This window comes from Paenibacillus sp. NPDC057934 (assembly GCF_042887565.1).
GTDB lineage: Bacteria > Bacillota > Bacilli > Paenibacillales > Paenibacillaceae > Paenibacillus_AQ.
Genome location: NZ_JBHVPB010000001.1, coordinates 806,122 through 863,792, shown reverse-complemented (window position 1 = coordinate 863,792; position 57,671 = coordinate 806,122). Strand labels below are relative to the sequence as shown.

The following is a 57,671-nucleotide window of genomic DNA, read 5'->3' as shown; positions in this document are numbered from 1 at the left end:
GTAGAGCGGATATTGCATTTTAGCGGCTAGTCCCGGTCCGAAGGTTAACAGGATAAAGGTCGTTGTAAGGACCATTAAGCCGACAGCAAGTGTAAATCCGACATAAATCTTTGGGGTTACCCCCTTCTGTTTGTTCAAGAACCCATAGACCAGCACTAACAGATAAGAGTCCCCGTACATCTCCATCATCGTAAAGGTGCCTCTTGCCATGTTTAACGGACTCGTATCGGCAGCGATGGGGAAAAGAAATGTGAAATCCAGGTTGCTCAAATTCAGAATATAAATACACAAAAACATCAACACAATGAGTGGTCCCATCAGTTCAGCACAGCGGGCGATGGTGTTGATTCCATTCGTGGCTACAGCAAAAGCAACAACGACAAACAAGACAATAACTACGGCCGGAAGCGGCGTTTCCTTGAATAGAGCCATGATTATAAAATCAACGACGGAGCGCAGGATATTCCCTAGTGAAATCATCCAAAAGGCCAGATAAGGAAGTACCCAAAACCGGCCTACCCATTTGCCGAGCACTTCCTGACTGAATTCTATAAAGGTCTGACCCGGGAAATATTTTGCGTTACGGACAGCCAGAGCCAGCACAATAAAGCCCGCAACACCCGCCAGAATCACGCTGAACCAGGAATCCTGCTTGGTGACTTTCATCGTCCCGGACAGATAGATCGGAAGCCCAACATTTATGCAAAAGACAAGCCACATCATTTGAGTTCGGGTAAGTTTCAATTTGAGTCCTCCATTTGTTACCGATAACAACTGTATTATTACCTTGTTTTGGGTTTACATGCATATATTATGTTCACAATGCAACGCAAAGAGCCTCCTTACCCGTACATCGTACAGATAAGGAGGCTCTCGCAAAATTAGGTAGTGCTCTTAATTTATTCTTAACTCAAAGCTTTGCCAATATCATAATCAAGGATATCAATATCCAGATCCAATCCGAGTGCCATCTTCGCCAATTGGTTACCGATAAAGGGACCCATCGTAAGTCCCGACGATCCTAGCCCGTTGGCCGCTATAAGTCCCTCCCAGCCGGAAATAGGCCCCATCACCGGAAGAAAACCGGGTGTGAACGGTCGGAAGCCGACTCGTACCTCCTGAAACGTACTATTAGCTAAACTAGGGGCCAGTTCTAACCCTTTATTCAGAATTTCCTGCATCCCCCCTGGGGTTATCCTTGTATCGTAGCCTTCCACCTCATTCTCATGAGTCGCTCCAATCACAATCTTCTGCCCATCAAAAGCGAGCAAGTATTGGTCAGATGGCGGCATGACTACTGGCCAGCCCCCTGTATTTTGACGGTCCTCGACCTGTAGATGCATAATTTGTGCTTTTTGAAAACGAACTTCAAACTGAATCCCTAAAGGTTGCAGCAGTTCAGGAGCCCATGCCCCTGCACAGACAATGACCTCATCCGCCGGAAAGCTCTGGTCACCGATAACAGCTCCTGTTATACAGTTCGCTTGAAATTGCAGTTTGGCATCTCCATGTACAAGGACAGCCCCGTTTCTTTGTGCGGATCGAAGTAGCGCATCTCGCAGTGCACGGCCATCGACACGAGCTCCCCCGCTAATTTGAACAGAATGATAACCTTCTTCTAATAGTGGGAACAGCTCATGGGTTTCTTTTTCATCAAGCCGGATAATTTCACCGATCTCAGGTGCCTCTATTTTGCGTATCTGCGCACGCTCCTCCATCTTCCCGATTTTCTCCAGATCTTGATGAATACTAAGCGCACCTACTTGAGCATAACCCGTTTCGGTTTCTCCTTCGTTTAAGAGTTCTTCAATCAACCCGGGGTAAAAACGTGCGCCGGACTTTGCTAACTGATACCACGCCTGATTGCGCCGCTGAGAGAGCCAGGGGCAGATTATGCCCGCAGCCGCGTCCGTAGCTTGTCCGCTATCCTGGCGATCTATGATAAGGACCTCTGCACCCATTTTTGCTAGCTGATAGGCTGTCGAAGCCCCAAGAATTCCTGATCCAATGACGATAACTTTCTTCACTATAACATTCCTTTCCTCAATCCCTGAATCTATTATAGCGAATTCACACTTGTTATATAAGACTAAGCTCATAGACCTCCTCAGTGTGACTCACGCCCCAGGAATGATCTTCGCGCTCTGCAGTTTTCTTGAAGCCTACATTTTGATACATTTGTATCGCCTTTTTCTGATCTTCTGTTGTTTCCAGAAAGACCGTTTGATATTTTCTTTCTTTACAATAATCCAGTGCTTCCTGAAGCAATGTTCTTCCAAGGCCTATTCCTCTAAATTCAGGATGTAGAATAAACCATCTTAATTGCGCTTTTTCAGACGAATGACCAACGATCGCAATGGCACCAACGATTTCGCCGCCCACTTCTGCAAACCAGAATCGATCCTTATCAGGACTGTATTTTTCAAAAAATTCATAGAAGGTTTTGCAAACATATCCTTCAAACACATGATTATAGCCGCATTCTTTCGCATAAACCCAGCCATGCAAGTGAATCAAGAACCCTACATCCCCAGGCTTCAAATCAGATCGAATGTGGACATTCTGGACCTTATGTGAATTGTCCGACAGAACATTTTCAATCGCCATCATATGTTTACTTATATGTCTTTGGTGTTGTTCTGGTAAATTGTTAACCAATTGGCGAACCTGTTCCTCAGACATGGTATCCAGTTTGGATAGGATATCCTTGCCTTGGTCTGTCAAGAAAAGATAATAAGATCGCCCATCCTCGTTGGACTTAATCCGATAGGAAATCCCTTGTTTTTCAAATCGTTTTAAAATCCGGCTTAAATACCCGGCATCAAGATTTAGCTGGTCAATGAGCATTTTAGCGGTGCAGTTTTCTGTGTTCTCGATTTCAAAGAGCACCCGCGCTTCTGATAGTGAAAATTCACTGTTCAATATGTGTTGATCAAGTAACCCAAGTACATTCGTATAGAAACGATTGAATCTTCTGACGATAGAGACGATGGATGTGTCTACAGAACTCATGTCTAAACCTCCCAAACTTGTTGTACACACATAGTTTACTCAATTTAATTGACTTAGTCAATTAAATGTGTGACAAAGTCAACTACATATGCAATTTTAGTCAACAAATAATGTGATGTATTCAACTTTCATTGGTGTCGAAAGATTTTGATCTTCAATATTCTTTGGGTGGTTTACCAATCTACCTCAAGATCAGCGCTTACTACGTCAATCTCTCAAGGATTGACAGACTGTAACCAATAGAACTATAATCAAATTATTCAAAGTTAATTACTAGGAATTAAAATATTGCGAAGCATCCAATCACACTATGGATTGTCCAGAAAAAGGAGCCTACCTCATGCCAAATGTTCAAACATTCATTTGCAAGACGGCGTCAGAGTCGTAACAAAGGCAAGACAATTCGAACTCATCATCGACGAGCCGCAAAGCCTGGGAGGTACCGATACGGGAATGAATCCTGTAGAGGCTTTGCTTGCCTCTTTGGGCGCCTGCCAGTCCATTGTAGCCCGGGTCTATGCTCCTAAGTTTGAAGTAGAGCTGGAAGATTTCAGAGTCGAGGTGGAAGGTGATCTGGATCTCGATGGATTTTTCAACCGTTCTGAAGTCCGTCCAGGATACTCCGATATTCGCTATACCTTCTACATAAAGACCCCATCGCCTACCGAGAAGGTCGAACAATTCGTGCAGTTTCTGGAGAGCAAATGCCCTGTCGGCGACACCCTTGCCGCTCCGGTAAACCTCAAGTTGAATCGGATCATAATCGAAAATTAATAAACGAATTCATACGTAGAATACGAATAGAGCTGTAAGGTTGCATCCTAGCAACTTTGCAGCTCTTTTTTGTTATCCTATTTAAAAACATCCCTCTAATGATTAAGCTGAAGCTCCCTCATTTCCCCCTTCTCCGTATCATATAATGCTAAAAATGATGTACTTCGGAGGTAACCCAAGAATGAGCGATGTACTTAGTGCAGTAGATAAGGAAATTGACCGGCTGACATCATTCCTGTTGCAGCAGCAGCGGCAAGACGGTTCGTGGCATTATTGTTTTGAGAACGGGATCATCATTGATGCTTATGTCATTATTCTGTTTCGGATATTGAATGTGCAGAATGAGGCGCTGATCCGGCAGCTGTATGACCGTATTCTTAACGAACAGCAGCCAGGCGGTTTCTGGAGATTGTACCCTGATGAAGAGGATGGGAATTTATCCGCCTCTGTAGAGGCTTACTACGCCCTACTCTATTCCGGTTACAGCAAGATCACAGATGAGCCTATCCAGCGAGCCAAGCGTTATATCCAGTCCAAAGGTGGTCTTGGAAAAGTCACCAGCATTTTAACCAAAGCCATCCTAGCTGCTACCGGCCAAAGCAAATGGCCTTTGTCAATCTCGCTCATTCCACTGGAAGTACTGATGTTCCCAAATTATTTTCCTATTAACTATTATGAGTTCTCCGGTTATTCAAGAGTTCACCTCACCCCTATGCTTGTCATGGCCGACCGGCGTTTTTCGATTACGACCGCTGATGCTCCCGACCTGTCAGATCTCATGGATACACGAGTAGATGCTGAGGAGCTAATTTCACGTGAATATCAGGAGATGCAGGATGACATTCATTCCGGTCTAAGCAGACTTATTGGCACGCCCCGCTCTATTCATGAAGCCGCCAGGACCAAGGCCGAACAGTTCATGCTCCAGCGTATCGAATCCGACGGCACCCTTTACAGCTACGCCACCAGTACAATTCTGATGGTGTTTGCCCTGCTGGCCCTGAAATACGATCGACAGCATCCTCTGATTACCGAAGCCATTAAAGGACTGACCGCGATGCAATACCGTTCTCCAGGTAAAACAACGATCCAAAATTCTCCCTCCACCGTGTGGGATACCGCACTAATTGCCTACGCTTTGCAAGAGTCCCGAATAGGCGATGATCATAAGGTGATTACGCAAGCTGCTTCCTATTTGCTGTCCAGACAGCATCATAAAGCGGGAGATTGGAGCATCCATAATGACAACATAGAGCCGGGTGGATGGGGATTTTCCGAGACCAATACAATCAATCCGGATGTGGATGATACGACAGCGGCTTTACGGGCGATTCATGGCTTGTCGAGGACATCCGGGGCGTATCAGGAATCGTGGAATCGTGGATTGAATTGGGTACTGTCCATGCAGAATAAAGACGGCGGCTGGCCGGCTTTTGAAAAGAACACCAACAAAGAAATGCTCACATGGCTCGCCATCGACGGTGCCAAGTCCGCTGCCACTGATCCCTCCGAGGCGGATCTTACAGGGCGTACCTTAGAGTATCTTGGAAACTTTGCTGGGCTAGATATGCGATATGAGTTCATCAAACGGGGAAGTAAATGGCTGATCCAGAATCAGGAGAAAGACGGTTCATGGTATGGAAGGTGGGGCGTTTGTTATATCTATGGAACATGGGCTGCATTAACCGGTTTGGGGGCTGTCGGCGTGCCGACAAGTCATGATTCCGTGCAAAAAGGAGCACAGTGGCTCTTAAGCATCCAGAACCCGGACGGCGGCTGGGGGGAATCCTGCCATAGCGACCGGCTTCTGCATTATGTGCCTTTAGGGGAAAGCACCCCTTCACAGACTGCCTGGGCATTAGATGCTCTAATCTCCACGCAGTCAAAGCCAACACTTGCCATAGATCAGGGCATCCGCAGGCTTATTGCCTCCATGCATGAAGACGATTGGAAAACTACCTATCCAACAGGCGCTGGCCTCCCAGGCAACTTTTACATCCATTATCATAGCTACCGCTACATCTGGCCGCTGCTCACGCTAAGTCATTACAGAAAGAAATACGGGGATTGCTAGATCAATGAATTCATCGTAGAATTAGGCCACAGTAATAGTAAGGAGATTATGCATGTTGTTGAACTGTCGAGGGGGAACTTACCATGAACATCCATAGAGAACTTATAGCAGAACGACGAACCTATACCGCCTCTCGGGTGACACACTCCCATCCCTATGCGCAATTAATTTTGCCGCTGCAGGGTGAAATGGCTATTGAGGCAGGCGCTGAAACTCATGTGCTTGGTGACGAGCTATTATTGTACGTCCCTCCTAAATGTGATCATTCTTTTCATTCCAATGTACGTAATGAATTTCTGGTCTTGGATATTCCAGATGTGATGATTCCATCCAGTAGGCTGGACCATAAAGGTACCACATACGCGTTAAACAACAAGTGGAAAGGCATCCGGTATCTCATCCTGAATGAATTGAACCAAGAATCGGCCTCTCCTTCTGCACTTAAGGAGCTGTTTCCGTATATTTCGCATAATTTAATCAGCCAGCGGCAGCCTAGATCCATCCAGTATATTCATGAGCATTATCACGAGAATATATCGGTGCAGCAGTTGGCGGAACTGGAACATTACAATCGGTCATATTATTCAGACTGGTTTGTTAGAGAAACGGGGACAACGCCGTCCAGTTATCTGCAAGAAGTCCGGTTGAATAAAGCGAAGCATTTACTCTGCGAGACTAACTACTCCATCCTGCAGATTGCCCTTCAAGTAGGCTTGGAGCATCAATCCTCCTTAACGCGTTTGTTCCAGCAAATCGAAAAGATAACCCCGAGCCAATACCGCAAACAGCATTCCACATCTGGCCCGGAGTATAATTAACCTGAAATCCAGACAAAAGTGTCCACTCCAGAACCTTTAAAATGAATATGAACTTGACCCGTACAAATACATGGGCAAGTTCCCCTTATAACTGTGATTGCTTGTGAATCGCGGTTTTTGGGCATTTCATTTGAAGGAGCAGAATCATGTCGACAGTATTGGGTTTACTATTCACATTCTTATGGTCTTCTGCGGCCATAGCCACCAAGTTCGGGTTGGGATCTACAACACCTCTGGCATTGGCCACATTTCGCTTTCTTTCCGCTGGACTGCTACTTTTTCTGTATGTGTATGGTTTGAACAGGAAATTTCCCTGGCCGAAGCCCCGGCAATGGCTGCCGCTAATCGTGCTGGGCCTCCTGAATACGACAATTTATTTAGGCGCGACCTTCTGGGCGCTAACCTATGTCTCAGCGGGCTTGTTTAATTTGTTCGTAGCTACTAATCCTTTTCTCGTTGCTTTCTTCTCCTATCTTTGGCTGAAGCGGAGCATTTCGATAAAAGAATGGCTGGGGATGTTAGTCGCGGCCTTCGGATTGTTGATAGCGACCTGGCCGTCTATCGCAGGTGGCGAAGCCAGCATAAGCGGGTTGATCATTTTAGGGATTGGGATGCTCTCGATGGCAGTAGGAAGTGTTTATTTCAAAAAGGTCAATCTAGATTTGCCTAGCATCGTCATCAACACATGGCAGTTATGTATCGGTGGTATCGTATCACTGCCCATTGCCTATTTTCTTGAAAAGGATACCTTTTTCTTCAAACCGGATATGCATCTCCTTGGCTCGATGATCTGGTTGGTTTTCGTCATCTCCATCGGGACCATGCTGCTGTGGTTCTTCCTGTTGAAGCAAGATCCCGTCAGAGCTAACAACTGGTTGTTTATGACACCCATATTTGGCTTCATTCTCGCAGCAGTTGTTCTCCATGAACAAGTGACCTCCTTCGATATCGTAGCAACTGTCGTTGTTGTGATTGGGCTGTTCTTATCGGGTAACATTAAGCTATAAGACTTCTTGACTTAGCAGAATATTTCATTGTAAAGAATGACAACATAAGGTGAAGATGAGCCGGTTTATTTAGGAGGATGATGAAAATAAAAACAAATATTTCGTTTATTCAATCCACCATGATTATTATGCTGAGCACCGGCCTTCTAAACCATGTCATCATCATTCCTATCCTGCTGGATGCGGCAAAGCGGGACGCTTGGATCTCGGTACTGTTGGCAGGCGCATGTGCGCTAGTCTGGATTTTTATTCTGCATATTAGCAGTACTAAAATTAAGAAACAACATTTATTCGCATGGCTGGCCAAAGCGTATCATCCCTTCGTTGGCCGTATTCTTGCCGTGTTCGCTGGCGTATATTTGTTTGTGATCTGCATGCTTACAACCAGGGACACCGTATATTGGGTGCATCTCACCTTCTCCCCGGAGACCCCCATACTGGTACTTACATTCATCTTGCTTACTATTTCTGTTATCAATGCTTATTTAGGCATTCATTCCCTCGCGAATACCGCCAGCATTTTATTGCCTTTTGTTGTTATATTGGGCTTTTTTATAATGTTCTCTAACACAACCCATAAAGATTATTCCTTGTTAAAACCGATACTTGAGCATGGCATACAACCCGTCTGGAACGGGACCCTCTACGTTGGAGCAGGTTTTGTTGAGGTCATCATGCTTCTATTTATGCAGCATCACATCAAATCTCGGCTCTCCTATATTTCATTTCTGATTATGATCCTGCTTATTTTGGGTCTCACCATGGGGCCAATTATTGGAGCAATTGTTGAATTTGGTCCGGATGAGGCAGGTAAACTCAGATTTCCTGCCTATGAAGAATGGAGACTATTGACGATTGGCAGTTACATTGAGCATTTGGACTTTTTTAGTGTTTATCAATGGTTCAGCGGTGCTTTTCTGAGGATTTCCCTGACCCTATTCCTTATTCTCGACATATTCCAAATTCGAAGCAAAAAAATGAAGATGTGGGTACTTGGGGGCATTTTTTTAATGATTGTAGTGTTCACAGCTATCCCTTTTAGTGATCAATTTTTCCTGAAATTGTTATCTTCCTACGTACTGCCCTTTTCCTTATGGGGGGTGCTGATTTTTTCTGTAATTATTGCGGGGTTGATTAGCTTCGCTCATCGAAAGGGGAAAGCAGCATCATGACGGGGCAAGAGCACAAGGATTCCAAAAAAATCGAGGATGTTGCTACGACATTATTTGGGACAAGTTCAGATATCTTGAGAATGAACCTCTCTTTGTCTAACTCGGATTATGCCGTACAGCTGGTTTATTGTCAGGGATTGTGTGATGTAGTCAAAGTGGAGCAATCCATCATACCCGCATTAAAAGATATCCCGGAACCTATCCTTTCATCGGATGAGCTTGCTCTTCAGCAGAAGGTTCCGTTTCATATGACTTCTCTGCCCATGGATGGGATCGAACAATCGATGAAAGAAACCGTGCTAGGCGGTGATCTTCTTCTGATATTTACACCTTCGAATCAGTTATACACTGTGAAATTGGCTGATCCACCTAAACGTCAGCCTGAGGAGCCAAACACGGAAGTGTCAACCAGGGGGCCGAAAGATGGCTTTACAGAAGAATCATTCACCAATATTGCCCTTATTCGAAAAAGACTCCAAACCGAATTATTAGCGGTTGAAGAATTCACGATTGGAACCCAAACTGCTACCAAAGTTCATCTCTTATATCTCAAGGACACGATTAAACCTCATGTTTTACAATTAATACAGACAAAGCTGGCTACTATTCAAATCAAAGGACTGATTAGCAGTACCCAGCTTGAAGAGAGTCTGACCCCATTTTCGTTATTTCCATTATTCACTTACACAGGAAGACCTGACTATGCAGCAAATTCGCTTCTTCATGGTAAATTTGTACTTGTAACTAATGGTTCACCTACTGTAATTATGGCGCCGGTGACCTTTAACTTTTTGCTCAACACTTCGGAAGATGCACATATGGTGAATTTCTTTGTTGCTTTTTCGAGGTTATTAAGAGTATTCGGAGTGTTGCTTTCCTTGTTTTTACCGGGTTTTTGGATTGCAATCACTACGTTTCACCAGGATCAAATCCCTTTTACATTGCTTGCAACCTTAGTCAACTCCAGACAGGGAGTGCCTCTTCCCGCTCCTTTAGAGGCCATTGTCATGCTTATTTTGTTTGAAATTTTCCGGGAAGCGGGCATGCGGTTGCCTTCCGCTTTTGGCCAGACCTTGTCGGTGGTGGGTGGTCTGATTATTGGTCAGGCGGCCATTTCTGCTGGAATTGCAGGTCCAGGTACGATTGTGGTTATCGCCATTTCAGTACTTGCTACCTTTACATTAGTAAATCAGTCATTAGTTAGCGTTGTTAGCTTGTTTCGGGTTGCCGTGCTCATCATTAGCGGGTTTCTTGGATTGTTTGGAACGATGACTTGTCTGCTTGCACTGATCCTCTTTATGGTCAATTTACGTTCTTTCGGGACCTACTACCTTTCTCCTCTATCCCCGCCGCAGTTTAAGGAATGGTATAAGGTTTTTTTCAGAATGCCATGGGGAAAGAGAAGATTAACTGACAATACGGGGATTAAAGGACGAGAACGATAATGAAAATAATCCGATGCATTCTTATACCTGCACTGCTTTCCACACTCCTTACAGGTTGTTGGGGAGCCAAGGAAATTGAGCACATGATCTATGTGAATACACTCGGAGTCGATTATGTAGATAACAAGGTTGTTGTTTATATCCAAATGGTTAACTTTAGTGGCATCGCCAAGAAAGAGGCAGGTCAAGCCCAGGAACAGAAAACATATATAGGAAAAGCTGACGGGGAGTCCTTTGATACTGCGATTTTCAATTTGTACGCGACTAGCCCGCAAAGAATTGTCTGGAGTAATGTGAAGACACTCGTTTTTAGTGAAGCAGCGCTAAAGAAGAGAGAGGTTGTAAACCAGGTATTGGAAGTGTGGGATCGATACTATGAATTTCGTTATACCGTTTGGACCATGGGGACTAGTGATCCCATTGATAAAGTGCTGAATACGACGTCAATCGCCGATTTATCGGTAATCTACTCGCAGCTTAACAGTCCTATGCGAATATATGAACAGAGTTCTATCATCGCTCCGATGTATCTCTACAAGTTTATTTGGAAGTGGAGAGAAAAAGCTGAAACGGTTCAACTACCTTATCTGGAAATTATACCAGCCTGGACAAGTAACAAAGCGTCTTCACCCAATATTAGCATGAAGGGAATTTGTTTTCTGCAGAACCAGCAATTTCGGGGTTGCTTGAAGGATAACGATGTTTTAGGGAATAGATGGCTTGAAAAAAATACGATAAGAACGCCTCTGGTTATCAAGGATGAACAAAACGACGTACTCGCTTTGTTGGTCATGAACAAAATTAAATCATCCATTCGTCCCAGGCTGAAGAATGGCAAACCTGTCTTCGAGATAAAATTGTCTATGCAGGCCACCCTTCCTGAGATCAGCACAACTCTAAGTAGGAAAAAGCTTGAACTGAAAGCTGCAGAAGAGATTAATGATCAAATTATGAAGACTTACACCAAAGGTTTAGAGATCGGTGCCGATGTATATGGACTATCGAACATATTCTATCGTGACCATGCAAAAGAGTGGCACAAGTTAAATGATAAGGGGCAATTACCACTCGATTCGAACAGCATTGACAAGATTGATATCAAAGTGAACCTGATCAGCGGCGGTATTTCTAAAATGAAGTAATCTATACAAAGAAACGCATCAGATCAATGGACCCGGTGCGTTTCTTTTCTTCAATTTAATTATTGTGCTCAAGGAATTGGTAAACTGCCATCATATCCCGTTTATTGAGCTCACGAATACGATTGAAAATCGGAATATCTGCAACTGCCTCAAGATTCGACCCTTCAGCAACAACATCACTAACTTTGCCGGTTAGCCAAGTCTGTACGTCGATGCCTTCAACGATTTCTTTACGTCCTTCATCATTTATGCCACTTGCATAACAACTCACACAAGGGATCGTTAATTTATAGACACCATCATGAAGTCCATCTTCGGATATGACTTTCTTCCCCTTACAGAATGGACATGGCTGACTGGCTTTAACCTTATTAATTAAGGTGACTATTTTCTTGTAACCAAACGCTTCATAGACATAGGTCAATTTTTTGTATTTTCCATTCGTGAAATACTTATCAATAATGGTCTCTCTCGTTTCAGTGATATCGGCAAAATCACAGATCATGACCCGATTGTTCCGGCTGATGGATTCAACACTACCGCTAATACGGTCCCAGAAGGGCAGGACATTTTGTAGAACCATTTCATAGTGGGCGAAGCTTGCCTGCTCTAACTCAAGCATTTTCAGGGCGACTTGTGTTTCCCTAGGCAATAGCGAGACATCTTCTGTCAACACCATCTCGCCACCGGTAACGGCTTTTATTTTTTCTAGTACCTGCAACTTACCCACGGTTTTAATGGCTTGATCAACTGGCTGCCCAATGATCTCACGAATATCTGTATCACCAAACTTAAGCTTCTTATGATGAGTTAATACAGTTCCTTGGCAGACTGGGCAGGTGATCATTTTTTTGGACGCTTTGATATGCTCTTTTATGATCGATTTTGAGATCACCATGTAGTTACCAATGATGGTATTAAAGCCTTCCCAGGTCCTCGATGCTTTGCTCGCTTTATCATAAAATGACTTTTCCCAATAGCCGTATAAAAAGGTATGCTTCTCAGCTTCCGTCAACTCGTTATAACTTTTGCTTAGATCCTGACCGAGCTCATTCTTAATCTCCCCAAAGATAAATTCTATTTTGGAGAATTGATAGAATTTTAAAATCTCCATCGCATCCGGATGCAACATGCCATCCCAGAAGGGTACCGTTTTGTCCTGAACCACAATATCGAAATCAAATTCTTCAATCACCCGGCGTCCTTTACAGCTTGGACAATGATTATCTTGATGATAGAAATTGAAGCTATTCGTATCTTTATTGGTGGGGTGTGCCGCCACAATATGGTTGATCAAGCCACCAATCTCATAAAGAAATGTATATTGGCTATATAAGTGCCGTTCCAGATCAATGGCAATGACCGGCGCGATTCGTTCCGATTCGTATTCACCGTAGATCAATCGAGCCATGGAAGATAAGCTTTTTAAGATGCCGCCCTTGTAGACATTTTCTGCATTTTTAAAATAAGCAAGCTGGTTTTCTTTTAAATAGTTAATGCCATTATGTTCATGCAGTGTTGAAGAAATGTGCGCTGGAGCGGCAGTATCTGCACTATTTTGCCTGCGATAATAATCATCATGACTGACTACATCAAGATGTTCTACGGGAACAAGCTGTCTTTTCCCAAAATCCACTATAAAATCAGAGTTCTCAAGCATATACGCGTTATGCTCAATCATAATCATGGACACAGATTCATCCTGCAGAATAACCCTAATGCTATCAATGAATTGATTTAGAATGTTCTGGGATAGACCTTTGGAAGGCTCGTCGAAGATAAATAACGTATGTGGGTTTCTCGATCCAGCGAACAGTTCGGAAACTAAATGGACACATTGGAACTCACCCGTCGATAGGGTCTGAGTTTTTCTTTCCAACGTCAAATAACCAAGTCCAAGCTTGATCAATAGACTCAAGCGTTTATGAGCGATGTCTTCATTTGGCAGTTCCTCAATAATATCTTCAATCGAGCGCTGAAAAATATCATCAATATCCTCACTATACTTCGTAAGCTTCTTCTTAATATCCAGAAAAGTCGCTACGGTTGACCGGCTGGTAATTGATTGATTCCGATCCTGCCCAACCATAACCAGCTTATCCTTGGGATATCGCTTCACAAAATCTTTGGCCATACATTCATTGACCAGTGTAGATTTGCCGCATCCAGACTCACCTGTAAAAGTCACAAGTCTATTCTGGGGAATCTCTATTTCAGCGATTTGAACATTACGGCAATACAGATCATGGAACTGATAATATCCTGTTGGGGCTGCCTCATTTCGTTCCCAAGTGATAGGCTGTGGCCGTGGGGATTCTTCAACAATTTTGCCGCCATATTTACCACTACCAGGTCCAAAGAACAAGTGCTTGTCCGCTGTGTCGAGCACCGTGTCGGAATGGTCAATGAGCCAAATCTGATTCTTGTACCCCAATTGTTCAATCTGTTCTAAAATTCGCAACAGGGTTTGATGATCAAGGCCTACAGAGATTTCGTCAATGATAATAACGGTATTTTCACTGGTGGCCATGAATTCTGCCAAGTAGAGTCGTGTTAATTCCCCACCTGACAATGTTCCCATGATCCGATTTAATGTTAAATAACCAATATTCATATTGATTATATTTTGCAGAATCAGTTGTTTGCCTTCACTAATCTTTAAGACTTCTGCCAGAGAAAGAATGGTTTCAATGCTTAAATTGTTGATATCGGAAATACTCTGTGTTCGATCCAGTAATTCAATGGTATATTGTTCAACTTCTTGACTATAGCGTCTACCCTTACACTTCTTACATTCGAGATTTTTAGTAGTTCCGCGGCCCTTACAATCCGGACACCAGCCTAACTCATTGTTAAATGAAAAAACCTCGGGAGAAAGATTGAATTGTTCCGCAAGCGTAACACGAATCTCTGTAAATACACCGGTATGTGTGCCAATGGTTGAACGTGGATTGGACGATATGGATGATCTGCCTAGAAAAAGTACCAGTGGCATGTCTTCCATCTTAATGGCACTGAAATTAGTCTCCATAATATCGGGGAATAAATACTGGTATTCGGCCTTTGGCAATAAGGAAACGAGACGTTTCTTGGATTCTTCACCAATGGTTTGGCAAAAAGTTGTTTTACCGGACCCGGACAAGCCAGCTATGCCTAACGATTCATCCACTGGCAGCACAGCATCCAGTTTGTTAATGTTGTTCGCAATTAATTGTTTAATCTTCATAGTGGTATCCTCTCATCTCCATTCTCTCCATCTAGTATTGCCATGTTCCGATCTAAAAATGACGCCTTCCCTGTTACGGAAAAGCGCCTGATTAATAGAAAATAGAAAAGTTATGGTTACAGTTCGGCTAGCACTTTTTCAAGTTGAACGCCATTATTCGTCCAAGCATATTTAGCTCCCTCGATGGCACCTGGACGAGACTTGGTTGCTTCGCTAAATCCGAATTGATCAAGGTGCAGCTGAACGGTTCCCTCAGAACCTTCTTTCAACGTCCAAGTGACGGTAGTGCTTTCTCCAGCACTCAGCCAAGTATACGATAATGTGTGCGGCTCATCCACTACAAGTACCTCGCAATCGACAATCCCATTCCACCATTCGTTCGGCTCAGCACGGAACTGGAATTTATGTCCCACGACTGGTTTAAAGTCATTGCTCCAGATCCATTTCGCAAGGGTGTCTGAATCCGTTAAAGCGTTCCACACCTTTTCGATTGAGCTTGTAAATTGATAATCTAAGGATACATCTGGTTTCATTGTTCTTCCTCCAATAATAGTTTGAGTTTGTCGAATCTTTCTTTCCAGAACCCTTCGTAAAAAGAAACCCAGTCCTGAATTTCTTTAAGCGGAGCGGCATTCAATCGGTATCTCGTTTCTCTACCAACCTTTCGAGCAATGACGAGACCAGAATCTTTAAGGATAGACAAATGCTTAGAAACGGCGGTACGCCCCATTTGAAAATGAACCGTGATCTCATGTAGGGGAATCTCATCAACATCTGCCAATATTTGAATTAGTTGTCGCCTTGTTGGATCAGCAACAGCGTCATAAACATCTCTCACTTGACTTCGTTCGTCCAAAATCACCCCCACCTTTTCCGTAATATCTCCTGTAGTTCCACTGAGTATACTTCATTAGCACCCAATAGGACACCATTTAGTGTCGAATTGATTATAGGACACCATTTGGTGTCCTGTCAAGATCCTTGCTCTTCCATAAAAAGGGCCTTCGATACCAAGTATCGAAGGCCGGATGATATGATTTTATGAAACGGTTCCGTTCCATTTGTAAGTCATAACCGACTTGCCTGGAATGGTAACAGTGAAGCTTTGGCTGCCCCACTGGATCTTCACATTGCGCTGTGCGCTGGAAGAGTTATACGCAACTACGACTTTGGAGCCGTCCGGATTACGGAAGGCTACGTTTTTAACTTCTGAACCGGTGTTACTGTCTATGCGGTAGGCATTTGGTACAACAAATTTACTGAAGTGACCGAGCAAATAGTATTGCTTATGATACGTTACATTGTTCTCAGGTGCGTCATTACGGTTATCCGAATTGCGGATCGTGAGCATCCCTTTATTGCTGTTGTTCGGTGCAAGCAGTGCCGGTCCGTCTTTTTGATCCAGGGCAGCGTTCCAGGTAATGATCGACTTCGACCAGTTTCTCGTAATATTGATGAACTCGTTGATCATGTTATCGAACCCGCTCGATGTGCCGTTCTGCGGATCATTCCAGTTACCGAAGCCGCCCTCGGTGAACCAAACTTCCTTGTCTGGATGATTGTTGTGGATCGAAGTCATTTGCGAGCCGTCCCCGCTGTCATAGTGGTGGAAAGCGCTACCAGAAACGTAGCTGCCTTTGCCCGCATTCTTGAGATTGGTAATAACCTGATTAGGGAAGTTCCAGTCCAGATAGTTATGGTCAAACGCGATAATTTTCGTATTCATCCCTGCATTACGCAGTGTAGGACCCAGATAGTCACCGATAAAGCCTGTCTGATCCTGTATATTCATGCCCATGGAAGGATAATGGGATGGTTCATACATAGGTTCATTTTGCAAGGTTACTGCATAGATGGGTACTCCTTCAGCTTGATAAGCCTCAATGTATTTTTTGAAATAGTTCGCATAGGTTCCGTAGTGCTCTGCTCTCAGCTTGCCACCATTCAACGTATTGGAATATTTCATCCAGGCTGGTGCGCTCCACGGGGAGCCCATGACTTTGATATTAGGATTCTTAGCCATCGCGGCTTTCACCATTGGTAGAATATAAGCCTTGTCCCGGTCTATCGAAAATTGACTCAGTGACGTATCGTTTGGCGCATCGGCATACGTATAGGCTGCCCAGGCAAAATCCGAACTCCCGATAGGTTGCCTCAGCAGGCTGAGACCAATTCCCGAAGATCCGAATAGCCGCTCCATCACTTCCGCACGTTTATTGTTATCAAGTTTGTAGTTCATGAGCCATGCGGACGCATCCGTCATAGAGACGCCGAAACCATCCATCTGTTGATACCTTTGGTTCTCGTTCACTGTTATCGTGACATCAGCATTGCCAGAATTACTGCTGAAGTTCTTATCCCCGATCCGGGTCAGCCGGGCACTCGGACTCAGACCAACAGCGGGTTCAGAATTGGGATCCGAGGTCGAAATCCATACCTCCACCTGTTCTCCGGCAGCGTGCGCCGCTTTAGGTACTGTTGAACCTGCAGAGATCAAAAGACCGGACAGCAGTACAAGCGCACTCTTTTTCCATACTTTCATGAACTCAACTCCTTTTGGATTTGTAGGATATGAAGCAAAATAGCATAAAATGAAATCGATTTCATTTTATCGCAAAGAATAGTGTCATTTCTAGTAATTGCAGCCTTCTCCGTCACACCTCCTCTTAATAAGACAAATTTAATGATCTAAGGTTTATTCAAAAACTCAATGAAAGCGTATTCATTAATAGTTATACACTCTCCTGGGAATAATTGCAACAATTAAATCTATATTTATTTCAAAATGTTACCAAAGGAATAGAAAAGCCGAACGATCCATAGGATTATGAATTCATTCGGCCCGGATATTTTATTTAACTTCTGCCATAAAGCTTCTGAAATCTTCGGCGATTTCTTTGGAGTGGGTATGGTGCAGATAATGCTCCCCTTCAAGTTCGATTATTTTTCCATAGGCAGAGTTTTTGATTTGCTCTTCATGTCCTTTCTTCCAGCCCTCAACATCTGTATTAACTTTGACTAAGAAGAAGAGTACCGGAAGGTTCTTAGGGAAGCTATAGCTCTCCGCAGCTTTAAAGTTACGCGTGAAGTTCTCTCCTTCGTTCAACATATCATCATTAAACGCATTTTTGAGCGAAATCATTCTTACTTGTTCTTTGATTGCCTCATCACCGTCCGGTGCAAACACTTGGTCTGGACTTAATTTCATGAGCAATCTGTTGAACCCGGAATCCCGAAGGAACTTATACACGCCTGTTGGAAACTCTTCATTTTCCCCGTTCATTTGCGTTGGAAAGCTGCTATCAATCCCTACAAATGCTTTCACTTCATTTTCGTATTTATTCACATATTCCAGTCCGTAGATACCGGCAATGGAGTGCCCCATCAGCGTGTAATGGTTAATATTTAACTTTTGTAGAGCTTCATGCGTTTCAGCTATGATATTATCAACGGTGCGTTCTTTGTCCGTAATATCACTTAGTCCATAGCCGAAAGGCTCTACCACTACCACTTTATAAAAGGGAGCTAGCTGATCTATCAGTGGCTTAAAATCAAGGCCTGGGGCTGCTGTTGCAAAGCCTGGAAGTAGCACGACGGTTTCGTCGCCCTTCCCTTCAATCAAGACATTCATGTTCTTTCCATCCACCGACACTTTCTGACCATAAGGTTCTATCTTCCCTAGCTCGGTTTTGTTGCTGATCTTATTGACCACAAACACACCAACTACAAACAGAACAATAGCCAAGACTAGAACACCTATTGTTTTAAGCAAAAAAGACAGTATTTTCTTCATAAATGAGTTCCTCTCTGGGTGCTATATTTTTTTAGATCCCCCGCCTATCTCCACCTCATTGTAACAAGCCAGGATTAGCTCTTGTAAAACACAACTTTAACGGAACCTTAACTCTTTAGCAGCTTTTTGGATGGAGTTAATGTTCTGTTAAACTATATATTGAACTTAGCTACTAACATAAGGATCGGCGTCGCTACGGTGAAGCTTGGACTTTCGGTCGTTGTTGTCCCCAGATTTCTTCTAATTAACCGCTTGAAGCGGTTGAAATCCGGAAACAAAGACGAGCGCTTCGCTCCTACAGTTCCAATCTTCCCCTCCACTCCTTCTCCCCTTTTTGTTTCTTTCTTTTGTTCAACTTATATAGAACGCGGATTAAAATAAACGCGAACTTCGTATGTATCCGCTCAATGTCAGCATTAACTATATCGGATCATTACTGATCTTCTCTTAGATATAATCCACTCTCACAGTCCCACGAGGTCTAGCAGCATCGAAATCAGCTGGGTTGGTTTGAACTTGTGATCTGTAAAGATAGTAATCCAATCCGCCAAACCGAGCAGAACAATCACCAGAAACACCAGAATTTCTTTGGTTTGGGTACGCACTCGTATCATGACCCTAAGAGTTAGTCCTATCGCTGCCGCCATAAAAAGAATAAACCAGATCATGACGCAGACTCCTCCGTTCGCTTCTTTCGAATTCTCCGAATCCAGGTGACCAGCAGAAGCAGGCACGGTATAACCACACTGTACAGAAGCGTGTATTCAAAATCATATTTTTTGCTGAATTCTATATTCTCAACCACGTTATCATAGCCCATAGCAAGGCCGGAAATTAGCAGAATGAGTGCGAAGGTTACCCAAAATCTGTTCTTGATCTCGAACAATTGGCATATGCCCAGGACAGAGCAATAATAGGCAATGGAGAGTTTGATAAAAATCGCGACCAGCAAAATCAGCGCCATTGTAGATTCCAAATGCTCGAAGAAGGTCCCGATATGTATCTCCTGAACAATAACAAAGAATGGATATGTATCATGGGAAGCACGAGTTACGCCAAGTACCCCTATAGTAATAAAGGTACAGAAACTTAGCAGGATCGTCGCGACTGCATACGCTAGGATAAAACTACTCTTCACTTTGTTGCTCTGGACAAATGGAAACAGCATGAGAAAGACCAACCCTTCCATAAACGGAAATCCAAAGATAGAACTTGTCTCCTTCATTGTCTTCCAGACATCCATGCGGAATATTCCCTGAAATCGTCCCCAATCCCACTCAAGTAAGGCCAGGCAGAGCACAAAAATTAAGGTGACCGCCATAATCAGGAACAATAATTCTGACGACCTGGCGATAGTCTCGATCCCTTTGAATACAGCGTATCCGGTAACGAAGAGAAACATCACATGAAATACAGTTAATGGTGTTAACGGCATTAGCGCTTGTTTCATAAAGTCGCCCAGATTCCGGGTGATAAAGGCCGCAAGCTGGATGAAATAGAAGATATACAAAAGCGCAAAGAAACCGCCTATGGGTCTGCCGGCGACCTTAATACAAATTTGCACGATAGACATTCCCGCATGCAGCTTGGATAGATGCAACCAGATCAGTGCGGCAAGAATACCTGCTGTTCCCGCCCATAACGGAACGATCCACGCATCCTGCTTGGCAACAGCAATTAGGCCACCTGGAGTGAAGAAAAAGGAGGTGCCAATCAGGAAGGAAAGGGTCAGCACAAAGAACTGCCAGACCGTTAGCTTACTCTTTTCCATTCCCTGCCCCTCCTTTATACGGATCAACAATTTCCCCGATATCTTCAACTTTGCTCTTGATCGTTACGTGCAGTTTGGTTCCCGTCCAGGCATTCTCTTGTTGTTGCAGCTTCTTCCATGTACTCCCCCGCTTGTACTTGATCTCATCCTCCAGACCGAACAAATCCCACTTCTTGTCTATTGCTTGTGCATAGAGCTTCTCGGAAGTCTTGATGAGCTTTAGATCAAATTGATCTGTAATCTTGGATAAGTTGTCCCAAGTCAATTTCTCTGTCTGTTCATCATTTCGCAAAGCCAGATGGGCAGTAATCTCTACATTCCAGACAGGTACACCATTTATAAGTGACAGCTGCTGTTTCGTTTTTATTTTATGGGCATATAGATCGACAACCCGATCATCCAGTACGATCGACTCGAAGAAGTTGCCAGCTTCTCCTTTCAATAAATTGTAATAACCATTCTCCCAAAGCGAGACTTTCCCGATCATCCGATCCTTCTTGAACACGGCCGCTCCGGTTAGCACTAAATTACTCTGGTTACCGTTAATATCATCGAAGCGGTTGGTGGAAAGGATCGGTTTCTCTCCTTTCAGACTAACGATGGGCAGCACCGTAAGCGTGGAGGATTCCATATTCTCTACCAAGTCCTTCACCCGTGATTTCAGGCTGATTCGGCCTGTGGCCTTGTTCGTGTTAGAAACGAGTGACCGCAAAAGCCGCCCGGGCAGTTGTTCCAGCGGCGTAAAGGTCATCATCACATCCGAGAGCGGAGAATCTGTAACGAACAAATAGAGGCTCGAGCGCCTGTTGAACTGCCGTTCATAATAGTTCAAGAAGGTGCGTAGGCCATCTCTGGCGTACTGTTCGGTCACGATGTGAGACTGATAATGATCTGTAAACAGCTTGCGGGGTAACGTGTCACTGGATAATTGGGCCAGCTCGCCTTTAGTCTTTCCTTGCACTTTGTACGTGTACACGGGAGCCTTGCTGCGGCCGCTTGATTCTGAAGAATAGGCTCCGGGATTAACAATTTGGTAATATACGATTTGCTCATGGGTTTGTGGATCGATCTCCGATCCTACCAGACCGGCAACGGCCAATTCATTGATTTCCACCCGATCCCAGCAGCCGGTCAGACAACACAGCATGATTCCTGTGACTGCAAGCTTTTGAAAGGCAGCATTCATAGCCTTTTCCTGCTTCTTTTCCTTGTTCCGTTCATTTTAGGATAGGTGTCCATCCATGGCCGGGGCACACGGACAAGAATATCCTTCCAATCGGACAGCACAGTGGGAGCCACCGGCGACAGATACGGGACGTTGAATGATTTTAGAGAAGCAAGGTGTACGATCGTAATCAGAACCCCGCATAACAGACCAAACAATCCCAATGCACCAGCCAACATCAGGTAAAAGAACTGTAGCAGCCGCTGAGTGATGCCGAAGCTGTAAGAAGGGGATACGAAATTGGAGATCGCTGTTATTGCTACTACAATGACCATGGCGGTGGAGACAAGTCCGGCCGTAACGGCCGCCTGTCCCAGCACCAGCGCGCCGACAATCGAAATGGCCTGCCCGGCGATCCGTGGCATTCGAAGACCCGCCTCCCGCAGCACTTCAAAGGTCACCATCATCAGCGCAGCCTCAACAAATGCGGGAAAAGGAACGCCCTCCCTCTGCCCTGCAATGCTAATCAAGAGGGAATGTGGAAGAAGCTCTTGTTGAAAGGATACGACTGCCACATACAGAGCCGGTACGAATACGGATAGCATGAACGACAGGAAACGAACCCAGCGCAGCAGCGTAGCAATATCAGCACTTTGGTAATAGTCCTCGGGGGCAATGAAAAATTGAAAAAAAGTAATCGGTCCGACCAGCGCAATAGGACTCCCATCTACGATCACGCCTACCCCTCCCTCCAGTAGATGCGCAGTCAGGATATCTGGACGCTCCGTACTGAGGATCGTGGAGAATGGCGAATAGGTACGCTCCCGTAACCATTCTTCCACATAGGCACTGTCCAGGATACTGTCCGTATGGATGGCGGCGAGACGTTTGCGGAATTCCTCGACGACCGGACCAGAGGCCAGATTGTCCAGATAGAGCAAGGCCATGTTGGTCTCCGTTTCCGTACCTGCCGTGACCTGCTCAATAACTAAATGCACGTTGCGGACTCGCTTACGGAGCAGTGACAAATTAACTGTAATATCCTCCGTAAATCCTACCTGCGGTCCCCGAACCGTAGACTCTGTCATGGGCTCCGCTACGCTGCGTTTACTAGTCTGGGAAACGTTGATCCATAACACTTCAGGTGCGCCGGCAACCACAATCAGGCAGACACCCTTTAGCAAACTGTTAACACAAAGTGTGAAATCATCGGAAGAGGAAATAGAGCTGAAGGGAATCCGTCCCTTGAGGACACTAATCATTTCATCTGCACGGGTGACATCCTCGAAGCAAGCCTTTTCCGATAGAAAAGATAGCAATTCATGCTCAATCTTATCCTTGTCGGTTAAGGTATCCAGAAACAAACAGCTACAAGGAATGTCTGGCGAAATGACTAGCGAGTGTATAATAAGGTCAGGAGGGTTGTGCAAATAATCCCTGATTTGATTCACAAAGGACAGCGGTTCATCTTGGTTGTACACTGGATTGTTCACAGCAGATGAGTCTTGCGCTGGGTTCGAGTCTTGAATCGGCATACCAAAAACTCCTCAATTGTAGACTGGAATCATTGTTCCATTATCTCCGGGCGAGGAGCTGAATATACGTAGAGGGAAGCTCTGTTCATTAGACGAAAGGTCGGATGATGTCCGGTATCAGTCCAGTCTTTCCAGCCAAATATCTTTGAAATCGATCCAGCCAAGGGCATTCAGACTGACGCCTCTAATGGTCGGGTGAAGATAAGTACGCAGCTCCCTGTGATGGAGAAAAACAAAGGAGTCCTCATCACGCAAATGCTCCTCAATCACCTTCAAGTGTTGAAGTCTTAAGCCCTCAGTATCAGCACTTAAAGCTTCGTCGATACGGCCGTGGATCCAGTTATGCAGTTCGTCATCCAGATAGAACTTGAAGACACTATCCCCGTGCTCATAAGCTTCAATCTCGCATACTTCATCTTCAGGTAGAATAAAGCTGTGGATCTTCAGGTCCTCATCATGGAGTGGCGCAGAGCAGACGGCCGCTTCTTCCCAGGAGACAATCTTGAGGTCGATATGAATGCCCCATTGCCTAAGCCGCTCTACTATCCATCGGGCATCCTCTTCGAAGTTCTCATGGGCAGAAAACTGTATGACCGCTCCGTCATAATGAGATTCACGCAGCGCAGTCTTAACCCGTTCCGGCAGAAGCGGATCTGCGGAGCGGGATTGGCTTCCTTCCGGCCGGAAGCCGAAGGCCGGCATGACCCGGTTCCCGCCCAGCTCCGTGACAAGTTCATTCGTATTTAGGATCATGCGCACCGCCCGGCGAAATGCCTCCGACTGTTGGATACCGGGACGCCGCAGATTCCAGGTGAGTAGCGTACATCCTCTGCAGAGCTTCTTAAGCAGCTGCCAGTTCTCCATGTGCTTCTCCAGAAGAGGATTCCCGGAGTAGCCCTTATGCAGCATCTCGGGCATCTCGACCGCTGAATCCCGGCATTCCTCTGGCATAACAACTACATCAACGCCATCCAGGTACGGTCTGCCTTCATGGTATGCCGTATAAGCAGCCAATTCGATGCAGTGTGACGACTGCGAGACCATTCGAAAAGGCCCGGTGCCGATCGGAAGCTGCCAGAATTCTTCCTCCTCCATCCCACCAAGGTTTGCAGGCAGGATCGACGCGGCATTGGAACACATGTAACGGTCGAAAATTCGGTTCGGTTGCCTGAGATGAACGCGCAGTACCCGTGGTCCAAGAATCTCAATCTTCTGTACGCCGCGCAACAGCCAACGGTTCTGTGTATTTCCACGCAAGCGCTCCAGCGAGAAAGCCACATCTCTACTCGTTAGTTCATGACCGTTATGAAAACGCACTCCTTTGCGCAAGTAAAACGTCCATTCCGTCGCTTCTGGATTGGATGTCCAGTAGTGAGCAATGCTGGGGGCGATCTTGCCGGCCCCCTCATCGAACTGAAGCAGGCGGCTGAACAATTGCCGCATCAGATGTGCATCAATGGAATAGTTCACTTGGGCTGGATCCAATGTCGTGACAGGACGATATACGGGAAATCGCAGTGTATCACTTGTAGAAATACCATCGCTGGCTTCCTCTTTATGATAGCCGAACTGACCGTTCAACCATTCGAGAAATTTCGGCTTGGCCAGTGTACCTTCCCCGAACGATTGCAGCAGCTCAAAGGCTTGCTTATAGTCTCCTTTTTCTGCCCGGCTTTGGGCCAGTTGCAGCAGGAAACTCTCCTTGTCGGCTTTGAATGCGATTAGCCTTAACAAAAGAGAGAAGGTGGGGATAACGTGATGCTAGAACATCCATATATCATAGAAAAGCTAAGAGGATATCAGGAGCGGGAATCCACGGTTGGACTCTTCGGAGTGATTCAAAAAAAACTTCCGAGACTCAAATGTTCTTGAGCTTCGGAAGCCAATCCGGCTGCGCCGTCATTAAGACTTGCCTTTGTTGTTGTTTGCCAGCTGTATGATCATGATGACAAGAACGAGCAATGCAATGAGCTGATCGATACTCATCTGCGTCCGCCTCCATTCCTTCACAAAGGATGGCTCCTCGGACGTGCATCTCCTCTCCCAAAGAGACGTTGCTTCGTTCCCCTTTTACAGATTATGAGGCGCCATGCCCGCTTATTACTTTGGATGATGCTGTTTCGATCATTGGCATTGTCTCTATCCATAATTGAAGATATATTTAGAAAATACGCAATGGTGGCTTGGAAACTTGCCGGGCAACAGACCAAAAAGGAGATTAGGCATTTGAACTTGCTGCACAAGGAAATAGACGATGGTTCTGACAGTAACTACGAGATTTTAGTCTACGATACAGCAGAACTGTATGGAGAAAAAGGAGCTTTTCGGGTGCTGGAATTCTCAAACGAGGCAATCCAGGGAGCGATGGATTTGAACCGCCCGGAGCGGGTACTGTTTGAATATCCCAGAGCGATCATCCATCTGATGGAGCATAACGCTCCGGAGTTTGAAGCTGCATTTCTAATCGGGCATGGGATTGGGACGCTAGCCAGTTATTTTGCAGACCGCAGAATGAAAGTGGCCGAACATAATAAACAGGTGCTGGAGATCAGCAGACGGTGGTTCGGATATGACAGAGACAACGTCGTCGTTGGAGATGGACGTTCTGTGCTCGGCAGCGAAGCGTCGCAGGCGTATGATTACATCATCGTCGACGCCTTCACAGACAAAGGTACGCCCTCCCACCTGACTTCAGAGGGATTCTTCACACTGGCTGCTGAGAAGCTCGATGAGCGTGGAGCCGTCATCCTCAATCTAATGGGCAGAGGCGAACAGGACCGGATGATTAACGCTATTCATACTACACTGAGCCGTACATTTGCTTATACGAGAGCTTTTGCACTTCCTTCTGATAATGTTAGTGATGTACTGAACATCGTGATGATCGGCAGCCATGTCTCTATTGGATTTGTGGCCCGCCAAATGGCAGGCTTCACAGAGATTTCCCCTGAGCCGGGGCATGTTATATGGGACAGCGTGTGAGCTGAAGGTGATGAAATATGGATGTTTTGAGGTAGTGCTTTAAAGTGTTGAGTTTTAGTAGCTATGTCCGCTAGAGTTCCACAGTGGTTAATGCTATGGAGTTAAACTGACTCATTTGAAATAAGTTGCTGTATGCACTAAAAAGCAGTAAAAGTTCTGCGATTTCTGCAGGCTTTTACTGCTTTTTAGTGTGACTAATTTGAATCCACACTCCTGCGTAGGGAGTGACCGGGCTTGCTAATGCAAGGCTGTTCACCAACTTTATTTCAATCCACACTCCCACGTAGGGAGTGACCATGCTCTGAGCCATCCTATACTGCTCCTGGACATTTCAATACACACTCCCAAGTAGGGAGTGACAAATGCCTGTGTATAGTAGTAATGAGTAGTAGGTCATTTCAATCCACACTCCCACGTAGGGAGTGACATCTACAGACAAATCTACCACTTGAGATATTCTATTTCAATCCACACTCCCACGTAGGGAGTGACCTCCCGGGACAACCCTTAAGTAATGGTCACATTATTTCAATCCACACTCCCACGTAGGGAGTGACGAAAAATACTTCCTAGAACACAAGGCCGGATCTGAAATTTCAATCCACACTCCCACGTAGGGAGTGACCGGTTAGCGAGTTTGCATCGTTCAGATACTTAAGATTTCAATCCACACTCCCACGTAGGGAGTGACTGGACCCGGAAAAGGGACGACACTCCTTTATGCATATTTCAATCCACACTCCCACGTAGGGAGTGACAAACTTCGCAACCTTCTCCGCTTCTTCTAGCGTAATTTCAATCCACACTCCCACGTAGGGAGTGACCAAAAAGCTAAAAAGGTCGTCATCTATGGTCCAATTTCAATCCACACTCCCACGTAGGGAGTGCATGTGCTGACTGTATCGTTCACATTCTTAATTGCATTTCAATCCACACTCCCACGTAGGGAGTGAGCGAATTGACACGTAAAAATGTCATAATTTCGTTAAAGTGACCGATAGAATTACTTTAATACGCTAATTACAAAGGGTTAATAACAATAAATCCTGATACTTAATACATTATTTGTAATAAATCTGGTGCGAATCTCCTAGGGATTTCATGTGAGCTTGAGGTTCGCACCAGATAAATCAATTCTTCATAGTCTTCTTAGACATTTGAACGTAAGCAAGATATGGGAACAGAATATTCAATCCACGCTCCCACGTAGGGAGCGATATGTACACAAAATTTTAGATGATCTGCCTTCTAATATTTCAATCCACGCTCCTACGTAGGGAGCGACACGCAAGCATATAAATTCTATACTGATTATTCACTATTTCAATCCACGCTCCCACGTAGGGAGCGACTAAAGAGACCAAGCGCTCTGACAACATAAACCAAATTTCAATCCACGCTCCCACGTAGGGAGCGACACTGCAAGCCTTCACCCGGGCCGCTCGGGATCTGATTTCAATCCACGCTCCCACGTAGGGAGCGACTAGTCACACAGTGGGCATTGTTGGGCGATGATTTATTTCAATCCACGCTCCCACGTAGGGAGCGACGAACAGCGACCTGAAGGTCATTGATCCGAACGGCCAATTTCAATCCACGCTCCCACGTAGGGAGCGACCAAAACGAGAGGTGGAAAGAGTTTTCCATATATGAAATTTCAATCCACGCTCCCACGTAGGGAGCGACGACATTAAACCAAGCTGTGATATCTCTGGTGGGAATTTCAATCCACGCTCCCACGTAGGGAGCGACTTGCAGGCGGAGACATCCAGCCAGAAGCGCCACAGATTTCAATCCACGCTCCCACGTAGGGAGCGACAGTCTGGTGACTTGGCTTGTGCCCGTGCGCTGCTGATATTTCAATCCACGCTCCCACGTAGGGAGCGACAGTGTGCCAGAATGTTGCGTAATGCCTTTTGACATTTCAATCCACGCTCCCACGTAGGGAGCGACGGAATCAATTCGTAATCCGCAGGGTATGTACTGATTTCAATCCACGCTCCCACGTAGGGAGCGACGTTTTTCGTGCGATCTGCGGACTAAGGGAGTACATTTCAATCCACGCTCCCACGTAGGGAGCGACCCAAAGCTTGAAGGACTTGCCCTCTTTTCGTTTATTTCAATCCACGCTCCCACGTAGGGAGCGACCTCTAAAAACATCAGATAACACAAAAACAGATATGATTTCAATCCACGCTCCCACGTAGGGAGCGACGTTATTGTTATTTGATTGTTCACCTTGATCCTTATTTCAATCCACGCTCCCACGTAGGGAGCGACTTGCGATGTTAAATTTGGAAACCAACGTGTATGTTGATTTCAATCCACGCTCCCACGTAGGGAGCGACCTTGTCACTCCCTTCCTTGACTTGTAGCTTCTTTAATTTCAATCCACGCTCCCACGTAGGGAGCGACATAAAGAAGAAAGAAAATTTCGTCTCAATCAAGATTTCAATCCACGCTCCCACGTAGGGAGCGACACCAAGCGTGGTACACAATGGAGGTAGCGTCTGATTTCAATCCACGCTCCCACGTAGGGAGCGACACTGACAGTAAATATCTAATACTGCCGGAGAGGAATTTCAATCCACGCTCCCACGTAGGGAGCGACGACGACTGTAACGTTAGTAACTACGTTTGTCATAATATTTCAATCCACGCTCCCACGTAGGGAGCGACCAAAGTACGCTAACTCGATCACAGAGCCATTAACATTTCAATCCACGCTCCCACGTAGGGAGCGACGAACAGCTAGCTTTCATATCGTTGTGGACAGCAAGATTTCAATCCACGCTCCCACGTAGGGAGCGACAATGACACCAGAATCTGCGGCGAACGCCCTTAAAATTTCAATCCACGCTCCCACGTAGGGAGCGACATTGCCAAGGTATTCCTAACTAAACCTGACTCAATTATTTCAATCCACGCTCCCACGTAGGGAGCGACCCAATCGGTCAGCGATACAGTCTATGGACCCAGTAATTTCAATCCACGCTCCCACGTAGGGAGCGACGTGTAAATGACAACGATTAAAATAACGGTAAGCATTTCAATCCACGCTCCCACGTAGGGAGCGACCGGGGGTGTCCGCTAGCATGGGCGTAGCGTTATTAATTTCAATCCACGCTCCCACGTAGGGAGCGACGTTTAAATACATCAAGGGCTCCGGCGTCCAGTTTATTTCAATCCACGCTCCCACGTAGGGAGCGACGCCGTATAACAAAACTTTCTTTTGTGCTTCGGTATTTCAATCCACGCTCCCACGTAGGGAGCGACCGCGGGGGAGTATCTTCTATCTCATCACCGGATATTTCAATCCACGCTCCCACGTAGGGAGCGACTTAACGACATGTCCATCGTGGAGAGTTTTCATGATTTCAATCCACGCTCCCACGTAGGGAGCGACAGCGAATAAACACTTAAATAGAGCATAATCTCTTTTGGAACATCTCTAAAATTACTTTAATACGCAAAACTCAAAGCGTCAATTAGTTTAGAGACAATATTTATACATAAAATGTAATTTTTCTGGTGCGAATCCCCCAGGGATTTCATGTGAGCTTGGGGTTCGCACTACATCATCCAGTCTTATCTCTCCTTAAATGCACTCTACTACAATAAAAAAAGACCGGAGGCATCCCCCCGATCTCTTCTCACACCCTATGCGGGATCGTAATTTGATAATGTTGCAAATCTTTTTCGAGCCCTATTATTTCGACCGCTTCTTCGCCGCGTCGATTTTGGAAGGGTCCAGGCCTTTCCAGATATTCGGAATATCTACCTGTTCCGGATGATCAAAGACCAGAAACGCGGTTGGCAGATAACGTTCGCCATACTGCGAAGAAGGCTTGTTGATAATCTCGTTGTCCTTGACGAGAACCGTCGAGGAGCCACCATCCAGATTCGCTGCGATTACGGCACCGTGCTTGAGCATGATTTGCTGTACATCGTATAGGTTCGCCCCTAAGCTGTAGCTTGGTTGTCTGCCGTCAATTACCACGAAGATAATGGCGCCGTCCTCACGTTGGCCCATAGCTGTCCGTGGTGCAATCCCCCAGCCATCGGCTGCGTTCTTGACCAGCCCCTTGCCGTTGACAATGATACGTGGCTGGAACGATACGGCCTCCTGAACCCCCATTTTACTGAGTTCATCTAGCGTGTAGTTCCCCGCGATCATCTTACCTTGCTTATCGAGGCCGACGATCTGCGTAGATTTCTTCCCGCCAAGCCCGTTGTAATAGAGCTTTCCTTGAGAGATGACGATGCCGATCGGCTTGAAGCCATTCCCGCTCCAGTTCGGATCGGCGAATCCCCCGCCATTCACCCCGGCGATCGCCCCGAGTCGCTTCACCATACTGGTGACCTTTTCCCCGGAGCCGGTTTTGTTCGGAATGCCTAACCGGATCTTGGTAGGATCATTGACGATCATAACATATCCAGAGTAGCCGGTACCGGAGACAGGTTCGATCTCCACCAGTTGCTTCTCTTTCACTTCCGGTGGAGGTGTATGGATGGCATGGGTGTCCTTCTCATCGCCCATCGTATCGAAACGTTTTGTGTACTCGGCTACCCGCGCCTTCAACTCTTCCTCACCAATAATATATTTGGCCCACTGCCGATGTTGAGTAGTGATCAGTGTATCCGCGATCGTAAAGCGTAGATTTTTGGCCGACGGTGCAAAATACAGCCAGCCTCCTCCGGCAAGGAGCAGAATTAAGAAGAACAGCAATACCTTGGACAGTGTACGAAAAAAGCTCTTTTTCTTGCGCTTCTTGACCGTTTTCTTCTTGCGCATGGTCGAGCGCTCTGGTAATGATGATTTCACTCTTTTCTTTCCTCCCTGATTCTTGCCACGAATAAAAAGAATACATAACGTATCTTTTAATCATAGACGAAAATGAGAGAGTAAAGGTTTCAATTTCTTCAATTTTTAGAGCTGGTTCGACTTCATCTAACAACCTATTAATCATTATTTATCGGAAAATATTGGTGGATCGGTGTGAAGCGCCTCGTCAGGCTGAGTATGCCGCCATGCTGTAAAGACAACCCGGAACCCTGCACGCGTAGGTGCACATAGGAAGGGTCCAGCCTGTTTACCAGTCAGATGCGGGAAGCGAGCGACGCGGATTGTTCGCCACGGATGATGCTCCGTCCGAGCGCGGATAATCACCGCATCATTAGACCGGGAAGCACGGATTGTGACGGTCTCCCCCGTCCATTCCGCTACGGGCGATAGTGACCAGTCGGAGTAGTCGTCGGTAACGACGGCACCGATGTGGGGAACCCCGTCATTAAGCTCGATACCTGCTTTGATCCACTGCACCTTGCTGTGCCAGAGCATCAGTCCGGCTTGATCGTACAGCTCAGTGAAGCTGTCTAGCCGGAAGGTCACCTCGACACCCTGATCGTCCCCCCACGGAGCCAGAAGCGCATGGCCATTGTCATGCTGGAATTCATAGAGTGTTTTCTCCCAATAATCACTGCCTTCCACAGCCTCAACATTGAGAGTGTCACCTTCTGTGTTTACTGATTTCGGGGGAACCGTCCAGGTTCCGCTGTTCCATGGAATATTGTTTACATTCATCATACATCCGCCTCTCTAAGGATCTGCTCTAATGCCGCCCTACGCCGCCACCGCTACTTGCACCACCACCGCCGGAAGAACCGCCTCCAGAACTGCTTTGTCTACCCGATCCGCCGCCACTGCTGGAACCTCCCCCGCCGCTATTTCTCGAAGAGCTACTTCCAGAGGAATGACGTCCAGCGCCACCACCACTGGATGAACCGCCGCCGCCCCAATTGCTGCCCCCAGAGGAACGACGTCCGCTGGAAGAGCTGCCACTCGAAGAGGAGGAACGATGATGCCGATAATCATCCCTATCCCAATGGTTATGCCGACGTTTATTGCGACGGCTGTAGGGATTGTATCGTACACCATACTTCGAGAGATTCCGGCTTCGCCGCCAGGAAGAAAAGATGAAAAGTCCTATGATTCCCAAAAAGACCTTAAACATGCCAGAAGTCACTCCAGAATTTCCGGATTTCTCACTGGTACCGTCAGTTTGGGTAGCAGCTGCCGGAGTCGCTCCCCTATCACCGACTGCCTTGCTTGGCGCGGCCTCCGCTCTAGACAGGAAGAAATTATATAAAGCGTTCGCTGTAGCCGTGGCTCCACCTGCATAATCCTTTTTGGCAAAGGAAGGCTCGAGGGCGCTATTCAGAATGCCTTTGATCACTTCATTGGTGAGAACCTGATCCACATCTTTACCCTGCAACACGTGGTAGTTATCTCCCCCAATGTCCAGAACGAGCATCGTATCCTTCGGTCCCGCGCCTACCGATGCGAACTTCATATACGTGTAATCCTGTAAGGTCTTGCCGCTAGTGTTCTTGACTGTGACGACATAAATCCCGTTCCCGGTAGTGTCCTTATATCTGTTGCTGGACTGATTGAGGTAATCCTTCGTGACTTGCTTGAACACCCCAGCATTGTCCGAAACATAGGTTTTGTTGCCTACGCTTTCGGTCCAAGTACCACCCAGGGCTTGAATGAAAGACCCATAGGTTTTATAGACACCGTTGCTATAATTCTTGGCTGCAAAATCAGGCTCGAGCTGCTGGGACAGGATCTCCGAAATCTTGCTATCCGGTAGCGTGTTCACAATCCCCTTGCCCTGCACCGCCCAGTAATCGTCATCTTTAATGGAAAGGAGCAGCAGAACCCCATTGTTCTTCTCCTTGGAGCCGATGCCCCACTTATTGAACAAGGATGTAGCATAATCCTTGATCGGCATCCCCTTGGTAGAATCAACGGTCACCACCACGACCTGCGCTTCATTCTTCCTATGTAACTTAATTCCGTAATTCACTAGATAATTCTCAGTCTTGTCATTCAGCACGTTGGCAAAATCATTCACGTAAAATGCTCCGGTATGCTCCGGCAATGTGCCCTTCGCGAAGCTCAGTACGGGAAACAGCATCGTAAGTATAATGGCAATCCAAGCAATTTTTAGTGGTTTATGCTTCATAAATGCACCTCCTGTATGTTTCTATTCTCTTTATCGGATACGGTGAGCTTCTGGAATAGTTTCGCCTAATTAACGAAGCTTCCGTTTAGAAATTCTACAAAGGTTTCCAGCTATCCTTCATTGGGGTGCACTTCACTTCCTACTCTCCAGCGGCATCACCAAAGAAACGGCGGGCATCCTGCACGTAGGATGCCCGCCGTTCCCTAATAATTATTGCTGAAAAAGAATTACTCTCCGTAGTTGAACAGTGGCGTAGACAGATAACGTTCCCCAGTATCCGGCAAAATCGTCACGATTGTTTTCCCCTTAAACTCCGGACGTTTGGATAGCTCTGCCGCCGCGTACACAGCCGCGCCAGAGGAGATGCCGACCAGCAGTCCTTCTGTTCTGGCCAGTGCTCTCGCGGTGGCAAAGGCATCATCGCTTTTCACCTGGAGAATTTCATCCACAAACTCTGGACGATAATTATCCGGGATGAAGTTGGCACCAATCCCTTGGATGCGATGACCGCCGGGAGCGCCGCCGGAAAGCACCGGAGAATCATACGGCTCAAGAGCAACGATATGTACATCTGGATTACGCTCCTTCAATAACTGGCCCACACCAGAGACCGTTCCGCCGGTACCGACCCCGGCAATAAAAACATCCACCTGTCCATCGGTGTCCCGCCAGATTTCTTCGGCTGTTGTCGTCCGGTGAATCTGTGGATTCGCCGGATTACTGAACTGCTGTGGAATGAACGCACCAGGCGTACGTTCGGCTAGCTGCTCCGCTCTTCTGACAGCACCGCTCATGCCCTCCGCACCTGAAGTCAGCACGATCTCAGCCCCAAGAGCTAGCATGAGCTTGCGGCGTTCAACACTGAATGTCTCGGGAAGCACAATAATCAGCCTGTACCCCAGACTGGAGGCCGCAAAGGCCAGCCCGATCCCTGTGTTCCCGCTCGTAGGCTCAATGATGACAGAATCCTTGTTAATGTAGCCCTTCTCCTCGGCATCCTTGATCATGGCATAACCGGTTCGATCCTTCACACTACCCGCAGGATTAAAGTATTCGAGCTTGGCCAAGATTCTTGCCTCTAAATTCTGACTGGCACCGTATCTGGAAATCTCAAGTAGCGGGGTGTTCCCGATTAGCTCGGTTAAGCTTTGATAGATATTACCCATATTCCCACTCCTATTATCAATTTTTCCCATCTGTTTACTATGTATTAATAGTAGCAGATATTTGATTTTTTTCAACCGTGATCACACGGATTACAATATCCTCAACCTTAATTCTTAATCTAAAACGGGTCCCTCCCTCAGTGAAGGGAAAGGACCCTCATTCAATGATTCAGCAGATATACAAGATCAGAACAGTGCCGAAGGCAGAAGCTTCCTGCCACCCTTAACAAGCGTGGACTCCAGCATATCCCCTTTGCTTCCGCCAAAGTAGAGCTGCCAGTATACGCCGAACCTAATACTAACATCATTCTTAACCAGCTCGGGCGGAGTAACAATCAGCCACTGGAACCGAAGTGCCTTGGAGATTTCAAACACCGGGTCCAGTACGTTGTTCGAGACCATCTCGCCAAATGGATTATCATACAAAAAGACGGTCCAGCCCTTGTTCTCACGGTTCACCCGCTTGTGCGTCATAATCATCATCGCTACCAGCAACTGAACGGACTGCCGCTGACCACCGCTGCCGACGGCTTCATCCAAGGCCCCTCTGTTGATGACCTCCCAATCAGAATAATGAAATTCTTCAGGAGCAGCATACAGGAAGTAGTTTTCTGTAACCGGCTTGTACACTTGGAGAATCGGGAAACGATTCTGGAAGGCGGCATAGACGATTCGGCCGTCGTTAATAATTTCTTTGACCGCGGGAGCCGGAACCTGCTCCATTCTCGGATATTTCTTCAACAGATCCTGGATACAGTGATTGAAATAGTCTGTGACTAGCGGCTCCACATCGTCAGTGGCACGTGGCACGTTGATATTCTTATAGCTCAACTTAACCAGTGGAAAAGCATGCTGATTCTCATTATGAATGATCATCCGCCGCTCCATCCGCTTCATGATATCCACGATCTGAATGACACGCTTCGAAGCCCGGCCGACCCACAGCTTACGGGACAGCTCCATCCCTTCCTTGTCGCTCTGGATGCTATCAATCTGGTCACGGGAACTACGCAGCATGGAATCCAGTACCTGGCGGGCAATTTGGAAATCGTCCCAGTGAACGGTGTTCAGACGATCCTGAATTTTGGTCTCCAGATCGGCATTCCAGCCGCTCTTGGAGAGCCTGCTGCTCAGCACGTTCTTCTCCTCTTTGACTTTCTTAGAGAGCTCCGCCCGTTGCTCTCTCCGCTGTTTGATCTGGAGAAGCCATTCTGACACGAACGCCTCACAGCTTCCCTGAACGCGTTCCTTCACCTCTTCCGGGATGTCGCGCAGGTTCACACGCTCTTCGATATGAGCGTTCATAATTTGCCGTTGATTGGATAAGGTCTGGATCAGCCAGTCTATACGCTCCAGCCCTCGTTTACATTGAGCAAGCAGACGCTCGTTGTCCTGGAAGCGTTGGTTGATCTCTTGCTCTTTGTAATCCAGCCCCTCCGTCCAGATTTCTACCGGACGCTCATGCTTCATCTTGATGGCTTTCTCGGCCTTGCTCAGCTCTTTCTGCAGATTGTCCGTTACGGTCTGGCAGCGGATATAGTCATCATGGATCTGCTGATAGTCCTCCTCCAGCCTCGCCGTATCTTCTTTCTGGCGTGTTCTGGCCGCCATGATGGAGTCGGCAGAGTCAGACGGCTCGGGCGCGCTACGCCACCCGGCATCGATTCCGCCGAGTGCAGACTCCAGCTCGTTCAGATTCTCCCGGGCAGCCGTGATCTGCGCCCCCCGAGTGCGGATATCCAGCTCGCTACGAGAGAGCGATTGCTGGAGAGCTTCCACGGTGCTAAGCAGTTGCAGCAACGTGTTCTGTTCCGCAGGGTCCACAAGTTCAGAAGCTGCGGCTACTTCCTCTTCCATTACAGGCGCTTGTTGATCAGCCGGGAACACAAGCTCCGGGAACCAGAGCTGAAGCCTCGGGAATAGCGAATACCGCGTATCGCCCATCCATTTCTCACGCTGGCTGGTCATATTTTCTCTTTGTCCAGCAAGCTGGAGCAGCTGCTGATCTCTGACGGCGAGCTCTCTGACCAGCAGGCCTTTCCGTTCTACCGCTCTCTGCTTCTCCTGACGCGCCTCTTCCTGCGCCCGGGTCCGCTCAATCCAGCTCTGCAAGGCGAGCTGTCGTTGCTGTTGTTCGAGGATAGCAGCGGAGCCTTCGGTAAGCTCCCGGCTGAGCCGGACTATGAGACCTTCATGGTTTTGTAGCTCCGCATTCAGCTGCCCTATCTTCTGGCGCAGCTCTTGTTCCAGCAGTCTCAAAGCATCCATCTTGGCGCGCAGGACCGACGTATTGTCGAGCTGGAACAGCCGATCATACTCCTGACGAGCAGATCTCAGCTTGGACAGATACGCTTCACCGTCCTGCAACTCCTGCTCTCGCTCTTTGAGCTTGGCGGTGATGCCATTCTTCCAGTTCATAAACCGTTCCGGCTGCAGCACCATTTGCGGCCCTTCACTAGCAAGGAGCATTAAGGCTGGAGAATCCGCAGCTGCCATATCCTCACGGATAAATAGCGGTACAGGAGATTTGAGCAGCACCATTTTCAGCATATCCGGCTGGATCTTCTCTGCTTCGCGCTTGGTGAGAATCAGCGCATAAGGCAAGAGCGGATATCGCTCCAGCTCCTCTTCCCGGGCGAGATAAGGGAGATCATTCAGGTAAGAGCTGCCCGCTACCGACTGGATTTTCAGATTATCCAGCATGTCCTTGACGGTCAGAATATCCCCATTGGGCACCCAATAGGATTGATTCTGCAGCTCCACATCCAGTAGCTGATGATAGTAATCCCGGCGGAGCCGCTTGTTCTGCTGCCCCGTCTCCTCGATTCGGTGCAGAAACCTCGCGGTTATGTCTTCCTTCACTTCATATAGCGCTGTAGTTCCAAGCCGGCTATGCTCGTCATACAACTCCAGCAGCACGACAAGCTGTGACCACAGCTGTGATTCCCGTTGATTCTGCGTATCCAGCAGGGCACTCAGCTCACCAGTGTCTCGTTCATTGGCTGCGAATTGCTCGGCAAGCCGCGTATGCGATGTGTGCAGCGTCAAACGTTGTTCTTCCGCTGTTCTAACTCGCTCCTTCAACAATATGGACGTCTCTTCTAGTTCCTCCACGGTGGCAAGCGACCGTTGAAGCGCAGGGGCAGGCGTATGAGCAGCTTCCGATCCATGCTTGGCGGCAAAGGTACCCATGTCCTCGCTATACTTGCGGATGACCGACGTCAGATCATTGATCATCACATCAAGGGTAGCCAATTCCCGCAGGGATTCATCCCGCTGCTTCCGCAGCGTTTCTTCTTCCCCAGTAAGAGAATGTAAAGAAGCTGCAAAGTTACTAAGAGTCTGTTGCCACAAACGGGCGACAACATCCCATTGCTGCCGTAGATTCTCCTTCGTCTCCTGAATCACCTCTTGGCGCTCTTGCATTTCCATTGAGCCTTCAATAGCCTGAATTTCCTTCTGCCACTGCTCTATTTGCGATATCTGGAGCTTGCGCTTGGCAAGAGAGTGGGCAATCTCCAGTTTCTTCTCCATCTCTTTGGAGTCAGCAAGCCGGCTGCGCGCACGATTCTGATGATCGCTCAGCGTATTGAACTCCGCTTGCTTGGTCTCCAGCTCGTCCTTACTACGCAGATACTTGAGGTTATCTCCTTCGAAGCGAAGCTGATCGGCCTCTTGATGATGCCCTGCGAGTTCGTCTGCAATCTGACGGCGTTCGGTCTCGGCACTATTCAGTTCTTCGTGGATCACAGTGTACATCTGCCGACCCAGCAGCTCCGTCTCCTGCACGGCTTCCTCTGCTGCCGAGCCCTGTCCAACCAACTCATACAGCGGACCTGCCATACCTAAAAACTCGGTATACGCCTGTTCCCGCTGCTCCAGCATAGGCAAGCGCTGAGCTACAGTAGCAGCATCAATGAACATCCGCTGTAGAGAGTTATCGTCCTCCTTCAACCCTTCGTTCAGGCTGGCACCGATCTCGGGAATAATCAGCTTCTCGAACACGTTGTGATTCGTGAAGGCATCATGCTTTTTGAAATAACCCTTGATCCCGCCTTCTTCCCCGTTGATTCTCCGCATATTGCGCCATTCGGCGATATGTATATCCCTGACTGCCAGGAAATCATAATATCTTTTCATTTCCGAGCTATGACTCCCGAATGGCATGATCTCATTGCGACGTTCACGAACCCATTGCTGAATGGTCTCAAAGTCTGCCGGTTCGCGGGTAGTCTCATTATAGAGTGGAAGGGTCGAGAGATTGAGGTCAGCGCCCTCGCCGTATTCCAGCAGCGCATATAGCAAATAATCTACCTTGATATCCTGCTGGTCCAGCGAGTTATGCGCCGTCATGGCGATGCCAGTCGTGATATATTCGTTGCGCTCACTGTTATCCAGTCGCCATTCTATCGCCACGTGAAAGGTGTAGGGCTTGAGCTGTTTTTTATGATTATGAAAAAAAGCCTCGACTTGGTTCTCGCTATCTTTTCCCCATGGTGTCTTCGGAATCAGGAGTTGGAAAATGGATTGCAGCAACACCCCTTTCCCGCCTCCGTTCATCAGCGTGATCAGCGTATTGGCGGGTCCCTCCTCATTACACAGATCCAGCACCATATCGTCATATTTCTTGAGCATTTTCTCATATTTGAGTCCGGATATCCGAATGCGTTCAATCCGCGGCATGGACTTCACCTTCCTTTTCCGCCAAAGTCCGGCCGATCAAACCTCTTAATTCCTGATAACGGTCAACATCATGATACAGGTAGCGCATTCTCTCATAGAGTTCTTCACGCGGGAAAATCCGTTTCTCCTGCTCGGAGATGAAGACCAGCTTCTCCTCTTCCAGCAGCTTCATCCCTTCATGAATCAAACCGATCCGCGAGTTGGCACCTCTCGACAAGAGATCGCTCTCCCCCTGGCTTTTGGTCTGCATGTACAGACTGGACCATACCTTGTGCATGGCCTGTATATCGAGCTGCCACTGGCGGCTGAACCGGCCGTCCTCATCCATCTGAATCCAAGCTTGAAATAACGAAGACACCTGATCGGCAATCTGAATATAAGACATACTATCCTGTCCCGGCTTGAAATTCGTCTCGTCCTGATCCATTTCTGCCAGAAAGACGAGGATGATGATATTAATCGTATGTAAATGGGTTTTGCGCTCGATGCGCGAGTATTTATTCTTCAGCTGCGTAAAGTTCGTAGCGAATACCGAGCCCAGCGGATTCACCAACAGGTGGAGCCGATGCCCGGAATTCATCACCCGGCAGCCCGCTTCTTTCGCCACATATTGAAGTGCGTCATATGAAGCGGTATCCTGCAGGCATTCAGCGGCGGCAGGATCATCGAGGGGCAGCACCTTTTTACGAAGCAGTTCAAAAAACAGCCGTGATGCCTGCTGCACTTGTTCCAGTGAATAACTCATGATGTGCTTCACACCTTTCTATTCTACAATCGTAATCGTATACGGACTGATATCAAGACCGGGCCAGGATACACGCTGCGCCCCTTCCACAGCGATTGACGTCCGCAGCTTTTTACCACGCAGTACCTCCAGGTGAGGATTACCCGTTAACAAACGCGCGATCAGTTGCTGACATTCGTCGCTGCCACTGCCGCTGTTGACCCCCTGCTCCTGCACCGTAATTTCGGTCTGGAAGAACTGAATCCATAGATCGACCGCATGGGGAATGGCAGCCCATTTGCGTTGCTCCTCTGCTGTAAAAGCCTCCGCTGTGAATGTAAACGTCCCTTGCTCTGCCAAGGTATGAAACACCGGTATCCACAATTCGACTACCTCTGCCCATGGAATGCTTTTTGCAACATAGGGTGGAGAGAGGTCCTCCATCTCTTCCTCCAATTCATCACTCATTAGCTCAGGCATAAAACCAACGTCCTGTTCTTCCCAAGCCCAAGGCAGCGGATAGACAAAATCCTGATTCGGCGCGAACAGACCACCGATCAGCAGATCCAGACTGTCCCCAGAAGGTAATCCCTCTTCCTTGACCCATTCCTCCCATACATGTGTACGGAAATTGAAGCCCGCCGCCCCCCAGAACAGTTCCGGGAAATTCAGCCGCAGATTCGTCTCCACCTCTAAAATATTAAGAACCATCTCGGCCAGCTCATCATGCACCCGTCTGGACAGCTCCACCCGCTCTGACAGCAGACGAATCTCGTTAAAGTCGATAACATCTTTCTCATCATTGGCGAGCCGGGCCAACGAACGGTGAATATTGTCAAAATGCCTGCGCTCCTCATCGAACTGGTGATGGATCTCCTCCAGCCGCTGGTGACGCGACACTCCGTATTCGCTGAAAATATGCTTTGGATTGCGGCGCAGCGCATTCCGGTATTCTTGTTGCTGCTGCGTCATTTTACGCACCCGGGAGATCAATTCATTGACATCCTGCAGCGCCCGGGTCACCCGGCCATGCTTGATATGCATCTGAATTTCCAGCAGCTTGATGCTGATCTGGAATTCCTCGATGATCTCATGGCTCATGAAGATCAGCTCCATGGCATACTCCGAGAGCCGGTAGATCGTCTTGCCGTTCTCCTCCCAGCTACTCCTCGTCGCGTCTTCGTCCACCGCAAAATATTTATATTTCTGCAGCGTCATCTGCCGCGTGGCATCATCATAATACCAGGATTCAAAATCCCCGCCGTTCCCGCTCCACAACAAACCATCTACCAGACGCTCCACCGACTCGGTTGTGCCTAACGGGGCTATATTAAACCGCTCCAGCGCCGTCCAGACTAGCGCAATGATATCTTCCTTGGACCGTCTTTCATTAGATTCCAGTTCCAGATAATAGACTTGCAGCAGGACGCTTAGCGCCAGCATCTCTTTATAAGGATGAATCTCTCCAAGGTTCATACCAGCGCCCAGATTCCACAAGGGATTCAGCCGTTTATTCCGCTCACCAAAATCAGACCAGTTCATCTTTCAGCCAACCCTTCATTATCTAAAACTAGCATTCTCAATCCATCAGCCTCCATAAAAATAACATAAACCCATATCCGCCCCTCGGTGGGGATACATATGGGTTGGAGATTTCAGCATTACCTCTTAACATACGCGAATATACGTTTCTATTATAGCATAATTGAGTATTCTTGCTAATTGGGGTACCGCCAACAAAACGCGAAAAATGTACGCTATGTTTTTTGGACCCTAAACCTCCATAATATTTCAAGGTGGTCTTCTAAAATAAGATACAAAAATGCTAATACCCACTCCAAGCTTTTAAGTAGCGAATCAGTACGCTCAGCTAAGTGTTCGCTATCCACATGCTGACTCGAGCTTTGTTTCGGTTAGTTCGATTCGGTCCAATATTTTTGGGGCATTAGATATTCATCGAAATCTTTGCGTTGACGGCTGACAACAATGGATACGTCACCAGAACAGACATCATCTCGAAGAACAGCCAAAAATTACATCCATGAACAAAGGTGGTTTATTTTATGAAAAATCTATTAGACGATCTGGAGGATTAAATTTGATGGGATCTGATTAATGAGGGGTGTTCCGAAGGAGACTTTATATAAGACGAATAAAAAAAGTAACAGAGAGCGAAAAGGAACGAAGAGGAAGGTTTGGAACTGTAGCAGCGAAGCGCTCGCCTCAAAGCTTTCCGCAGGAAAGCTCGCGTCGGAAGCTTAAGCTGTACCCCGATTTCAACCGCTAAAGGCGGCATATAAAGAAGAAATCTGGGTACAACAGCGACCGGAAGTCCAAACATTCAGCGAAGTGACACCATCTGGAGTGGCCACAACAATCCGCAGCAACCGCTTTTCGATCTTTTCCGTCCGTTGAGCAGCCTCAAAGCGTAACGCTAGCGTTTGAATTGATTTGGGCTCCCTGTTCATAATGACTTCTAAGCTTCGTTATTCATTTTTCTCTAGATAAAAAAGATGATCTGTGGATTTTAATGTATCGTCAACCGTTAAATAAGTTGATCGTCCCAAGTACAGCGGAATTTGCAGCTTGGTAAAATCGGGAATTCCATCCTCTTGGAAAAGAGAGTCATCGCGATGAGCCTGCACAATTTCGCCTGTAATAAATTCGTGGCTACCATAGGAGTGAATATCTAGGATTTTGCATTCATATGCACCGTACGCGTCTGTGAGAATAGGGATATCCAATTTATTTCCATCACGATATGAAATATCAAACTCTTTAAATTTATTCTTCTGGTTACCAGAAAACGTACCTGCGGCTTGAATCCAGTTAGAACGGCTCGAAGGAAGGAAATTGATTCCGAAAGATCCGCTCTCTACGATTAACTTGTATGAATACGTTTCTTTACGAATTGAAATCCCATAAATCGCCGGTTGATACGAGATCAATGTGTGCCATCCTGCCGCCATCAAATTTTGTTTACCATCATGACGGGAAGTGATCGAAGCGACGATTCCCGGATATGAGTACATCGATAATTGCTCTTTTGGTTGTAACATAACTTCCACTCCTTGTTATTGTTATTTTCTCGGTTAACTGTTTAAACGACGCGAACCTGTCTAGAACTCAAGTGATCGGTTTAAGAATTTGCAGAGTGATCAATCTACTATACCCGCTTTGGCTAGAGACACTAGCGCGTGAACACCGATTACGAAACGAGGTTGTCCTATAGACATCCCACGATTCGTTGTAATCATTAATCGATCACTCCTTGTTTAAATGGCTCTACCTAAATCTTAGACATCTTATTCTCCATCCTCCCGGTGTACTTCAATTGTTTAATGTACTATTTACTAACTAATAGTAGATAAGATTACACACCGTAATTAACTTTATAACTGTAAGTGAATTATATTCTATAACTGCAACCGAGTCAACGACAGTATTATTTTTCTAAAGTAAAGGACAGATTTTATCTGCCCTAGGCGAAAGGACCGCACGATACGCCAGTTAAGGTTTGCTTAGTGTGACGCAGTGAATCTCTTACGGCGGTGAAACTGTGACTTAACTATTTACAATCACGCGCTCAAGCAGACCTCCACTTGTCAGTGTGGTAAAGAACATGTCGAGCATTTCGAAACAGACGATTTCTTTCTAGAAAATCATAATCTGGAATGTGATTTGTGGAAGGCCACATTGAAATGATTCTAAAAATGAATCTTAGATCTGTTCCAGGCCCAAAGAAGGTCATCTAGGAAAATCCTACGCAAACTCAAATGTGTAATCGCTGCGGTTAACCAATGGTTCTTCGAAAAGGGCCTAAAGGGGAATTTTATGGCGGCAGCACATTTCAAGGGCAGAAACATGAAGGCTATTGCATCCTAAAAAGCGAAAAAAGAAGCAATTCTCCCGGCCCTTGCAAACCAGGGGGATTGCTTCTTTTTAGATGGATCATTGAGTTATCGCATTCGTCGCCCAGTGATATAACGCTTTAACCTTATTAGATCTTTAAGCTGATTTATTTCAAAGTGTCTTAGCGTAACGTTTTTCGCATTTTGTTGGCTGTACTCCTAATTAGTATTTATGATTCAACAAGTAATGCAGGTTGTCTTTGACAGTAGGCCATTCTGAATCGAGAATGCTATAGATGACATTATCCAGCACGGTGCCGTTAGACCTCAGACGGTGGTTACGCAATACGCCTTCCCTGACTCCGCCGATTCGTTCAACAGCCCGCTGGGACCTTTGATTATTGCCGATCACTGAGAATTGTACGCGGACAAGTTCCAGTTCTTCGAAGCAGTAGTGAAGAAGCAATGATTTGGACTCGGTGTTGACCCTCGTTCGCCAGTAATCCGGGGCGATCCAGGTGCAGCCAATCTCCGCGTTCCGGTGATTCACATCCAGATGATGAATACGGGTGGTGCCGATGATTTGATCGGTAGCCCTATCGAAGATAGTATAAGGAGCCTCTGTGCCATTTTCTTTGTTCGCGAGTGCAGTTAAAAGTAATTGGTCAATCTGTTCAGGCGTAGTGACTTGCCTCCAGGTATACTCCCAGATTGAAGGGCTTGCCAATACAGCAGTCAGCCCGGCAGTGTGACTTTTTTCCATTGGAACAAGCCGAATAGCTTCGCCTGACAGTTCATCAAGATGTGTAGGCCACATGTGAATCCAACGCTCCCTTTGGTAGGATGATAGAACTTGAGAAAATGGTCTTCCAAGACCAAGTATGCTTTACCAATGGGCATGAAATCAACTAGTTTTTTATTCTACAATTTCCCTGCCAGAAGGCTGGGATTCCACCTCACGAAACGACGTGTCCTGACCGTTGATTAGGACTCCGTACGTCCCTTTTAATTCCCTATTGAAGAAGTCCAGCACGTTGCGATTCACGATGTCTGCACCACGTTTGCCGCTGATGCTGCCAGTCATTCCTAGGTATCGAAATAGCGGTGAGAACAGCTGGTAATCGACTGGGAACCGTCCATAGTTTTGTTTAAATTTTCACGCTTAGGTAAAAGAAAAAGAAGCCCCTTCCGGGCTTCTCGCTTCATAACATACTGGTTAGGCTCCGCTAACAATCCCAGCCTCACGAATTCGGGCGATAATCTCCCCAACCTCTTCCACCTGGCTGGCGATATGATCCGCTCCGGCGCTTCTAAGTTCTTTCTCTGAACCATATCCGAACAGAACGCCAATAGATTCCACTCCGCAGCCTATGGCCCCGATAATATCATGCTTGCGGTCGCCGATCATCACCGCTTGTTCTGGAGCGATAGCGTTCTGATCCAGAACGTATTGGATCACTTCTTGCTTCTTGGAACGCGTTCCGTCCAGATTACTGCCCACGACGTGCTTGAAGTAAGAGGCAAGTCCGTAATGCTCGATAATTTGCTCGGCAAACACGGTCGGCTTGGAGGTTGCCACATATAGGCTATATCCCTGCTCTTTCAACCCCTCAAGCAGTTCAGGAATACCTGGAATAACAGCGTTCTCGAACTTGCCAATGGTGCTGTAGCGTTCACGGTAGAGCTCAACGGCACGGCGGGCCTTGTCCTCTGAGAAACCATTCAATTCGATAAAAGAATCGTATAATGGCGGTCCGATATAGGGAAGTAGCGTATCCAGGTCCTCGACCTGATTGTCCAGCTGGTTCAGGGCATAGGCCACACTCTTCGTAATTCCCACTTTCGGATCGGTTAACGTACCGTCCAGATCAAACAAAATACTTTGCAATGTTTTGCTCACACCTTCAAACTCCCTCCGAAATAAACAACGAATATTAGAACTATTGATTACCAGTGCTTCTCGATGAAGGTGTCACGACCAGACTGTTCCCGGTCCTCCTTGTAATGCTTAGGGTTCTTCTTATGATAATCCTGGTGATACTCCTCCGCACGGTAGAAGACCGGGGCCGGCAGAATCTCTGTCACAATAGGTCCTTCGAATCGGCCGCTGGCAGCCACATCCACCTTGGAAGCTTCTGCCGCCAGGCGCTGTTCCTCATTATAATAGAAAACCGCTGTCCGGTATTGGGAGCCACGGTCCTGAAATTGACCTCCGTCATCCGTAGGATCGATTTGCGGCCAAAACAGCTCAAGCAGCCTTTCATATGGGAATAGCGCGGGGTCGAACGTAATCTGTACAACCTCGTAATGGCCTGTCTCTCCTGTCTTAACCTCTTCGTAAGTAGGATTAACCGTCTGTCCGCCGGCGTATCCCGAGACGATACCGTGAATGCCCGGCAGCTCTTCAAAAGGGGTTACCATGCACCAAAAACATCCTCCAGCAAACATAGCTTGTTCCATCATTATAATTCCTCTCTCTATCCAGTCATGTATCTACTTATATTAAAGACAAAAACAGTTGTCATTTTGCGTGGTGTTTCTGGGTGTTCCTCGGCGCTGATATTATCGTTCATGGATATCAGTAGGATTATATTGCTTGCTTAATGTTACGTGATGGTATCGAATATGTGATCTTTTACGTGATCTTTTTTAAAAAGTCACACTCACAATCTCATCAAGCTCCAGCCTGCCACAGTAACCCTCACTCCATCTTAACTTAATCCATTTAAGTTGTCGATCAACAGTAAGAACAGTTCCTCAGCACTACCATCAAGAAATGAATCAAATAGACAAAGTATTTATTACTATTATAGTATTTAAATCCTCGGCACCCTTCCCGCCAACCTCAGAACCTCCAACTTTCTCTGCAGCTCCAGCTGCCATTCATGATCTTTCGTCGCACTCGCCAGCCTGGACTGATTCTCGATCATCAGGCAATCCCAGCAATACCCAGCATTCTCCGCAAGCAGTACTGCAGCTCCTTCGCTTCCTCCAGCGTGAGCGCTCCCTTCATATTTATATGAAAGATTTCGGCTAACCTCAAATGCACCGGTAGCATATAACCAACCTACTGTATCATTATCCTAATACATCGTATGTAGTCGTATCAGGAAAATGATACATGTATGAGTTAGTTGATACATTTTATTTGTTACTGTATAATTTTAGGGAAGGAGGCCTGTCCGTGATCGTTAATCATGTCAAGAAAATAATGGAGAAGCAGGGGAAGTCCATCAGAGGGGTAGCTAGAGAAACGGGACTTGCCATTAACACGGTGTCGGGGCTGTACCATGATACGTCCAAACGTGTGGATATGGAGACGCTGGACAGGTTCTGTAAGCATTTAAAGGTCAGCACCGATGAATTGCTCGAATACATAGAAGATGAAGAACCCCCGCCAGAATAATCACTGACGGGACCCAAAGGATACTCTTCTAGGTGTGTGCAAAAATTTAATACAGGGGATGTTTTATATGAAGAAACTAACAACTGCGCTTGTGTTATTCTTATTAATGAATTCATTGATAATGCCAACAAGTGCTCAATCCTCCACTCAAAACCCAAAAGATATTTTAGCCAAGAAATATCCTAACGAGAAGATACTTTCACTTAAAACAATGGACCTAAACAATGATAAGAGGAATGAGTCCGTTATATTAACGAACTCAGGGAATCTCTTTTTCCTAAATTCTAAAGGAGTTTTAGTTCTAATAAATACCGGTGTAGCATACGAAGGAGAAGATTCAGAGATAAAAGTGCTGCCTGTTTCCTCTAAAGAAAAACATGTGGCTATTGTAGTAGAAACCCCACCCTCTACTCTTGTCTATGTATACCGACTTGAGTATGGTACCCTGGTACAAAAACTACAGTTTATTGCAGACCTCGGAGTAGAATTCCGTAAAAATGGCGAAATCATTCAAGTATGGAAAAACTATTCGCCCGGTGGTGGATGGGATATAAATAACTCAAATGTAGGGATATTTACTTGGAACACCAAAACTAACAAATATAATGCTTCAGGTAAGTATGCTCTTCCGCAAAAATAACCCCGAGATCTCGGGGTTTTCTTATTCAACTCCAACTCTACCCACAACTTTTATCCAATCCCAATTATTCTCCCCGGTCCGCAGTTTTATCCGCCGGTTAGATCATCATAAGTCATAACGATTCTCCGAATTCCAAAACATATTTCGGGCCATATATAATCACTGTAACCGATCATGGTCCTCTATTGATTACGCGATGGCCCGTTCAATCTAATGTATTATTTGCTCATCTAATTCCGACTTGGCGCGTAGCGCCTCCTGGTCGGCATCGTGCAGTATACGCGGCTTGTGCTCTGGCAGCGTCATCCCGCTGTACTCAAATATGCTGTCTAGTTTACGTACCATGATGTCCGCCCTTCCTAATAATCAGTCCAGTAATCAATATGACCTCCATCCATGCCCCATGAAACTGTTGCTGGCCGATTCTGGATCTGCTCCCAGCCCTCAATGACCATTGCACTCTCTGGTGGCTTACTGGGCCCACAAGATGTATTCCTGATCGACCAACTCCTGAAGCCCGGCACGGATCTTATCCAGCGTTCTTCCACTCTTTGTCTCCAAAATCCCAAGTGTAGACATGTAACCATGATGAACCGAAGAATGCCGCATGATCATCAACAACTTGCGGGCAGTGTCGCTAGGCATAGTGCTTCTCCGCTACAGCTGCCATGACAGAATGTTGGCTGACAAGAACACACGTGGGAAGCCAGTAGTTAAACAGGTTGCACGGATCCTACCATCTCGAATACCACGAACCTCTAACTTTCATTGCGTGATCTTTCCAACTTTGTCCAGGTATGATTTCGATAGTTTGGCAGATGCTCATTTTCATGTGATCGCCCCGATATAAGAACGTTTGTTTGTATTAAAATCAAAAATACGTTCTATAATCAAGGTATAACATATTCTTCAGTTGGGATTTGAAAGAAATAAATGACTTACAATCACATTATTTAAATATAGGTATATAGGTATATATGTTTATATTTGTATAAATATTTGCGATAACCTATGGCTTGCAAATACATTTTAAGGAGAAAACATATGAAAAACATATTTCTACCTGTCCTTCTTTCGTTTTTATTAATTTTTAGTTTTTCATCCAACACTACAGCTGAAGGAACATCTGCTCCAAACAATATCATTCCCGTGATGACCTCGAATAACGCTCCTTCAGGTCATGCAACTGCTAGTAGTATTTGGATAAGTAATGGCGGTGAAGCTATACATCAACTATATAGAATTTTCAATGGAGATATGACCGTTGTTGGATGGGCAAGTAGTCAGGGTATTTCTTCTGGATGGGTTGCTTATGAATTTAATCACCCGGTTGTAGTCAATCAATATGCTTTATTGGCCCGCGCCGATTCGGTTGTTTATAAAGAAGAATCACCTAAAGAATTTACTTTTGAAGCATGGTATGGTGAAAAATGGATAGTACTCGATTCTCAAATAAATGTGACGAATTAGGAAAAGAAAACATATAAAGTATTTTCATTCTCCAATGAAACTGCCTATAAAAAATTTAGATTAAATATTATTAAAAACAATGGTTTAAGTGCGTTTACAGCATTAAATGCTCTGGAAATGTATAACACTGTTTTAGTAACTCCAGAACCAACTGTGACTCCTACACTTTCACCAACAGCTACTCCAGAACCTACGACTAAACCTAGCCCATCCCCTGAAATACCTTCTGGAGATCGAGCTATTATAACGATTACATTGACTGCAGGTACTCAAAAAGAATTTGATCTGCCTATGTCAGAAGTGAATGCATTCCTTAAATGGTACGATACTTCTTCCGGACTGTTCGATACGGAATCAATAAGAATGATAATAACAAGGGACCATTTAGCAAACGTACTGATTATGATATTCACGACAAGATTCTCACTTTTGAAGTAAGTGAATACACAACTAAATAAACGCAAACAACCTCTCCGACCACTTAAGGTTGGTGGGGTTGTTTTATCTCTGCTCTGAATTCGAATCGATCCCTGAAGTACCGGCTTCCAACAATCTTAACACTCTCTGGGGAATAGGCTTCGACAATGCCACCATAGTCCATTAGGTGCCTATGGGGTCTGGCTCCTGGCGGAACCATACAAATAGCTTTGATTGCGATAGAGCCGCTGTTCGGAAGTTTGTAGGATTTTATATGTAGTATTCAAGAAATCACTCCTCAAGTGAGAGCAAAACTTCTTCAAGTATATCAATTAGATCTCTATGGTGGTAATAGTTCTTAAATAAATCCTCTCTAATACTCCTAAATTGTTTTTTATATACATTTGCTATGATAGTTACTGTTATAGTGAAAAGAACTGCATATATGAAAATAGTAACCGCATCATCTTTATAATTTGATAATAAAAAAGTCAATAACTGATTTATTATTGGTATCATCAATGATACAAAAACAGTAGGCGCAATTAGTGGGGGAACTATTAAAGATTCTTTGTCCTTGATTAGAGATGAAATTATCCTTTCTATCTTCCATCTCTTGTTTAATTTATGTTTTATAATAAAATCAAATATCATTTTCCGTTGAAGGTTATTAAAATCTTCAGTGCGCCAAAGGCCTCTTTTTCTTTTAGTGGGAGCCCTAAATCAATCCTCACAACAGCCCTTGCTCTTATTAAATACATGTTAAGCGAAATTATCAAAGGAACTAATGAAGAAATTAAAATAATAACGGATATAATTAATGGTAGTGGTACTTTTAAAAAAATCAATATCGAATAGGTGATGAGTGTGGACACGAGTGAGATAATCACTAACCAAAAAGAGAGAATAAGAAATAGGTAATTTTTCTTTATATGCGAATTAACCAAAGCTTCAACGCTCACATCTTCTTTATAATACTTTAATAATTTCCCCCGCATGCTTACACCTCAATATAATATTTAATAATACTATATAAAAATATAAATAATTTGGGACATTATGTAAAACATCTTAATATCACTGACAAGGAAAATTTTCCTTAACACAAAGAAATCCCCTACCATTACTGGCAGGGTACAGCACCGATCATCCCAATTAACTTTTTTTTGAAAATTCGTTATTTTATCACAAAATAGATCCATACGAGTTTTCCGTGAACGAAGTTGATGGATTTGACCTTCTCACGGTCCCGCATATTGTTCATGCCACGGAATATGACCTCATTGCGTGTCACCCGGCTATAGATCGTCAGCGGTGAACGAAGAATTTCCCAATATTCTTCACATTCCATTGATCATGCTGCTTCCAGCCGGTGACCTTTTTTCGTCGATGCCCAGTTGCTCAACGATCTGCCGATTTGTTATATTTCCGCTATGTTTAAGCCATATCTGAATGTGCTTGGTCACGGTTCGGTCTCTTGCTCTGGCCATTACATTATCACCACCCCCAACGTGAAATTGTAAACTTTTTGCTCCAAATAACCGATATACCTTATACGTGAATAGGGGGCTAATATTTATGTCATACAATAGAATTTATAGAATAGAAGAAAATTTAAGATCCTTAAAAGTGATTTCCCCAGATGATATTGAAGATGCAAAAAACGAATTACTTCGCCTCAAAAGCCTAGAACGGATAACCGAGGAAGATCTAAAATATACAAAAATTCGATATCAGAGCCAACTAGCTAGTCCTCCTGCAATAGCTAATTCAATTGCAATAACAGCTATGGCTATATCGTTAATAGTAGGAATGTTCAGTGTAAGTTCCATAAACAAGGATGTACTTACTATTTTTTTCTCAATTGTTGCCGTAATAATCTCTCTTTCAATGATTCCTATGATTAGCAACAATAAAATAATATACAAAAAGTGCGTTACTTTTACGATCATGATCGCTCTAATTGATGAAGTCGTCTCATAGAAAAATGCTAATTTGAGCCCTAACATACATTTGAAATTCTAGACCTTCTAATGTTATGTCGGTTTTGCTGTAGGGCAAGGCTCAAACTCGTTCACACGCTGTATGGCTTGCATCGTCTTGCCCTTATCAAACGGACATCCTAAATCATAGACGCTGAAATCGACTCACAGAAGGTCATTTATAGACATGAAAAAGCACCCGAAGGTGCTGTTCTTACTCCTCGTGCCATATTAGCGCATTTGTCTTATCTTCAGAAGGAGATAGTTGAATGTTTTTAACATTTTTTGTTGTTGCTTTACCATTAATTAACTTTATTCCCCAATTCCTGTTCTACAGTCATAGGGAAAACATCCTTTGACTATAAAGTTATAATTCTCACCTTTGCTTTTTCTCACTCTTCTCGCAACCTCCCTTAGACAATTAGGAATGTTTCCCCTTCTGAGATCTCACCCTGGAACAAAACTGTTCTGACTGCTTCCATCGGCCCCAAATACAGCCTTTACACTTCTGCGGCTGTTGAGGCGGGTTCCTAAGTGGAGTCCGGGCTCTGTTTTTCTTATTCACCACGAACATCCTCCTCTCTTGAAAACATCTGTATCCACTGACTCACTTCACACTTAGACATCTGAGCTGGATTGAAGCGCAGCTTCCATATCCCGTTCCCAAGCTTCAGCACCAACAGTGTCGATCTTTCTCACAAGTCCAGGCTTCGTCTTACCGATCAGTGTTCGGGGCATGGTATTAAGAGCCTTGCAGATATGGCCGATATTCTCGCTCTTGCTGTCATCCAGCAGATAAGCGAGCAATCGGTGTCCCTTCTTGCTGAGCCTATAGGGTTTTGCCAAAGATGCGGCAACCTCTTCACAGGTCATTTTAAGTTCATTAAGCTCAGCTGCTATTTCCACAGGAATAACCCTTTCTGCATAATAAAAAAGCCACCCAATAATGAGCGACCTCGGAATATGTATTCGATTCAATCTTGCAAAAGCATCAGGTATAAAGGATGGCGTCCGCAGCAATTTCGCTGCGCGCTTTGCTTAAAATCTTTTCCTCCCAAGTTACAGAGGAGAACAAGAACATTTTAAAGGGTTGCTGAAATCAGAGTCAAAATCACCAAGCGATAATGAGTATGACACGCCTCAATTTCCCTCTAATTGTCTACTTTACTCACTAAATTAATCATCACTCTAACTTTGTCGAAAGTTGACGAACGATATTCCTTGCTTAAAATATGACAAAAGGACTAGTATTATTGTAATCAAATGTAGAAAGAAGGGGTTTAATGGGTGCATATTTCCCAGTTTTAAGAGTCTCCACAGCTGAAATGAATGCATATGGTTCTTTGTCTGATGAAACAAAGTCTTTAATCGTGCCTATCTTAGAGTCAAAAAAAATCACTCCTCCCAGAGCAAGTACCTGGTGGGCAACCTTCAATACATTAGGGAGTTATTTGTACGGGAAATTTTCAACACATTCATTCATTTATGACTACAAATCTGCTTTTGATCGATTAGGGGAAATTAACGAGAATCTCACAGATGAGAACGGTAATAATTTGGTTACTCACTGTTCTCAAAAAATGAATGATGCAGGCCTCAATTTCATTCCTTGTGTACATTTTGATTCTCCGAATTGGTACATTAATTCAGTAGTAGCTTTAAGGAAAGATAGTTTAGCTATCAGAGTAAGGTGCCATGATTTTTCCAGCACATTAGATGAAATTATGCTTCAAACGGTTAATCAAAACATTTTAGAACGGTTCAATGAATTTTCTCCAAGAACCTATATTATTCTCGACTTTTATAATGTGCCAACATCTGAAGAGAGAATTTTGAATGCTATAAATACCTTTTCAAGAGTTGATGGTTGCGAACTCGTTTTGTCTTTAACCAATTGTCCAGAAGATGCTAGTGTTGTTGGACCTATGACTTTCGGATTTGCAGCTGCAAGAGATGATTTGAGAGTATTTAATTCTTTAAGTAACACTTTCCAAAATCTACACTTCTCAGACTATACGGTTAGAGTAAATGCCGAACCCGACCGCGAAGCAAGAATCGACTATTACAATACGTATATTAAAATTTTTTATACTTCTGAGGATTCTTATATGATCGGTAAATCTTCTCTTATTAAAGATAATGGAATCGATAATTTTCATAGTATTTGTAAAGAAATTGTTGACAGCGATGTTTATGCTGGTGAAACATTCTCTGCAGGTGACAATGCAATTTATAGATGTTCAGAAAGAAAACTTCATATGAGTGATCATTCCAAGCCAATTGAATATGGCGTCAATCATCACATTCAATTGACTAGTACTCAGCTACGCCAAAATTGACGATTTTTGAGGGCATTATACACAAATGGTCTAATAACCTCTAACTTGGTTTCAGCATTAAAAATTTCAAGTAATTCTGATTTCTTTATTTTTTTCATTTGTTTCGGATAACCCAAAAAATCAATAAGATTTTCCAACTCGTCTTTCCAAAGTAATTTTAGTAGGGTTTCTTTATCTTGGGACGTTTTACGACGTCCCTTTCGCTTTGTGCTAAAAGATATCTTCCCTTTTACAGATTTAACAACTGTGATTCCCCACCACCTTGGAACAATTCCGACTACATGTTCAAAGTGCTTTTGATCCACCACTATAGTCATACGTTCAAACAATTTATTATAATAAAGCATTTGATTTGGTAATCGATTCAAATTGTCGCTTTCGCTCTTAATCTCGTATCCGTGCAAAATCCCATTAACGACAGCTACATCGATTCTAGATTGGCCAAAGTCAATTCCTAGTTCATTAATAATCCTGGTGTCTGTGCTTTCAACGAAAGTTTTATGTAACTCGTTCAATAAAACTTCACGTACATGAACGTCCTTTAACTTTTCCATAAACACGCCTCACATTTTTTATTCTGCTATTATATTAGCAAATCCTTAATTATTCATTCAACTATAACTTTGCATATTTAACGAAGGTAACCTCACATCCGCTATAAACTTAACGGCATAGCCGTGAGTGTCACTCTCCTCTTATTTCCACATTACAAATACAAATATAACATATTTAAATCCTATTGAACTTCCAATGTACAGTCAATAATCGGCCTAGATCCGATCATTATCCCCTTCAGAAAACTCATTTTCCCAGTTAAACCATGCTGATTTTAAATTATGATGAATTTGATCTTCGGCTTTTGATTGAATTAATATAAATAGCCAGTTAATTGAGCTCTAATTATATCTAAGTATTTCTCTCTTTCAATATTTGTTAGGAGTTCGTTGGTTTCTACTAGTTTCACAATTTCACAGAGTTGATTAAGAACGTGATCTAAAGAAAAACTTCTATATTCTAACAAAGATGGATTGTGCATTAGTGGCCAAGTCATTTTCCCGAGACGTAATATAATTAGAATATATGCTTTTTAAAGCATCTCTACTATACGAGTTAGAATAGCTTAAAGTTTGTATGAGCTGGTCATACAATGACAACATGCTAAAAAACGTATTCTCAAACCTTTGAATATTTATTGAATATACTTACGCTTGCATTTCTTGATTAGTTTTTGCTACTTCTTCTCTTTGGAGTTTTAATTCCTCTCTTTGTAACTTAAACTCAGCACGCTGTTGATAGATTGTATAAATAATCCCTCCAAATGCTAATCCTGAGAAAAGGGTGTTAATTGAACCAAACATATCACCAAATTCACCATGTGTATGATAAGTAAAGAGAAAGATAATACTACTAACAATCCAGATAATGGTGATTCCAAACAACAACCTGGGAAGCCTTATTTCTTCAGTATCGTTTTCAATGTCTTTTTTATAAAATACTTATAGATTTCCCCCTTTAATTCTCTCCATTATTCTTATTCCTTTTTCACCATAATATAACAAAAGACGGGTTTCCGGTCTATTACTAATTCTTTAAAATATATTTGCGATATACATAAAACAATCTACCACCTAACTAACAATCGATATGTATGGGAACTAACTCCACCCTAAAGCGATACATCGGTTATAATCTTTGATTTCGATGAAATTATCATTAGAATGTTAGAAGAACATACATGATAGCTACAAGTTACATTACGATGATTATTATGAAGGCCAATTCATCCTTGCTGATCCTGATGACCCACCTTTTACATTGAGAAAGTTAGAACAACGTATGCATAAGAATTATCAAAGAAACAAGCATAAAAAAGAAGCCACTCCTCATATCTGGCGACACACTCATATAAGCATGCTTACAGAGGCTGGAGTTCCGCTACCGGTTATCATGCAGAGGGTGGGTCACAAAGATGCAAAGACTACTATGGAGATCTATACGCACGTCACGAAGCATATGAAAGCAAATGTCAAGCAGAACACCAGAACACACTTCGGGAAGATATTAACTGAAGTCTGAGCAAGAAATGTGATCTTTTGGTGATCTTTTCATGTATGAAAGATGGAAGAACCCTTATCAATCCAGCATTTATAAGGGTTCTTCCATCTCATGTCTATATTTAAGACACATTTGCCTGCTGAGGTCAATATGGATCAAGCTACATGCTGGACGCCTTACATAGACTAGGCCTCTGTCGGTTGACTAGAAAGATTCTCGATGTCGGTGGAGCCAAAGAAAAATAGTCCAAACAATATGAAAAAAATAACCCACATCCCAAAATCCGGACCCACAGTTTCGCCCATTATTCACCTGCTCCTTTGCTTGTAATTAGCTCGTCATCGTCTTGATCTCTTCAGCCCTTTTGGCTCTTCTGTGTAAAAGCCTGAAGTACCTCGTCGATCGTCATATCTCCATTGTCGTTAAGAAACTTTACCATATTATCCACATTGGTGTTCTTAATCAGCGTTTTATATTTACCAGTCAGCCCGACAAGCAGCGTAGCTTGCTTGAATATAGTTACCGAATCGACATTCAGCTTCCCGGTTAAGAGTAAGGCTGCAACAATGATCTCCAAGTTCTTTCCACCATTAAGGAGTGCCTGAATGGAACGCTCCGCGCTGACTCCATTCTTCGATCTGCTAGATGAAACCGTTGTTTTTTTGTTCCTCCCAGGGGAAGCCATAGTAATCCTCCCGCCTCTTTAATGAATGTGAACTACTGATTCTCCATTTGTTATTCTATTCCGGGAAAGAGGTTTCGGTTACTGGGCTTATACAATGAAGCAGGCCGCAAATATCGCGGCCTGCTTCGTGCGTGTTCATCTGGTATGAAATTAAGCATCATTTTATGCTCTGGCGTTAGATGAGCTATAAATATCCTTTGCCAGCTTCATCGCCTTGAAGCCCTCTGCACCGTCAATCCAGAATTTTCGATTCTCACGGATATGGCTATAAAAATCCTCAATCAATCGAAAATGTCCAGTTCCCCAGTAGGATTTGACTCCCGCGGATTTGGTGGCAGGTTCGCATAAGAGTATCTCCTGATCGTCCTTCCAGAGATACAGGCAATCTCTGCGCTGTAGGAGTGTCCCTTGCTCGAACACCACTTCCAGCTCTACTGGTGAATTAACCAGATAAGCATTCGTACCATAGAAAAGTCCTCTGGCTTCATTACTGAAATCAATGCACGCATGTGCGGTGTCTTCAACCTCAATTACGCCGTCCAGAACATCTGTTGTCACGCTTCCGCGTACCGAGCGAACTTCTCCCCCGAACCATTGCAGAAGATCCAGGGTATGAATGGTCTGATTCATAAGGACCCCTCCGCCCTCTGTGGCCCAGCGGCCTCTCCAGCTGCTGGATTGGTAATAGGCTTCATCCCGGTGCCAGGTGACGATGCCTTTCAGGCAGAGCAGCCGTCCCAGTTCGCCGGATTCGATGATTTGCTTGATGCGAACCGATGGGTCATTGTAGCGGTTCTGGAACACTACGCCCAGCTGCCCTTTACTGATGGCGGCTGCCTCCAGCATGCGATGAGCAGCGTCCAGACTATCAGCCAGCGGCTTTTCGGTCAGGACATGCTTGCCAGCCTCCAGCAGTTCTACAGCCATGTCCGCATGCAAGTGGTGCGGAGTACATAAATGAACTACATCAATATCGTCTCTGTCGATGATGGTTCGATAATCAGTGGTAGACATACAGCCGTATTCCCGACCTGCCTGTTCAGCCTTGGAGGGATCACTGTCCACAACAGCAAGCAGATCCACACCCTGAAGCCCAGCCAGTGCCTGGGCGTGCAGCGGGAAAATTGCACCGCAGCCAATAATTGCTGCGCCAAGCTTTTTCTTATTTTGCATGGTTCGCTCGTCCTTCCGCGCTCCCTGCGCTAACGTAATTGGTCCGGCGTCAGATTGACTGCCTGAGCCTGGGCTGTGAGACACAGCTCTGCTGCCTTGAAGGCATGCTCCTGAGTCATGGCCAGCTCGGTCCGGT

Annotated in this window: 53 protein-coding genes, 1 pseudogene and 2 CRISPR repeat arrays (2 of these 56 only partly in view); of the genes and pseudogenes, 14 read left to right on the top strand and 40 right to left on the bottom strand. The window is 45.3% G+C overall.

The window, feature by feature from the left end:
• The 3 genes from ACFVRY_RS04130 to ACFVRY_RS04120 all read right to left on the bottom strand — a co-directional run.
• A protein-coding gene (locus tag ACFVRY_RS04130; protein WP_387497563.1) for a GerAB/ArcD/ProY family transporter crosses the window boundary here: on the bottom strand, positions 1 to 744 show its 5' portion. 462 nt of this gene lie to the left of the window's left edge; only the first 744 of its 1,206 coding nucleotides appear in the window; its start codon is at positions 742 to 744; its stop codon lies off the left edge, out of view.
• A 161-nt stretch (positions 745 to 905) separates the two neighbouring features.
• Positions 906 to 2,027, bottom strand: coding sequence for an NAD(P)/FAD-dependent oxidoreductase (locus ACFVRY_RS04125; RefSeq protein ID WP_387497561.1), 1,122 nt, complete (start codon positions 2,025 to 2,027; stop codon positions 906 to 908).
• Between the two features lie 52 nt (positions 2,028 to 2,079).
• The gene (locus ACFVRY_RS04120; RefSeq protein ID WP_387497559.1) at positions 2,080 to 3,012 is read right to left on the bottom strand and encodes a bifunctional helix-turn-helix transcriptional regulator/GNAT family N-acetyltransferase; all 933 of its coding nucleotides are present in this window, start codon (positions 3,010 to 3,012) and stop codon (positions 2,080 to 2,082) included.
• Between the two features lie 315 nt (positions 3,013 to 3,327).
• Here ACFVRY_RS04120 and ACFVRY_RS04115 point away from each other — a divergent pair, with 315 nt between their 5' ends.
• The 7 genes from ACFVRY_RS04115 to ACFVRY_RS04085 all read left to right on the top strand — a co-directional run bounded on the left by ACFVRY_RS04115 (position 3,328) and on the right by ACFVRY_RS04085 (position 11,444).
• A complete protein-coding gene (locus ACFVRY_RS04115) occupies positions 3,328 to 3,786 on the top strand; it encodes an OsmC family protein (protein ID WP_387497557.1) in 459 nt (152 codons plus the stop codon).
• 181 nt (positions 3,787 to 3,967) lie between these two features.
• Positions 3,968 to 5,860, top strand: coding sequence for a squalene--hopene cyclase (gene shc / locus ACFVRY_RS04110; RefSeq protein WP_387497555.1), 1,893 nt, complete (start codon positions 3,968 to 3,970; stop codon positions 5,858 to 5,860).
• 83 nt (positions 5,861 to 5,943) lie between these two features.
• Positions 5,944 to 6,678, top strand: coding sequence for a helix-turn-helix transcriptional regulator (locus ACFVRY_RS04105; RefSeq protein WP_387497553.1), 735 nt, complete (start codon positions 5,944 to 5,946; stop codon positions 6,676 to 6,678).
• 146 nt (positions 6,679 to 6,824) lie between these two features.
• Entirely contained in the window at positions 6,825 to 7,685 is an 861-nt protein-coding gene (locus ACFVRY_RS04100) for a DMT family transporter (protein ID WP_387497551.1), read from the top strand.
• A gap of 77 nt (positions 7,686 to 7,762) precedes the next feature.
• Positions 7,763 to 8,857 carry a GerAB/ArcD/ProY family transporter gene (locus tag ACFVRY_RS04095; RefSeq protein ID WP_387497549.1) on the top strand — a complete coding sequence of 365 codons (1,095 nt, stop codon included), beginning with the start codon at positions 7,763 to 7,765 and terminating at the stop codon, positions 8,855 to 8,857.
• The gene (locus ACFVRY_RS04090) at positions 8,854 to 10,302 is read left to right on the top strand and encodes a spore germination protein (protein WP_387497547.1); all 1,449 of its coding nucleotides are present in this window, start codon (positions 8,854 to 8,856) and stop codon (positions 10,300 to 10,302) included. Before ACFVRY_RS04095 ends, ACFVRY_RS04090 begins: the two co-directional genes overlap by 4 nt.
• Positions 10,302 to 11,444, top strand: coding sequence for a Ger(x)C family spore germination protein (locus ACFVRY_RS04085; protein WP_387497545.1), 1,143 nt, complete (start codon positions 10,302 to 10,304; stop codon positions 11,442 to 11,444). Before ACFVRY_RS04090 ends, ACFVRY_RS04085 begins: the two co-directional genes overlap by 1 nt.
• 55 nt (positions 11,445 to 11,499) lie before the next feature.
• Here ACFVRY_RS04085 and ACFVRY_RS04080 read toward each other — a convergent pair whose 3' ends face one another.
• From ACFVRY_RS04080 to ACFVRY_RS04030, 11 genes are all read right to left on the bottom strand, one after another.
• Positions 11,500 to 14,670 (bottom strand): ATP-binding cassette domain-containing protein, encoded by a 3,171-nt coding sequence (locus ACFVRY_RS04080; protein WP_387497543.1) that lies wholly within the window; start codon positions 14,668 to 14,670, stop codon positions 11,500 to 11,502.
• 116 nt (positions 14,671 to 14,786) lie between these two features.
• A complete protein-coding gene (locus ACFVRY_RS04075) occupies positions 14,787 to 15,203 on the bottom strand; it encodes an SRPBCC family protein (RefSeq protein WP_387497541.1) in 417 nt (138 codons plus the stop codon).
• Entirely contained in the window at positions 15,200 to 15,526 is a 327-nt protein-coding gene (locus ACFVRY_RS04070; protein ID WP_387497539.1) for an ArsR/SmtB family transcription factor, read from the bottom strand. The genes ACFVRY_RS04075 and ACFVRY_RS04070 overlap by 4 nt, the downstream gene beginning before the upstream one ends.
• Before the next feature lie 183 nt (positions 15,527 to 15,709).
• On the bottom strand, positions 15,710 to 17,212 hold the full coding sequence (locus ACFVRY_RS04065) for a glycoside hydrolase family 30 protein (RefSeq protein WP_387497537.1): 1,503 nt from the start codon (positions 17,210 to 17,212) through the stop codon (positions 15,710 to 15,712).
• A 309-nt stretch (positions 17,213 to 17,521) separates the two neighbouring features.
• Positions 17,522 to 18,463, bottom strand: a complete 942-nt coding sequence (locus ACFVRY_RS04060) for an alpha/beta hydrolase (RefSeq protein WP_387497536.1) — start codon at positions 18,461 to 18,463, stop codon at positions 17,522 to 17,524.
• Positions 18,464 to 18,615: 152 nt separating this feature from the next.
• Positions 18,616 to 18,783 carry a hypothetical protein gene (locus ACFVRY_RS04055; protein ID WP_387497534.1) on the bottom strand — a complete coding sequence of 56 codons (168 nt, stop codon included), beginning with the start codon at positions 18,781 to 18,783 and terminating at the stop codon, positions 18,616 to 18,618.
• Between the two features lie 144 nt (positions 18,784 to 18,927).
• Complete coding sequence (locus tag ACFVRY_RS04050) at positions 18,928 to 19,131, bottom strand: hypothetical protein (RefSeq protein WP_387497532.1); 204 nt, start codon at positions 19,129 to 19,131, stop codon at positions 18,928 to 18,930.
• Positions 19,128 to 20,234, bottom strand: a complete 1,107-nt coding sequence (locus ACFVRY_RS04045; protein ID WP_387497530.1) for a GerAB/ArcD/ProY family transporter — start codon at positions 20,232 to 20,234, stop codon at positions 19,128 to 19,130. The genes ACFVRY_RS04050 and ACFVRY_RS04045 overlap by 4 nt, the downstream gene beginning before the upstream one ends.
• Positions 20,221 to 21,420, bottom strand: a complete 1,200-nt coding sequence (locus ACFVRY_RS04040; protein WP_387497528.1) for a Ger(x)C family spore germination protein — start codon at positions 21,418 to 21,420, stop codon at positions 20,221 to 20,223. The genes ACFVRY_RS04045 and ACFVRY_RS04040 overlap by 14 nt, the downstream gene beginning before the upstream one ends.
• On the bottom strand, positions 21,417 to 22,934 hold the full coding sequence (locus ACFVRY_RS04035; RefSeq protein ID WP_387497526.1) for a spore germination protein: 1,518 nt from the start codon (positions 22,932 to 22,934) through the stop codon (positions 21,417 to 21,419). The genes ACFVRY_RS04040 and ACFVRY_RS04035 overlap by 4 nt, the downstream gene beginning before the upstream one ends.
• A 117-nt stretch (positions 22,935 to 23,051) precedes the next feature.
• Positions 23,052 to 24,668 carry an ABC transporter substrate-binding protein gene (locus ACFVRY_RS04030; RefSeq protein ID WP_387497524.1) on the bottom strand — a complete coding sequence of 539 codons (1,617 nt, stop codon included), beginning with the start codon at positions 24,666 to 24,668 and terminating at the stop codon, positions 23,052 to 23,054.
• 441 nt (positions 24,669 to 25,109) lie between these two features.
• Between ACFVRY_RS04030 and ACFVRY_RS04025 the strand changes: the two genes are divergently transcribed.
• Positions 25,110 to 25,916 (top strand): spermidine synthase, encoded by an 807-nt coding sequence (locus ACFVRY_RS04025; RefSeq protein ID WP_387497522.1) that lies wholly within the window; start codon positions 25,110 to 25,112, stop codon positions 25,914 to 25,916.
• A 197-nt stretch (positions 25,917 to 26,113) separates the two neighbouring features.
• A CRISPR array of direct repeats spans positions 26,114 to 26,870; the repeat unit is 32 nt.
• Between the two features lie 231 nt (positions 26,871 to 27,101).
• A CRISPR array of direct repeats spans positions 27,102 to 29,322; the repeat unit is 32 nt; unit sequence ATTTCAATCCACGCTCCCACGTAGGGAGCGAC.
• A 303-nt stretch (positions 29,323 to 29,625) separates the two neighbouring features.
• Here ACFVRY_RS04025 and ACFVRY_RS04020 read toward each other — a convergent pair.
• The 13 genes and pseudogenes from ACFVRY_RS04020 to ACFVRY_RS29385 all read right to left on the bottom strand — a co-directional run bounded on the left by ACFVRY_RS04020 (position 29,626) and on the right by ACFVRY_RS29385 (position 46,381).
• Positions 29,626 to 30,711, bottom strand: a complete 1,086-nt coding sequence (locus ACFVRY_RS04020; RefSeq protein WP_387497763.1) for a phosphodiester glycosidase family protein — start codon at positions 30,709 to 30,711, stop codon at positions 29,626 to 29,628.
• Positions 30,712 to 30,885: 174 nt separating this feature from the next.
• Entirely contained in the window at positions 30,886 to 31,500 is a 615-nt protein-coding gene (locus ACFVRY_RS04015; protein ID WP_387497761.1) for a DUF1349 domain-containing protein, read from the bottom strand.
• A gap of 28 nt (positions 31,501 to 31,528) precedes the next feature.
• Positions 31,529 to 32,944, bottom strand: coding sequence for a TPM domain-containing protein (locus ACFVRY_RS04010; RefSeq protein WP_387497520.1), 1,416 nt, complete (start codon positions 32,942 to 32,944; stop codon positions 31,529 to 31,531).
• 227 nt (positions 32,945 to 33,171) lie between these two features.
• A complete protein-coding gene (gene cysK, locus ACFVRY_RS04005; protein ID WP_387497518.1) occupies positions 33,172 to 34,110 on the bottom strand; it encodes a cysteine synthase A in 939 nt (312 codons plus the stop codon).
• Between the two features lie 186 nt (positions 34,111 to 34,296).
• Entirely contained in the window at positions 34,297 to 38,793 is a 4,497-nt protein-coding gene (locus ACFVRY_RS04000; RefSeq protein ID WP_387497516.1) for a hypothetical protein, read from the bottom strand.
• Positions 38,780 to 39,538 (bottom strand): DUF6063 family protein, encoded by a 759-nt coding sequence (locus tag ACFVRY_RS03995; RefSeq protein WP_387497514.1) that lies wholly within the window; start codon positions 39,536 to 39,538, stop codon positions 38,780 to 38,782. Before ACFVRY_RS03995 ends, ACFVRY_RS04000 begins: the two co-directional genes overlap by 14 nt.
• A gap of 18 nt (positions 39,539 to 39,556) precedes the next feature.
• Positions 39,557 to 41,059, bottom strand: a complete 1,503-nt coding sequence (locus ACFVRY_RS03990; protein WP_387497512.1) for a hypothetical protein — start codon at positions 41,057 to 41,059, stop codon at positions 39,557 to 39,559.
• A gap of 944 nt (positions 41,060 to 42,003) precedes the next feature.
• Positions 42,004 to 42,576 (bottom strand): flavin reductase family protein, encoded by a 573-nt coding sequence (locus ACFVRY_RS03985; RefSeq protein ID WP_387497510.1) that lies wholly within the window; start codon positions 42,574 to 42,576, stop codon positions 42,004 to 42,006.
• A gap of 1,015 nt (positions 42,577 to 43,591) precedes the next feature.
• Positions 43,592 to 44,185, bottom strand: a complete 594-nt coding sequence (locus ACFVRY_RS03980) for a GNAT family N-acetyltransferase (RefSeq protein ID WP_387497508.1) — start codon at positions 44,183 to 44,185, stop codon at positions 43,592 to 43,594.
• Between the two features lie 99 nt (positions 44,186 to 44,284).
• A complete protein-coding gene (locus ACFVRY_RS03975) occupies positions 44,285 to 44,452 on the bottom strand; it encodes a hypothetical protein (RefSeq protein ID WP_387497506.1) in 168 nt (55 codons plus the stop codon).
• Between the two features lie 132 nt (positions 44,453 to 44,584).
• Positions 44,585 to 45,268 carry an HAD family hydrolase gene (locus ACFVRY_RS03970; protein WP_387497504.1) on the bottom strand — a complete coding sequence of 228 codons (684 nt, stop codon included), beginning with the start codon at positions 45,266 to 45,268 and terminating at the stop codon, positions 44,585 to 44,587.
• Between the two features lie 47 nt (positions 45,269 to 45,315).
• Positions 45,316 to 45,828: a peptide-methionine (S)-S-oxide reductase MsrA gene (gene msrA / locus ACFVRY_RS03965; RefSeq protein WP_066368594.1), complete on the bottom strand. Its 513-nt coding sequence runs from the start codon at positions 45,826 to 45,828 to the stop codon at positions 45,316 to 45,318.
• A 356-nt stretch (positions 45,829 to 46,184) separates the two neighbouring features.
• A pseudogene (locus ACFVRY_RS29385) lies at positions 46,185 to 46,381 on the bottom strand (DUF7667 family protein).
• A 171-nt stretch (positions 46,382 to 46,552) separates the two neighbouring features.
• On the opposite strand from ACFVRY_RS29385, the gene ACFVRY_RS03960 reads away from it, so the two are divergent.
• A complete protein-coding gene (locus ACFVRY_RS03960) occupies positions 46,553 to 46,774 on the top strand; it encodes a helix-turn-helix domain-containing protein (RefSeq protein ID WP_387497502.1) in 222 nt (73 codons plus the stop codon).
• Between the two features lie 67 nt (positions 46,775 to 46,841).
• Positions 46,842 to 47,414, top strand: coding sequence for a hypothetical protein (locus ACFVRY_RS03955; protein ID WP_387497500.1), 573 nt, complete (start codon positions 46,842 to 46,844; stop codon positions 47,412 to 47,414).
• 210 nt (positions 47,415 to 47,624) lie between these two features.
• Here ACFVRY_RS03955 and ACFVRY_RS03950 read toward each other — a convergent pair whose 3' ends face one another.
• Together ACFVRY_RS03950 and ACFVRY_RS03945 are read right to left on the bottom strand one after the other, a co-directional pair.
• Complete coding sequence (locus ACFVRY_RS03950) at positions 47,625 to 47,759, bottom strand: hypothetical protein (protein ID WP_387497498.1); 135 nt, start codon at positions 47,757 to 47,759, stop codon at positions 47,625 to 47,627.
• A gap of 126 nt (positions 47,760 to 47,885) precedes the next feature.
• A complete protein-coding gene (locus ACFVRY_RS03945) occupies positions 47,886 to 48,059 on the bottom strand; it encodes a hypothetical protein (protein WP_387497496.1) in 174 nt (57 codons plus the stop codon).
• A 399-nt stretch (positions 48,060 to 48,458) separates the two neighbouring features.
• On the opposite strand from ACFVRY_RS03945, the gene ACFVRY_RS03940 reads away from it, so the two are divergent.
• Positions 48,459 to 48,884 carry a hypothetical protein gene (locus ACFVRY_RS03940; protein ID WP_387497494.1) on the top strand — a complete coding sequence of 142 codons (426 nt, stop codon included), beginning with the start codon at positions 48,459 to 48,461 and terminating at the stop codon, positions 48,882 to 48,884.
• A 708-nt stretch (positions 48,885 to 49,592) separates the two neighbouring features.
• Here ACFVRY_RS03940 and ACFVRY_RS03935 read toward each other — a convergent pair.
• The 4 genes from ACFVRY_RS03935 to ACFVRY_RS03920 form a co-directional block, all read right to left on the bottom strand.
• Entirely contained in the window at positions 49,593 to 49,955 is a 363-nt protein-coding gene (locus ACFVRY_RS03935; RefSeq protein WP_387497492.1) for a hypothetical protein, read from the bottom strand.
• On the bottom strand, positions 49,952 to 50,299 hold the full coding sequence (locus ACFVRY_RS03930; RefSeq protein WP_387497490.1) for a hypothetical protein: 348 nt from the start codon (positions 50,297 to 50,299) through the stop codon (positions 49,952 to 49,954). The genes ACFVRY_RS03935 and ACFVRY_RS03930 overlap by 4 nt, the downstream gene beginning before the upstream one ends.
• 179 nt (positions 50,300 to 50,478) lie before the next feature.
• On the bottom strand, positions 50,479 to 50,652 hold the full coding sequence (locus ACFVRY_RS03925; protein WP_387497488.1) for a hypothetical protein: 174 nt from the start codon (positions 50,650 to 50,652) through the stop codon (positions 50,479 to 50,481).
• Complete coding sequence (locus ACFVRY_RS03920; RefSeq protein ID WP_387497486.1) at positions 50,642 to 50,791, bottom strand: hypothetical protein; 150 nt, start codon at positions 50,789 to 50,791, stop codon at positions 50,642 to 50,644. The genes ACFVRY_RS03925 and ACFVRY_RS03920 overlap by 11 nt, the downstream gene beginning before the upstream one ends.
• Before the next feature lie 88 nt (positions 50,792 to 50,879).
• On the opposite strand from ACFVRY_RS03920, the gene ACFVRY_RS03915 reads away from it, so the two are divergent.
• Positions 50,880 to 51,284 carry a hypothetical protein gene (locus ACFVRY_RS03915; protein ID WP_387497484.1) on the top strand — a complete coding sequence of 135 codons (405 nt, stop codon included), beginning with the start codon at positions 50,880 to 50,882 and terminating at the stop codon, positions 51,282 to 51,284.
• Positions 51,285 to 51,901: 617 nt separating this feature from the next.
• On the opposite strand, the gene ACFVRY_RS03910 is transcribed toward ACFVRY_RS03915, so the two are convergent.
• Positions 51,902 to 52,189 (bottom strand): hypothetical protein, encoded by a 288-nt coding sequence (locus tag ACFVRY_RS03910; protein WP_387497482.1) that lies wholly within the window; start codon positions 52,187 to 52,189, stop codon positions 51,902 to 51,904.
• Positions 52,190 to 52,566: 377 nt separating this feature from the next.
• Between ACFVRY_RS03910 and ACFVRY_RS03905 the strand changes: the two genes are divergently transcribed.
• The gene (locus ACFVRY_RS03905; RefSeq protein ID WP_387497480.1) at positions 52,567 to 53,622 is read left to right on the top strand and encodes a beta family protein; all 1,056 of its coding nucleotides are present in this window, start codon (positions 52,567 to 52,569) and stop codon (positions 53,620 to 53,622) included.
• On the opposite strand, the gene ACFVRY_RS03900 is transcribed toward ACFVRY_RS03905, so the two are convergent.
• The 3 genes from ACFVRY_RS03900 to ACFVRY_RS03890 form a co-directional block, all read right to left on the bottom strand.
• The gene (locus tag ACFVRY_RS03900; protein ID WP_387497478.1) at positions 53,604 to 54,176 is read right to left on the bottom strand and encodes a sce7726 family protein; all 573 of its coding nucleotides are present in this window, start codon (positions 54,174 to 54,176) and stop codon (positions 53,604 to 53,606) included. The genes ACFVRY_RS03905 and ACFVRY_RS03900 overlap by 19 nt on opposite strands.
• 314 nt (positions 54,177 to 54,490) lie before the next feature.
• Positions 54,491 to 54,658 (bottom strand): putative phage abortive infection protein, encoded by a 168-nt coding sequence (locus tag ACFVRY_RS03895; RefSeq protein ID WP_387497759.1) that lies wholly within the window; start codon positions 54,656 to 54,658, stop codon positions 54,491 to 54,493.
• Between the two features lie 166 nt (positions 54,659 to 54,824).
• Positions 54,825 to 55,064, bottom strand: a complete 240-nt coding sequence (locus ACFVRY_RS03890) for a hypothetical protein (protein ID WP_387497476.1) — start codon at positions 55,062 to 55,064, stop codon at positions 54,825 to 54,827.
• Positions 55,065 to 55,353: 289 nt separating this feature from the next.
• On the opposite strand from ACFVRY_RS03890, the gene ACFVRY_RS03885 reads away from it, so the two are divergent.
• Positions 55,354 to 55,698: a tyrosine-type recombinase/integrase gene (locus tag ACFVRY_RS03885; RefSeq protein ID WP_387497757.1), complete on the top strand. Its 345-nt coding sequence runs from the start codon at positions 55,354 to 55,356 to the stop codon at positions 55,696 to 55,698.
• Between the two features lie 334 nt (positions 55,699 to 56,032).
• Here ACFVRY_RS03885 and ACFVRY_RS03880 read toward each other — a convergent pair whose 3' ends face one another.
• The 3 genes from ACFVRY_RS03880 to ACFVRY_RS03870 all read right to left on the bottom strand — a co-directional run.
• The gene (locus ACFVRY_RS03880; protein WP_387497474.1) at positions 56,033 to 56,362 is read right to left on the bottom strand and encodes a hypothetical protein; all 330 of its coding nucleotides are present in this window, start codon (positions 56,360 to 56,362) and stop codon (positions 56,033 to 56,035) included.
• Positions 56,363 to 56,524: 162 nt separating this feature from the next.
• A complete protein-coding gene (locus ACFVRY_RS03875) occupies positions 56,525 to 57,535 on the bottom strand; it encodes a Gfo/Idh/MocA family protein (protein WP_387497472.1) in 1,011 nt (336 codons plus the stop codon).
• Between the two features lie 29 nt (positions 57,536 to 57,564).
• A protein-coding gene (locus ACFVRY_RS03870) for a Gfo/Idh/MocA family protein (RefSeq protein ID WP_387497470.1) crosses the window boundary here: on the bottom strand, positions 57,565 to 57,671 show its 3' end. Its footprint extends 982 nt past the window's final position; 107 of the gene's 1,089 nt are visible here — the last part of the coding sequence; its start codon lies off the right edge, out of view; the stop codon is at positions 57,565 to 57,567.

What these genes read in the sequence shown, in the direction of transcription:
- ACFVRY_RS04120 (WP_387497559.1), bottom strand. Translation starts at nt 3,012, where the DNA reads ATGAGTTCTGTAGACACATCCATCGTCTCTATCGTCAGAAGATTCAAT.
- shc (WP_387497555.1), top strand. Translation starts at nt 3,968, where the DNA reads ATGAGCGATGTACTTAGTGCAGTAGATAAGGAAATTGACCGGCTGACA.
- ACFVRY_RS04105 (WP_387497553.1), top strand. Translation starts at nt 5,944, where the DNA reads ATGAACATCCATAGAGAACTTATAGCAGAACGACGAACCTATACCGCC.
- ACFVRY_RS04100 (WP_387497551.1), top strand. Translation starts at nt 6,825, where the DNA reads ATGTCGACAGTATTGGGTTTACTATTCACATTCTTATGGTCTTCTGCG.
- ACFVRY_RS04095 (WP_387497549.1), top strand. Translation starts at nt 7,763, where the DNA reads ATGATGAAAATAAAAACAAATATTTCGTTTATTCAATCCACCATGATT.
- ACFVRY_RS04090 (WP_387497547.1), top strand. Translation starts at nt 8,854, where the DNA reads ATGACGGGGCAAGAGCACAAGGATTCCAAAAAAATCGAGGATGTTGCT.
- ACFVRY_RS04085 (WP_387497545.1), top strand. Translation starts at nt 10,302, where the DNA reads ATGAAAATAATCCGATGCATTCTTATACCTGCACTGCTTTCCACACTC.
- ACFVRY_RS04080 (WP_387497543.1), bottom strand. Translation starts at nt 14,670, where the DNA reads ATGAAGATTAAACAATTAATTGCGAACAACATTAACAAACTGGATGCT.
- ACFVRY_RS04075 (WP_387497541.1), bottom strand. Translation starts at nt 15,203, where the DNA reads ATGAAACCAGATGTATCCTTAGATTATCAATTTACAAGCTCAATCGAA.
- ACFVRY_RS04065 (WP_387497537.1), bottom strand. Translation starts at nt 17,212, where the DNA reads ATGAAAGTATGGAAAAAGAGTGCGCTTGTACTGCTGTCCGGTCTTTTG.
- ACFVRY_RS04060 (WP_387497536.1), bottom strand. Translation starts at nt 18,463, where the DNA reads ATGAAGAAAATACTGTCTTTTTTGCTTAAAACAATAGGTGTTCTAGTC.
- ACFVRY_RS04050 (WP_387497532.1), bottom strand. Translation starts at nt 19,131, where the DNA reads ATGATCTGGTTTATTCTTTTTATGGCGGCAGCGATAGGACTAACTCTT.
- ACFVRY_RS04045 (WP_387497530.1), bottom strand. Translation starts at nt 20,234, where the DNA reads ATGGAAAAGAGTAAGCTAACGGTCTGGCAGTTCTTTGTGCTGACCCTT.
- ACFVRY_RS04040 (WP_387497528.1), bottom strand. Translation starts at nt 21,420, where the DNA reads ATGAATGCTGCCTTTCAAAAGCTTGCAGTCACAGGAATCATGCTGTGT.
- ACFVRY_RS04035 (WP_387497526.1), bottom strand. Translation starts at nt 22,934, where the DNA reads ATGCCGATTCAAGACTCGAACCCAGCGCAAGACTCATCTGCTGTGAAC.
- ACFVRY_RS04025 (WP_387497522.1), top strand. Translation starts at nt 25,110, where the DNA reads ATGGTGGCTTGGAAACTTGCCGGGCAACAGACCAAAAAGGAGATTAGG.
- ACFVRY_RS04020 (WP_387497763.1), bottom strand. Translation starts at nt 30,711, where the DNA reads ATGCGCAAGAAGAAAACGGTCAAGAAGCGCAAGAAAAAGAGCTTTTTT.
- ACFVRY_RS04015 (WP_387497761.1), bottom strand. Translation starts at nt 31,500, where the DNA reads ATGAATGTAAACAATATTCCATGGAACAGCGGAACCTGGACGGTTCCC.
- ACFVRY_RS04010 (WP_387497520.1), bottom strand. Translation starts at nt 32,944, where the DNA reads ATGAAGCATAAACCACTAAAAATTGCTTGGATTGCCATTATACTTACG.
- cysK (WP_387497518.1), bottom strand. Translation starts at nt 34,110, where the DNA reads ATGGGTAATATCTATCAAAGCTTAACCGAGCTAATCGGGAACACCCCG.
- ACFVRY_RS04000 (WP_387497516.1), bottom strand. Translation starts at nt 38,793, where the DNA reads ATGCCGCGGATTGAACGCATTCGGATATCCGGACTCAAATATGAGAAA.
- ACFVRY_RS03995 (WP_387497514.1), bottom strand. Translation starts at nt 39,538, where the DNA reads ATGAGTTATTCACTGGAACAAGTGCAGCAGGCATCACGGCTGTTTTTT.
- ACFVRY_RS03990 (WP_387497512.1), bottom strand. Translation starts at nt 41,059, where the DNA reads ATGAACTGGTCTGATTTTGGTGAGCGGAATAAACGGCTGAATCCCTTG.
- ACFVRY_RS03985 (WP_387497510.1), bottom strand. Translation starts at nt 42,576, where the DNA reads ATGTTACAACCAAAAGAGCAATTATCGATGTACTCATATCCGGGAATC.
- ACFVRY_RS03980 (WP_387497508.1), bottom strand. Translation starts at nt 44,185, where the DNA reads ATGTGGCCTACACATCTTGATGAACTGTCAGGCGAAGCTATTCGGCTT.
- ACFVRY_RS03975 (WP_387497506.1), bottom strand. Translation starts at nt 44,452, where the DNA reads ATGACTGGCAGCATCAGCGGCAAACGTGGTGCAGACATCGTGAATCGC.
- msrA (WP_066368594.1), bottom strand. Translation starts at nt 45,828, where the DNA reads ATGGAACAAGCTATGTTTGCTGGAGGATGTTTTTGGTGCATGGTAACC.
- ACFVRY_RS03955 (WP_387497500.1), top strand. Translation starts at nt 46,842, where the DNA reads ATGAAGAAACTAACAACTGCGCTTGTGTTATTCTTATTAATGAATTCA.
- ACFVRY_RS03950 (WP_387497498.1), bottom strand. Translation starts at nt 47,759, where the DNA reads ATGGTACGTAAACTAGACAGCATATTTGAGTACAGCGGGATGACGCTG.
- ACFVRY_RS03945 (WP_387497496.1), bottom strand. Translation starts at nt 48,059, where the DNA reads ATGCCTAGCGACACTGCCCGCAAGTTGTTGATGATCATGCGGCATTCT.
- ACFVRY_RS03940 (WP_387497494.1), top strand. Translation starts at nt 48,459, where the DNA reads ATGAAAAACATATTTCTACCTGTCCTTCTTTCGTTTTTATTAATTTTT.
- ACFVRY_RS03935 (WP_387497492.1), bottom strand. Translation starts at nt 49,955, where the DNA reads ATGATATTTGATTTTATTATAAAACATAAATTAAACAAGAGATGGAAG.
- ACFVRY_RS03930 (WP_387497490.1), bottom strand. Translation starts at nt 50,299, where the DNA reads ATGCGGGGGAAATTATTAAAGTATTATAAAGAAGATGTGAGCGTTGAA.
- ACFVRY_RS03925 (WP_387497488.1), bottom strand. Translation starts at nt 50,652, where the DNA reads ATGGAATGTGAAGAATATTGGGAAATTCTTCGTTCACCGCTGACGATC.
- ACFVRY_RS03920 (WP_387497486.1), bottom strand. Translation starts at nt 50,791, where the DNA reads ATGGCCAGAGCAAGAGACCGAACCGTGACCAAGCACATTCAGATATGG.
- ACFVRY_RS03915 (WP_387497484.1), top strand. Translation starts at nt 50,880, where the DNA reads ATGTCATACAATAGAATTTATAGAATAGAAGAAAATTTAAGATCCTTA.
- ACFVRY_RS03905 (WP_387497480.1), top strand. Translation starts at nt 52,567, where the DNA reads ATGGGTGCATATTTCCCAGTTTTAAGAGTCTCCACAGCTGAAATGAAT.
- ACFVRY_RS03900 (WP_387497478.1), bottom strand. Translation starts at nt 54,176, where the DNA reads ATGGAAAAGTTAAAGGACGTTCATGTACGTGAAGTTTTATTGAACGAG.
- ACFVRY_RS03895 (WP_387497759.1), bottom strand. Translation starts at nt 54,658, where the DNA reads ATGCACAATCCATCTTTGTTAGAATATAGAAGTTTTTCTTTAGATCAC.
- ACFVRY_RS03880 (WP_387497474.1), bottom strand. Translation starts at nt 56,362, where the DNA reads ATGGCTTCCCCTGGGAGGAACAAAAAAACAACGGTTTCATCTAGCAGA.
- ACFVRY_RS03875 (WP_387497472.1), bottom strand. Translation starts at nt 57,535, where the DNA reads ATGCAAAATAAGAAAAAGCTTGGCGCAGCAATTATTGGCTGCGGTGCA.